Origin of the sequence: Streptomyces sp. NPDC051109, from assembly GCF_044455885.1 — a bacterium.
Lineage (GTDB): Bacteria > Actinomycetota > Actinomycetes > Streptomycetales > Streptomycetaceae > Streptomyces.
In genome coordinates, this window is the sequence record NZ_JBITFF010000032.1 from 1 (window position 1) to 57671 (window position 57671).

48 protein-coding genes and 4 pseudogenes (1 of these 52 running past the window's edge) are annotated in these 57671 nt (G+C 72.3%); 30 read left to right on the forward strand and 22 right to left on the reverse strand.

What is annotated here, in order from left to right; genetic code table 11:
- Both ACIBAD_RS34380 and ACIBAD_RS34385 read right to left on the reverse strand, forming a co-directional pair.
- Positions 1-548, reverse strand: a 548-nt coding sequence (locus ACIBAD_RS34380; RefSeq protein WP_398910741.1) for a transposase, incomplete at its 3' end; no start/stop codon positions are given.
- Positions 545-1084, reverse strand: a complete 540-nt coding sequence (locus ACIBAD_RS34385; RefSeq protein WP_388561406.1) for a transposase — start codon at positions 1082-1084, stop codon at positions 545-547. The genes ACIBAD_RS34385 and ACIBAD_RS34380, both read right to left, overlap by 4 nt.
- A 677-nt stretch (positions 1085-1761) precedes the next feature.
- Between ACIBAD_RS34385 and ACIBAD_RS34390 the strand changes: the two genes are divergently transcribed.
- On the forward strand, positions 1762-3273 hold the full coding sequence (locus ACIBAD_RS34390) for a heme peroxidase family protein (RefSeq protein WP_398910743.1): 1512 nt from the start codon (positions 1762-1764) through the stop codon (positions 3271-3273).
- A 30-nt stretch (positions 3274-3303) separates the two neighbouring features.
- On the opposite strand, the gene ACIBAD_RS34395 is transcribed toward ACIBAD_RS34390, so the two are convergent.
- From ACIBAD_RS34395 to ACIBAD_RS34410, 4 genes are read right to left on the reverse strand one after another with little or no spacing between them, the layout of a single operon-like run.
- Positions 3304-4569, reverse strand: coding sequence for a glycosyltransferase family 4 protein (locus ACIBAD_RS34395; protein WP_398910746.1), 1266 nt, complete (start codon positions 4567-4569; stop codon positions 3304-3306).
- Complete coding sequence (locus ACIBAD_RS34400) at positions 4566-5675, reverse strand: radical SAM/SPASM domain-containing protein (protein WP_134068664.1); 1110 nt, start codon at positions 5673-5675, stop codon at positions 4566-4568. The genes ACIBAD_RS34395 and ACIBAD_RS34400 overlap by 4 nt, the downstream gene beginning before the upstream one ends.
- Complete coding sequence (locus ACIBAD_RS34405) at positions 5675-5926, reverse strand: hypothetical protein (RefSeq protein ID WP_398910748.1); 252 nt, start codon at positions 5924-5926, stop codon at positions 5675-5677. The genes ACIBAD_RS34400 and ACIBAD_RS34405 overlap by 1 nt, the downstream gene beginning before the upstream one ends.
- Entirely contained in the window at positions 5919-6314 is a 396-nt protein-coding gene (locus ACIBAD_RS34410) for a hypothetical protein (RefSeq protein ID WP_134068662.1), read from the reverse strand. Before ACIBAD_RS34410 ends, ACIBAD_RS34405 begins: the two co-directional genes overlap by 8 nt.
- Positions 6315-6636: 322 nt before the next feature.
- Between ACIBAD_RS34410 and ACIBAD_RS34415 the strand changes: the two genes are divergently transcribed.
- Positions 6637-7539 (forward strand): hypothetical protein, encoded by a 903-nt coding sequence (locus ACIBAD_RS34415; RefSeq protein ID WP_134068661.1) that lies wholly within the window; start codon positions 6637-6639, stop codon positions 7537-7539.
- A 44-nt stretch (positions 7540-7583) separates the two neighbouring features.
- Here ACIBAD_RS34415 and ACIBAD_RS34420 read toward each other — a convergent pair.
- Positions 7584-8778: pseudogene (locus ACIBAD_RS34420) on the reverse strand (IS110 family transposase).
- Between the two features lie 448 nt (positions 8779-9226).
- Here ACIBAD_RS34420 and ACIBAD_RS34425 point away from each other — a divergent pair.
- Positions 9227-10165, forward strand: a complete 939-nt coding sequence (locus ACIBAD_RS34425; protein ID WP_398910751.1) for an NADP-dependent oxidoreductase — start codon at positions 9227-9229, stop codon at positions 10163-10165.
- Between the two features lie 169 nt (positions 10166-10334).
- Here ACIBAD_RS34425 and ACIBAD_RS34430 read toward each other — a convergent pair whose 3' ends face one another.
- From ACIBAD_RS34430 to ACIBAD_RS34440, 3 genes and pseudogenes are all read right to left on the reverse strand, one after another.
- Entirely contained in the window at positions 10335-12374 is a 2040-nt protein-coding gene (locus ACIBAD_RS34430) for a protein kinase (RefSeq protein ID WP_398910753.1), read from the reverse strand.
- Positions 12375-12608: 234 nt separating this feature from the next.
- Positions 12609-12758 (reverse strand): annotated as a pseudogene (locus tag ACIBAD_RS34435) (Na+/H+ antiporter NhaA); the annotation flags it as partial.
- 122 nt (positions 12759-12880) lie between these two features.
- Positions 12881-13444: a dihydrofolate reductase family protein gene (locus tag ACIBAD_RS34440; protein ID WP_398910755.1), complete on the reverse strand. Its 564-nt coding sequence runs from the start codon at positions 13442-13444 to the stop codon at positions 12881-12883.
- A gap of 1285 nt (positions 13445-14729) precedes the next feature.
- On the opposite strand from ACIBAD_RS34440, the gene ACIBAD_RS34445 reads away from it, so the two are divergent.
- A complete protein-coding gene (locus ACIBAD_RS34445) occupies positions 14730-15680 on the forward strand; it encodes an aminotransferase class IV (RefSeq protein ID WP_208328920.1) in 951 nt (316 codons plus the stop codon).
- Here the strand turns inward: ACIBAD_RS34445 and ACIBAD_RS34450 are convergent.
- The 3 genes from ACIBAD_RS34450 to ACIBAD_RS34460 form a co-directional block, all read right to left on the reverse strand.
- Positions 15649-15945 carry a hypothetical protein gene (locus ACIBAD_RS34450; protein WP_134068654.1) on the reverse strand — a complete coding sequence of 99 codons (297 nt, stop codon included), beginning with the start codon at positions 15943-15945 and terminating at the stop codon, positions 15649-15651. The genes ACIBAD_RS34445 and ACIBAD_RS34450 overlap by 32 nt on opposite strands.
- 145 nt (positions 15946-16090) lie before the next feature.
- Positions 16091-16915 carry an extradiol ring-cleavage dioxygenase gene (locus tag ACIBAD_RS34455; protein WP_134068653.1) on the reverse strand — a complete coding sequence of 275 codons (825 nt, stop codon included), beginning with the start codon at positions 16913-16915 and terminating at the stop codon, positions 16091-16093.
- A complete protein-coding gene (locus ACIBAD_RS34460; protein ID WP_398910758.1) occupies positions 16908-17993 on the reverse strand; it encodes a Gfo/Idh/MocA family protein in 1086 nt (361 codons plus the stop codon). The genes ACIBAD_RS34455 and ACIBAD_RS34460 overlap by 8 nt, the downstream gene beginning before the upstream one ends.
- Before the next feature lie 327 nt (positions 17994-18320).
- On the opposite strand from ACIBAD_RS34460, the gene ACIBAD_RS34465 reads away from it, so the two are divergent.
- The 23 genes from ACIBAD_RS34465 (at position 18321) to ACIBAD_RS34575 (ending at position 44219) form a co-directional block, all read left to right on the forward strand.
- Complete coding sequence (locus ACIBAD_RS34465; protein ID WP_398910760.1) at positions 18321-19136, forward strand: transketolase; 816 nt, start codon at positions 18321-18323, stop codon at positions 19134-19136.
- Positions 19133-20077 carry a transketolase C-terminal domain-containing protein gene (locus tag ACIBAD_RS34470; RefSeq protein WP_398910762.1) on the forward strand — a complete coding sequence of 315 codons (945 nt, stop codon included), beginning with the start codon at positions 19133-19135 and terminating at the stop codon, positions 20075-20077. Before ACIBAD_RS34465 ends, ACIBAD_RS34470 begins: the two co-directional genes overlap by 4 nt.
- Positions 20078-20079: 2 nt before the next feature.
- Positions 20080-21336 carry a hypothetical protein gene (locus ACIBAD_RS34475; RefSeq protein ID WP_398910764.1) on the forward strand — a complete coding sequence of 419 codons (1257 nt, stop codon included), beginning with the start codon at positions 20080-20082 and terminating at the stop codon, positions 21334-21336.
- A complete protein-coding gene (locus tag ACIBAD_RS34480) occupies positions 21333-22358 on the forward strand; it encodes a phosphotransferase (protein WP_398910766.1) in 1026 nt (341 codons plus the stop codon). Before ACIBAD_RS34475 ends, ACIBAD_RS34480 begins: the two co-directional genes overlap by 4 nt.
- Positions 22351-23871 carry an FAD-binding protein gene (locus ACIBAD_RS34485; RefSeq protein ID WP_398910768.1) on the forward strand — a complete coding sequence of 507 codons (1521 nt, stop codon included), beginning with the start codon at positions 22351-22353 and terminating at the stop codon, positions 23869-23871. The genes ACIBAD_RS34480 and ACIBAD_RS34485 overlap by 8 nt, the downstream gene beginning before the upstream one ends.
- Positions 23868-26303 (forward strand): amino acid adenylation domain-containing protein, encoded by a 2436-nt coding sequence (locus ACIBAD_RS34490; protein ID WP_398910769.1) that lies wholly within the window; start codon positions 23868-23870, stop codon positions 26301-26303. The genes ACIBAD_RS34485 and ACIBAD_RS34490 overlap by 4 nt, the downstream gene beginning before the upstream one ends.
- Positions 26300-29368 (forward strand): type I polyketide synthase, encoded by a 3069-nt coding sequence (locus ACIBAD_RS34495; RefSeq protein ID WP_398910771.1) that lies wholly within the window; start codon positions 26300-26302, stop codon positions 29366-29368. Before ACIBAD_RS34490 ends, ACIBAD_RS34495 begins: the two co-directional genes overlap by 4 nt.
- Complete coding sequence (locus tag ACIBAD_RS34500) at positions 29365-30207, forward strand: 3-hydroxyacyl-CoA dehydrogenase family protein (RefSeq protein ID WP_398910774.1); 843 nt, start codon at positions 29365-29367, stop codon at positions 30205-30207. Before ACIBAD_RS34495 ends, ACIBAD_RS34500 begins: the two co-directional genes overlap by 4 nt.
- A 2-nt stretch (positions 30208-30209) precedes the next feature.
- Positions 30210-30491, forward strand: a complete 282-nt coding sequence (locus ACIBAD_RS34505; RefSeq protein WP_398910776.1) for an acyl carrier protein — start codon at positions 30210-30212, stop codon at positions 30489-30491.
- On the forward strand, positions 30488-31672 hold the full coding sequence (locus ACIBAD_RS34510) for an acyl-CoA dehydrogenase family protein (RefSeq protein WP_398910778.1): 1185 nt from the start codon (positions 30488-30490) through the stop codon (positions 31670-31672). The genes ACIBAD_RS34505 and ACIBAD_RS34510 overlap by 4 nt, the downstream gene beginning before the upstream one ends.
- Positions 31659-32792: an HAD-IIIC family phosphatase gene (locus ACIBAD_RS34515; protein ID WP_398910780.1), complete on the forward strand. Its 1134-nt coding sequence runs from the start codon at positions 31659-31661 to the stop codon at positions 32790-32792. Before ACIBAD_RS34510 ends, ACIBAD_RS34515 begins: the two co-directional genes overlap by 14 nt.
- Positions 32789-33412 carry a class I SAM-dependent methyltransferase gene (locus ACIBAD_RS34520; RefSeq protein ID WP_150529898.1) on the forward strand — a complete coding sequence of 208 codons (624 nt, stop codon included), beginning with the start codon at positions 32789-32791 and terminating at the stop codon, positions 33410-33412. The genes ACIBAD_RS34515 and ACIBAD_RS34520 overlap by 4 nt, the downstream gene beginning before the upstream one ends.
- Complete coding sequence (locus ACIBAD_RS34525) at positions 33412-34146, forward strand: SDR family NAD(P)-dependent oxidoreductase (RefSeq protein WP_398910782.1); 735 nt, start codon at positions 33412-33414, stop codon at positions 34144-34146. Before ACIBAD_RS34520 ends, ACIBAD_RS34525 begins: the two co-directional genes overlap by 1 nt.
- 93 nt (positions 34147-34239) lie before the next feature.
- Positions 34240-35526 carry an MFS transporter gene (locus ACIBAD_RS34530; RefSeq protein ID WP_398910784.1) on the forward strand — a complete coding sequence of 429 codons (1287 nt, stop codon included), beginning with the start codon at positions 34240-34242 and terminating at the stop codon, positions 35524-35526.
- An 11-nt stretch (positions 35527-35537) separates the two neighbouring features.
- The gene (locus ACIBAD_RS34535; RefSeq protein ID WP_134068642.1) at positions 35538-36353 is read left to right on the forward strand and encodes a 4'-phosphopantetheinyl transferase superfamily protein; all 816 of its coding nucleotides are present in this window, start codon (positions 35538-35540) and stop codon (positions 36351-36353) included.
- A gap of 109 nt (positions 36354-36462) precedes the next feature.
- Positions 36463-37710 carry an ATP-grasp domain-containing protein gene (locus ACIBAD_RS34540; RefSeq protein ID WP_398910786.1) on the forward strand — a complete coding sequence of 416 codons (1248 nt, stop codon included), beginning with the start codon at positions 36463-36465 and terminating at the stop codon, positions 37708-37710.
- 51 nt (positions 37711-37761) lie between these two features.
- Entirely contained in the window at positions 37762-38493 is a 732-nt protein-coding gene (locus tag ACIBAD_RS34545) for a class I SAM-dependent methyltransferase (RefSeq protein ID WP_134068641.1), read from the forward strand.
- Positions 38494-38497: 4 nt separating this feature from the next.
- Positions 38498-39343: a hypothetical protein gene (locus tag ACIBAD_RS34550; RefSeq protein WP_398910789.1), complete on the forward strand. Its 846-nt coding sequence runs from the start codon at positions 38498-38500 to the stop codon at positions 39341-39343.
- Positions 39340-41361, forward strand: a complete 2022-nt coding sequence (locus ACIBAD_RS34555) for a hypothetical protein (protein ID WP_398910791.1) — start codon at positions 39340-39342, stop codon at positions 41359-41361. Before ACIBAD_RS34550 ends, ACIBAD_RS34555 begins: the two co-directional genes overlap by 4 nt.
- Positions 41358-42050: a guanitoxin biosynthesis heme-dependent pre-guanitoxin N-hydroxylase GntA gene (gntA, locus tag ACIBAD_RS34560; protein WP_398910793.1), complete on the forward strand. Its 693-nt coding sequence runs from the start codon at positions 41358-41360 to the stop codon at positions 42048-42050. The genes ACIBAD_RS34555 and gntA overlap by 4 nt, the downstream gene beginning before the upstream one ends.
- A 194-nt stretch (positions 42051-42244) precedes the next feature.
- Positions 42245-43624: a helix-turn-helix transcriptional regulator gene (locus ACIBAD_RS34565; RefSeq protein ID WP_134068637.1), complete on the forward strand. Its 1380-nt coding sequence runs from the start codon at positions 42245-42247 to the stop codon at positions 43622-43624.
- Between the two features lie 122 nt (positions 43625-43746).
- The gene (locus ACIBAD_RS34570; protein WP_134068636.1) at positions 43747-43962 is read left to right on the forward strand and encodes a hypothetical protein; all 216 of its coding nucleotides are present in this window, start codon (positions 43747-43749) and stop codon (positions 43960-43962) included.
- A gap of 80 nt (positions 43963-44042) precedes the next feature.
- Positions 44043-44219, forward strand: coding sequence for a hypothetical protein (locus tag ACIBAD_RS34575; protein WP_166681973.1), 177 nt, complete (start codon positions 44043-44045; stop codon positions 44217-44219).
- 98 nt (positions 44220-44317) lie between these two features.
- Here ACIBAD_RS34575 and ACIBAD_RS34580 read toward each other — a convergent pair whose 3' ends face one another.
- Together ACIBAD_RS34580 and ACIBAD_RS34585 are read right to left on the reverse strand one after the other, a co-directional pair.
- Positions 44318-47281 carry an AfsR/SARP family transcriptional regulator gene (locus tag ACIBAD_RS34580; RefSeq protein WP_398910796.1) on the reverse strand — a complete coding sequence of 988 codons (2964 nt, stop codon included), beginning with the start codon at positions 47279-47281 and terminating at the stop codon, positions 44318-44320.
- A gap of 227 nt (positions 47282-47508) precedes the next feature.
- Entirely contained in the window at positions 47509-47754 is a 246-nt protein-coding gene (locus ACIBAD_RS34585) for an SRPBCC family protein (protein ID WP_398910798.1), read from the reverse strand.
- Positions 47755-47937: 183 nt separating this feature from the next.
- On the opposite strand from ACIBAD_RS34585, the pseudogene ACIBAD_RS34590 reads away from it, so the two are divergent.
- Both ACIBAD_RS34590 and ACIBAD_RS34595 read left to right on the forward strand, forming a co-directional pair.
- Positions 47938-48096: pseudogene (locus ACIBAD_RS34590) on the forward strand (MerR family DNA-binding transcriptional regulator); the annotation flags it as partial.
- Positions 48097-48231: 135 nt separating this feature from the next.
- Entirely contained in the window at positions 48232-49002 is a 771-nt protein-coding gene (locus tag ACIBAD_RS34595) for a B12-binding domain-containing protein (RefSeq protein WP_398910809.1), read from the forward strand.
- Positions 49003-49109: 107 nt separating this feature from the next.
- Here ACIBAD_RS34595 and ACIBAD_RS34600 read toward each other — a convergent pair whose 3' ends face one another.
- The 6 genes from ACIBAD_RS34600 to ACIBAD_RS34625 all read right to left on the reverse strand — a co-directional run bounded on the left by ACIBAD_RS34600 (position 49110) and on the right by ACIBAD_RS34625 (position 55241).
- Positions 49110-49934 carry a DUF1295 domain-containing protein gene (locus ACIBAD_RS34600; RefSeq protein ID WP_134068634.1) on the reverse strand — a complete coding sequence of 275 codons (825 nt, stop codon included), beginning with the start codon at positions 49932-49934 and terminating at the stop codon, positions 49110-49112.
- Positions 49931-51256 (reverse strand): class I SAM-dependent methyltransferase, encoded by a 1326-nt coding sequence (locus tag ACIBAD_RS34605; protein WP_398910800.1) that lies wholly within the window; start codon positions 51254-51256, stop codon positions 49931-49933. Before ACIBAD_RS34605 ends, ACIBAD_RS34600 begins: the two co-directional genes overlap by 4 nt.
- Complete coding sequence (locus tag ACIBAD_RS34610) at positions 51253-52005, reverse strand: DUF1365 domain-containing protein (protein ID WP_398910802.1); 753 nt, start codon at positions 52003-52005, stop codon at positions 51253-51255. The genes ACIBAD_RS34605 and ACIBAD_RS34610 overlap by 4 nt, the downstream gene beginning before the upstream one ends.
- Entirely contained in the window at positions 52002-53258 is a 1257-nt protein-coding gene (locus ACIBAD_RS34615) for an NAD(P)/FAD-dependent oxidoreductase (protein ID WP_398910804.1), read from the reverse strand. Before ACIBAD_RS34615 ends, ACIBAD_RS34610 begins: the two co-directional genes overlap by 4 nt.
- Positions 53259-53357: 99 nt before the next feature.
- Positions 53358-54356 carry a sigma-70 family RNA polymerase sigma factor gene (locus ACIBAD_RS34620; protein WP_398910806.1) on the reverse strand — a complete coding sequence of 333 codons (999 nt, stop codon included), beginning with the start codon at positions 54354-54356 and terminating at the stop codon, positions 53358-53360.
- A 390-nt stretch (positions 54357-54746) separates the two neighbouring features.
- The gene (locus tag ACIBAD_RS34625; RefSeq protein ID WP_166681972.1) at positions 54747-55241 is read right to left on the reverse strand and encodes a MarR family transcriptional regulator; all 495 of its coding nucleotides are present in this window, start codon (positions 55239-55241) and stop codon (positions 54747-54749) included.
- A gap of 103 nt (positions 55242-55344) precedes the next feature.
- Between ACIBAD_RS34625 and ACIBAD_RS34630 the strand changes: the two are divergent.
- Positions 55345-56872 (forward strand): annotated as a pseudogene (locus ACIBAD_RS34630) (MMPL family transporter).
- 439 nt (positions 56873-57311) lie between these two features.
- Here ACIBAD_RS34630 and ACIBAD_RS34635 read toward each other — a convergent pair.
- Positions 57312-57671, reverse strand: partial view of an ATP-binding protein gene (locus ACIBAD_RS34635; protein WP_134068628.1) — the 3' portion only. 30 nt of this gene lie beyond the right edge of the window; 360 of the gene's 390 nt are visible here — the last part of the coding sequence; its start codon lies off the right edge, out of view; the stop codon is at positions 57312-57314.

A 57671-nucleotide genomic window follows, 5' to 3' on the forward strand; every position in this document is an offset into this window, starting at 1 on the left:
TACTGAGCTTGCAGCTGTGGTGTCGTCAGTTTGAGTCTGGTCTCGGTGAGGCATCCGTCGATGACGTCGCTGCGGTATTGGATCTGGCGGAGGCCGTGTCGTAGTACGCGGATGAGGTGCTCGGGGTCGGTGAACGCGGTGTTCGCCTGGCTGCTGCGGCGGAGGAGGGACCAGATGCCCTCGACGGGGTTGAGGTCGGGTGCGTAAGGCGGCAGGTGGAAGGCGGTGATCCAGTCCTGGGCCTCGATGAAGGCCCGCATCCGGCGGTCCTTGTGGACGTTTAAGTTGTCCCAGATCAGGACGATGGGTCCGCCGAGCTGCTGGTGGGCGACGATGAGAAGGTCGCGGTACTCGATCCAGGTGAAGCTGCGCCGACCGCCTTGTTTGTGGTCGGTGTGCCGTTTGGGCCGGTAGATCAGGCGAGAGCGTTCGCCGGGTTTATAGCAGGTCAGGGCCGCGATGGAGTAGCGGCGTTGGGAGCGTCCACGAACCCGGATGACGGGTGTGTATCCGCGTTTGGCCCAGGTCCGTGAGGTCGGCGGCGTCATCGAGAATCCTGCTTCGTCTTCAAAGACGATCCAGGCATCGAGCGCCGCCGCGGTGCTTCCACCCGTGGCCAGGTCTCCTTCACCCAGCCGGCCACCGCTTCCTCGTCGCGCTCGAGAGCACGGCGGGCAGGCACCTGGTGACTCCAGCCGTTCCGCCGCAGCATCTGGGAGATGCCGGACAAGGTCATGCTCTTGTGGAACCTTCGGCCGATCAGGGTCTTGATCCGGGCCAGCGTCCATCTCTGATCCGGCCATCCGTGGGCAACCGGCCCCTTGGCCAGCTCCTCCTCGAGAACCGCGAACAAGGTCCTGCTGAGCTTGGGACGGCAGGCGGGCCCTTGTGAACGCAGAGCCGACTCACCACTGTCTTGCCACGATCTCCGCCACCGCTGAACCGACCGGACGCTGACCCGTAACTCCTTGGCGACCACGTCATTGCTCAGACCGCTGGCGAACATGCCGGCCGCTTCCATCCGGATCCGCTCGCGGAAAGCTTGCCTCTCCGCGGTCAGACCCCCACCCTGCGGATACCTCATACAACCGGCATACCGCGACGATCACCAGCTGTCAGCACCCACGACACCGCTACTACAAGCTCAGTAGCCGCCGTCGGCGATGGTCATGCTGGTTCTCCCGGGCACACGGTCGACTTCTGCCAGGGACGAATCCTCGGCTTCCATCCCACGGCGCCTTGCACGTGACGCTGCACGACCCTGCTCGCGTCCTGCGGGAGGTCGAGGCCTCACGGAACTTCGGGCGGAGCCGCTTTTCCAGAGCCCGGTGATCGTGCCCGCCGCGCCTGGTTGGCTCACCCCGGGCCCGGGCCGGCCCCGCCCGGCCCGGCGTGGCGGGGATCGGACCCTCCGCACTCACCCATCACCCCGGGTCAGTGCACCGAAACCCGACCGGCCCGGCCTCGGGGAGGCCGCTCGGCAACGAACAACCGGCACCCGGCTCCCCACCACGACGTAGCCGGTCAGGCGTACCGGAGAGCGTCACCCAGCGCGTACCAGGTCGAACCTCTGGCGTGTTGCTCGGTCGGGCTGCGGCTGACTGGATGACTGGGAGCGGGGGTCGCTCGGTGGTTCCTTCTACGCCGGGCCGCGGGCAGTAGTCTCGGACGACCTCCGTGGAAAGGCAGGCGCACATGCCCGGCGAGGATGGCAGATCTGCTCGGATGCCATTGGCAGGACACGTCGGCGACCCTGGGCAGATGACGGTCGACATGGCCGGTGGAGGACAGTCCCTGGGGTTGCCCGTCTCTCCCATCCGCAACCACGCGCGTGTAAGCCGCGGCCTGGGCTACGTACCGGAATCCAGCCTTTCGTTCGGCCTCTACGGCCGGATGTTCCGGCGTCTCGACCCCTATATTCCGGACGACGCGCGCATCGACGCCATCGCACGGCTCATGAGAGAGCCCTCGGGGGCCGAGCTGGACGGAAAGATCCCGGCCGGGTACACCTACGTTGGCCAGTTCATCGACCACGACCTCACGTTCGACCCGATGTCCAGCCTCCAGCGGCGCAACGATCCTGACGCTCTGGTCAACTTCCGTACTCCGCGATTTGACCTGGACTCCGTGTACGGGCGTGGACCGGCGGACCAGCCGTACCTGTACGAGATGGTGCGTGGTGCCGAGGGGCACCGCTTCGTGATCGGGAACGCGAAGGGTGAGGCCGGGGGAGTGCTGGACTTGCCGCGGGACTCCCGTGGTGTGGCGCTGATCGGCGATCCCCGCAATGACGAGAACGTCATCGTCAGCCAGTTGCAGCTCACCTTCATGCTGTTCCACAACAAAATGTGTGACTGGCTGACCGCCAACGCGGCGGAGTACGAGGCTCACCGCAATGCTGGTGAAGGTGTCTTCGACTGCGCGCAGCGACTTGTCCGATGGCACTACCAGTGGATCGTCGTCCACGACTTCCTCAAACGTGTCGTCGACGCGACCACGTACAAAGACGTGCTGCGTCACGAGTCTCTCATCCCTCAGGGTGAAGCGGTCGAACAGGTCGCACTCCGTTTCTTCGCGTGGCGCCACCAGATCTTCATGCCGGTCGAGTTCGCCGTCGCGGCCTACCGCTTCGGCCACTCCATGGTCCGGCCGGCATACACGCTGAATTCCCGAGTGGGGCCGCTCCCCGTCTTCACGTCTGGGTCGGCGGGCTCGCCGCGCAATGAATTCCGGCATCTTGGAGGGTTCCGCCGCCTGCCGGCGAACTGGCAGGTCGAGTGGCGGAGGTTTTTCCCTCTCGGCGACTCGTCAGACCTCCAGCACGCCCGCAGGATCGACCGGTATCTGGCGCCGCCGCTCCTGGACTTGCCCCCTGAACTCGCCGGCGGCGCGACGCCAGACCTCGCACGGCGGAACCTCACACGCGGCGCGCGGCTGGGTCTGCCTTCCGGTCAGCAGGTCGCGCTGGCTATCGGTTCCGAACCGCTCGACGACGAGGAGCTCGATCTTCCCGGCAAGGGGCCTGCGCCGTTGTGGTACTACGTGCTGCGTGAGGCCGAATTGCACGACGGCGGTCGCACCCTGGGTACCGTCGGTTCCCGGATCGTCTCCGAGGTGTTCCTCGGCATGCTGTCCGCCGATCCGTCCTCGTACCTGTCTGCCGAGCCCGGTTGGCGACCGGTTCTGTGTGGTTCCAAGCCGGGGGAGTTCACTATGGCAGACCTGATCGACTTCACTGGATTCGGCGTCACGGCACAGTCCTCCCCCCGATGACCGCGCCCGCCGAACGCTGCGCGGGCCGGGTTACCTGACGATGACCCGGCCGCCGATACGGGCGGTACAGTGCCGCCCGGCCCAATTGCAGACGTCGTCCGCCCAATCCGTGATCCGCCGATCACCTTCCGCGCAGGCGTCGCGGTCCTCAGAGGGATCGACGTGGCCGCCGATGAGTGTTGCTGCGTGCGCGTAAGCGTCGCCGAGTCTTTCGTCGCGCTGCCGAAGCGACAATCTCCCGGAAGAGGTGAGCGCACGGTTGTTCACGGCAAGACGCCGGCGCAGTGATTCGTCGTCGATCAGCGCAGACACTGCCGCCGCGAACCCTTTGGTGCGTTGGGCCGCCGGCTTGGCGTTGGAGACGAACAGAGCGTTGTCGCCGGGCGTGAACAGCTCGCCGATGTGCTCCATCCCCGGTCCGGCCGAACAGACGATGGCCAGACCGGCGGCGGCTGCTTCGACCAGTCCCATACCGAAGCTCTCGAAAGAGGTGGGGGAGAGGAAGATGTCCGCCCGGCGCAGCTGCTCCAAGTAGGCCGGCCTGGGCAGGGTCGCCAGGAGTTCCACTCCCGCCGCCAGCAGCCGGGAGGCGGCAGGCTCAGGGCAGGGTCCGAGAAACACCAGCCGCACGGCTTCGCCGTGGCGTGCCCGCAGATGGCCGAAGACCTCGACCGCGACAGGAGCACCCTTGTCCTGCGCTGTCCTGCCCATGTAAAGCACGGTCACCGCGCGTTCCGCGCGCCTGACCGCTGGCAGTGCAGGAACGGCCGGATACACCACTTCGGACTTGGAGCTCAGCCTCTCGATGACCTCCGGCCGGTGGCCACGCGCCGCGAGGTGCTCCAAGCATGCCCGTCGCGCATACTCCGTGCGGAAGAGGATCCGGGCGCAGCGCCGGCTCGCGTACCGGGCCGCCATGGCGGCCTCTCGGCGGAACATTGCCTCGGAGTCGGGAACGAGGGAGGTACCACGGGATGCCGCGCCCAAGGTGAAGAAGCGCCCGGCCTGCAGCGGCATCAGCAGACAGTCCGCATCGACTACCCACGGTCGCGCCGTTTCCGTCGGCAGACGGGACGAATGCACGACGTCGACATCGGCCGGGAGGCCGTCGAACCGCACCCATTCGGCGACTGCCGCGTCGTGCAGCGGGGAAAAGGCGCGGCAGGCGCTGCGGTCGGGGCGAAAGCGCAGCGTGTACCGTGCCTGCACGTACGTCGTCCCCGTCGGCGGGGACTCCAGCAGTGACCCGTGGACTCCGTCGTGTAGTTCGTGCGCCGGCCCCAGCAGGACCTTCACGGTGCTGCAGGGGCGGCCACGCCGAGGCGGTTCCGCATGTGGCCGATGAGGTCCCGCAGTCCGCAGCAGTCGGCTGTGTACTGAGGGTCGTGCCGAGACGCCGTGTAGCGCTCGTGCGGGCACCACCCGTTGCAGACACCGAAGTCGGGGCAGGCGCGCATGGCGCTGAGAGCATCCTTGTTCGAAGCCCGCAAGGGGACGAGGGCCGGCCCGTTGCGGAACGAGGCGAAGGAGTCTGTGAGGACGTTGCCGACCGTATAGGCGGGGTCTCCGTCGAACAGGTCGCAGTGGGCGACCTGCCCGTCGGGCTCTACGAGGTAGTAACGGCCGAAGCAATCGCCGGCAAGGGTGCACACGCTGCTGTCTCGCCCCGAGAGCCGCTTCAGCAGTCCGTCGAACTCCCTGACCCAGATGGACGGATCGCCATGGGCAAGCCAACGATCGAAGTAGGCCCGCAGGAAGCGGTTCATCTCGGCCGGTGTGACGTAGTGCGACGTCGGCGTTCCGGGCGGTGCGTCAGGATGGTTCGTCGGTTTGGCGGCGAGCAGGCCGTAGTGGGTGATTCCCTCTTTCAGGAAGAAGTCGAAGACTGCGTCCGGTCCGAGTTCGAGCGCTCCCCGGTCGATGACCATGAGTACGCTGATCGGTACGTCGTTCTCCCGCAGGGCGTCAAGTCCGCGGCGTACGTCCTCGAAAGAAGGGCGCCCCGAGGCGTAGCGCCGGTAGCGGTCATGCACGGCGGGCGGACCGTCCAGACTCACACTGACCCGGAAACGGAACTCACGGAAGAACTGTGCCCAGGCGCCGTCGATCCGTGTGCCGTTGCTCTGCAAGGTGTTGTGGACCGTCTGTCCGGGGCGACGCAAGCGCGCTTGCAAGTAGACCGCACGCTCGTAGAACTTGCGGGGCAAGACGGTCGGCTCGCCGCCGTGCCACATGAACTCGACGGTGTCGTGCCCCGGGTCGGCCAAGGCTCGGGCCGTCATCCGTGCCAGGACGGGGAAGCCCATCGTCTGGTTGGGCCCGCTCCGCCAGTCGTGACAGTACGTGCAGCGCAGGTTGCACAGCCGTGTCGCTTTGACGATGAGACCGAGATAGCGCCCCACTAATGCTCATGCTCCTTGACGGGCGGCCGCTTTACCAGGTGGTCGAGCAGCTGCGCTTCCTCGGGCTCCAACAGCTCTTCCACTGGTCGTGCGGCCATGCGCATCCACGGCTCCGTCGCGGCGTTGAGCGCCGCGATGAGGATGGTGTGCTCTGACGGGGAGAGTGCCGAGGCGAACCGCTCCAGCGAAACGGCGAAGCCGTCCCCCGGGGATGCGTCGTCCACCGCATGGACGCCGAGATCGTCATGCATAGGGCGGGGTCCACTTCTCGGGACGGATGTAGGTCCATTGGACGATCTCGTACTCCTCGATGGCCCCGCCGCCCACGCGCGGGTTGGCCTTCTCCCAGCTCGGCTCAGTTCGCGCCCATGCGATGGGCCCACGGGCCGTTCGCTTCCACTGGTCGCGGACGGAGCTGATGGCGGACCGTGTCGCCTCGTCGAGGCTGGCGATCAGCTGTCTGCGGCGGACGTCGCCGGGCTGGAGGTCTCGGGTGTACTGCAGCAGGACCTCTGCGAGGGCCTGCTCACCGGCGGGGAGGGACGCGCTCCACTCCGACAGGCGTTCGGTGAACGCCGTGATGTCCTCGCTTTCGACCGGTGCGGCGTCGTGTCCCGACTGGCTGGTCCGTTCGTACATTGCTTGCCTCCGCTTCGCTGGAGTCGCCCCAAGGATGGTAACGCATAGCGACGAGTTGGTTACTTATGGTGTTCACACGTGTCGCGCCGGTGCAACCGGGGCGACGGCCGCAGTGGGCGACTGCCCACCGCCGGATCGGCCATCGCGTGAAATGCCCAGGTCAAGCCGACACTTTCAAGGCCGGCCTCGACGGGTGACCTGATGCTGCGATCAGGCGGATCACCGTCAACGTGGCGGCGTGGCGCGGGCCCGGCCCGACCGGTCGGGTGGGTCCTGCGGTTGAGTGAGGTGTTATCCCTTGCTCCCTCTTCAAGGAGCCGTCATGACAGTCGAGAACAAGATCCCCGCCGGTACCATCCTGCTCTCCGATTCCGAGGCCTTCGGATGCCAGGGTGCAGTGCACATGGTCGATCCGGTCACAGGCCTTCAGGGCTTCTTCGCCCTGGGTGGCGACCTCGTGGGAGCCACCGGGATCGCCGTGGAAGCCGATGGCAGTGTCCTGGTGACCAAGGACCGACAGTATCCAGGCACAGGAGCGCTGCTGCGCCTGTCCAGGTCCGACGGAATGACGACTCAGAGCGTGGTGGCGTCCGAGGGCAACTTCGTCGCCCCGTGCGCTGTTGCCGTGGAGAGCGACGGCAACGTCCTCGTGGCCGACCTCTTTTCAAAGGGCCCGGGGGCGGTCATCCGCGTTGACCCCGTCACCGGGGTGCAGACCGTGCTGTCGCTCAGCGACGGCACCATCGATCCTCTGCGCCCCGGCGGGTTGTGCGTTGCCGCCGACGGCACCGTCGTGGTGGTAGAGCAGGCCGGCCACATCAGTGATCCCGACGCTCCCCGGGTGATCCGGATCGACCCGGTCAGTGGTGCGCGTACGGTCATTTCGTCCGGTGGCCATCTCGTCAGCCCTGTGGATGTGGTGGTCGACCACGACGGCAACATCCTGGTCGTCGACGCCAACGCGTTCGAGGGTTTCAGCGGTGGTGTGATCAAGGTGGATCCGGTGAGCGGGACGCAGACCGTCGTGTCCTCTGGCGGCGGTTTCGACAGTCCTGCCGCGATCGCCATCGAGGCTGACGGCAACCTGCTGATCACCGATTACAAGGCGGCGAACGGGGAGCCGACGTTGTTCCGTGTCAACCCGACTACCGGCGACCAGCAGGTCCTCGCATCAGGCCTGCCCTTCCGGTCCCTCACCGGGGTCAAGGTCGTACCTGTTGCCTGAGCGGACGGATGGCGGCCGGGGGGGGGGTGCCCCTATGGGTTTCGTCAACCCGTGGGGGCGGGTTGGGGTTCGTAGAAGGTGCCGTCGCGGAGCATCGCGAACAGCACGTCGGCTCGGCGTCTGGCGAGGCAGAGGAGGGCCTGGGTGTGGTGCTTTCCCTGGGCGATCTTCTTGTCGTAGTAGGTGCGGGATGCCGGGTCGGCCAGGGCGGCGAAGGCGGAGAGGAAGAAGGCCCGTTTGAGCTGCTTGTTTCCGCGTCGGGAGGGTTGTTCGCCGCGGATCGAGGAGCCTGAGCTGCGGGTCGCTGGGGCGAGGCCTGCGTAGGCGGCGAGGTGGGCGGCGGATGGGAAGCTGGATCCGTCGCCGACGTCGATGAGGATCCGTGCTCCGGTCCTGACGCCGATCCCCGGCATGGACGTCAGGACCTTGGAAAGAGGGTGTGCCTCCAGCAGTTCCTCGATCCGCGCGGCGAGGAGTTTCCGCTGGTCAAGCACTGCTTGGAGCGAGTTGGCGAGGCTGGGGACGATCAGTGCGGCCGCGTCGGTGCCCGGGACTACGACGGTCTGCTCGTCCAGGGCGGTGAAGATGTCCTCGACCAGCCGCTCGGCCTGCTTTCGGGCGTATCAACGTCACGAGCCGTCGCCGTCCGGCCTTGCGGATCTGGGCCGGGGAGCCGAACTGGTCGAGGAGCTTGAGCACGGCCGGGTGCTGCACTCGCGGCCCCAGGACCCGTTCCAGCGACGGGTGGATCTGCGTCAGCAGGCCCCGCAGCCGGTTGCTGACGCGGGTGGCTTCGCCGGCCAGGTCGTCGTCGAACCCGACGATCATCTCCAGCTCGGCGATCGTTTCGTCTTCGAGATCGACCGAGCGGAGGGTGTGCGGCATGACGCGGGCCGCGTCCGCGATGACGAAGGCGTCGCGGGCATCGGTCTTGGCCTCGCCGGGGTAGAGATCGGCGATCCGCCGCATCGTCAGCCCCGGCAGATAGGCGACCGGGCAGCCCATGTCACGGGCCACGGCCAGCGGCAGAGCCCCGATCGAGGCTGGCTGGTCGACCACCACCAGGACCGTCCCGTGCTTGGCCTGCAGTTTCCCGAAGACCTCGCGGAGTTTGGGTTCGCTGTTGGGCAGCCGTTTGTCGAAGGCCTTCTTCCGGGCCGGGGTGACGGCGGTGGCGTGGTGTTCGCCCTTGCCGACGTCCAGGCCGAGGAAGGCGCCGATGCCGCTGATGTCGATCACGTGCGTCCTCCGGTCGTCCTCTTCGCCCGGCCGTCCCACGGCACCGATCGCCACATCCACATTACGAAGAGCCTCCCGACCTGCGGAAAGGTCGGTGGTCATGCCCCTAATCAGCGGTCTGTCGATGCCTCCGGAGCCGGTGACACCACCCCCCAAGACATGCGATCGGCAGAGGGAGAAAGTCATGCCAACTCCGGAGGCCGGGCGCCCCATTGCGAGGCAACCAAAAAGGTAATGGGGGGGACTGCCCCGCCATCACGTGGCACCTTCCTACCGCTTGCTGGGAGCGCCCACCCGCCCACGGCCGGGGCCGTACACGGCATCCGGGTCCCGCACCCTCCCTCGTTTCGGCGGTGAATTCGACCCCCGGATGGGTGAACCCGGGCCCGAGGGGCTGTTGCGGGGGTGGGATGGCTCTTTCATGATCATCAGGCGCAGAATGTGCTGCATGACGACGACACGGGTGATCACACAGCGGCTCCTCGGCGGCTCCGACGTGCTGGAACTTGCCGAGATACCCCTTCCCTCGCCGGGCCCGGGTGAGGTCCTGGTGCGCGTACGGGCCACTGGTATGAACCCCGCGGACTGGAAAGTCCGTATCGGCAAGGTGGACTTCTTCGGCCCGCCGCCGTTCGTGCTCGGCCACGAGTTCAGCGGCGTGGTGGAGGCCGTCGGCGAGGGCGCCACCCGCTTCGCGGTGGGCGAGGAGGTCTACGGCTGGACCGTCCCGCCGCACGGCAGCCACGCTGACCGCGTGGTGGTGGCCGAAGACCGGATCGCGCCGAAGCCGCGCACGCTCGACCACGTCGGCTCCGCGGCGCTGCCGATCTCCGGCTTCACCGCCTACCAGGCTCTGGTCACCCTCTGCGAGGTCCAGCCCGGCCAGCGGGTGCTGATCCACGGCGCGGCCGGCGGCGTCGGCCACATCGCCGTGCAGATCGCGAAGTCCCTGGGCGCGTACGTCATCGGCACCGCCCGCGCAGCCAAGCACGACTACCTGCGAGGACTCGGCGCCGATGAGCTGATCGACTACACGGTGGAGGACTTCTCGGCCCTGCGCGGCATCGACGTGGTACTGGACACCGTCAGCAACGACTACGGTCCGCGTTCCCTGCACACCCTCAAGCCGGGCGGCATCCTGGTCGACGTCGTCGGCGTCGGCGTGGACCGCACCGAGGTGACAGCACGCGCCGCCGAACTCGGCATACGGTTCGTGGAGTTCTTCCTGGAACCCACCCCCGCCGTGCTGACCGCCTTCGCCGAACTCGTCGACACCCACGGCGTACGCCCCACGATCTCCGAGATCCTCCCGCTCACGGAGGCCGCGAAGGCCCACGAGCTCAGCGAAACCGGCCGGGTCCAGGGCAAGATCGTCCTCGTGCCGTAGTCCGACCTCCGGGACCCGTCAGGTTGAGAAGGTGGGTGCCCCGACTCCGGCTGAGCTCGCCGGGGCCGGTGCCCGGTCCCCGCTCGTTCATGGCGTCGGCCCCGATCAGCCGCATCCGGGCGGGGCCGACGCCGCCCGGAGTCGGAGTCCGGGGCGGCCTCCTGCACTCTCAGCGCCAGGCGGGATGCCCCTCGGCGGAGGCACCGGTGGTGAGGGCGCGCTCGCCGGTCTTGTCCGCGCGCACGGCCCAGATCACGGGCTGCTCGTACGGGCCGCGGACGAAGGCCACCCACGTGCCGTCGACGGACCAGGCGGGGTCCATCTCATGGGCGCCGGTGGCGATCAGTTCACGGTCGTTGCTCCCGTCGGAGTCCACGAGGTGGATGTCGCCCTGGGTGCCCGTGCCGTAGGTCCCCGCCGTGTAGGCGAGGGTGGCGCCGTCGGGTGACCACACCGGGTCGTGTGCCGCGTGGGGCAGCCGGGTCACCTGCTGCGGGGCGCGATTCGGGGCGGCGGGATCGACCACGTGGATCTGCCAGTTGTCGGGATCTGTCTGCAGGCAGACCGCGATGCGCTTGCCGTCCGGCGACCACGCGGGATCCTCGACCTGGCTCCCGCCCGAAGTGAGTTGGCGCGTCGCGCCGTCGGCGACGTCGACCACGAACAGCTGCTGCACGCCGTCCTTCATGCGAAGCACGGCGAGCCGGCTGCCGTCCGGCGACCAGGACACCCTGCCACCGGCGATGGAAGTGATCCGGCGCGCGTTCGAGCCGTCGGCGTTGGCGGTCCAGACGGCCGTGCCCTCGGGCGTGCTGCGGGTGAACGCGAACGACCTGCGGTCGGGGGACCACTGGGGCAGGATGTCACATGTGCCGGCGCCGCCCGCGATGAGCTCCACGGGCTTCTCCGCCGAGGCGTCCCGGCGGGCGATGACGCTGTGGCACGCCCCGGGCCAGCCCGGGGCGGTGTCCTTCCGGATCAGCAGCGGATCGGCCGGGAACGGTGCAGGGGCCGGGGCGGATCCGGTGGGCGACGAGGCGCGGGGCTTGGAACTGTCCTTGGTCGAGTGGCTCCAGGGCTGCCACACGAACAGGCCGGCGGCCGCGAGAGACGTCACGAGCACCGCCGCCACCACCGCGCGGCGACGTGGGGGCTTCCCCGCAACGACTGGTGGCACCTGCGCGGGGGCGGGGGAAAGCTGCGCCGCGGGCCCTGTCACGGTGCGCGACCGTTCTGTGGGGGGCTCCGCGACGACGGGCGGGGCGGCATCCGGTAGCGGGACGGCCTCCGGGGTGTCCTGCCGGGTCTCCGGCGGGCTGTCCGGTGCGGTGGGCCGCGCCATCGGCTCCGGGGCCGGGAGCAGCTGCGTTGCCGCTTCCGGCAGCCAGGAGTCACCGTCAGGGTGGCGGACGGTGAGAGTACCGAGGAAGGCGGCCGGGGTGGGCCTTGCAGCTGGGTCCTTGGACAGACAGGCGCCGATGGCTTCGCGGAGTTCAATGGGCACCGCGGTCAGGTCCGGCTCTTCGTAGACCACCTTGTAGTGCCTGGCCGCGGACGGGCCGTCGCCGAAGGGGGCGCCGCCCGCCGCCTGGGTGAGCACCACCCCCAGAGCGAACATGTCGACCGCAGGGGTGAGCGCCCTACCGCCGGTGAGCTGCTCGGGTGCCAGGAAACCCGGCGTGCCGACCTGCATGCCGGTCTGTGTCAGTGATGTGCCGTCCAGGGCGCGCGCGATGCCGAAATCGATGACACGCGGCCCGTCCTCGGCGACGATGATGTTCGCGGGCTTCAGGTCGCGGTGGATGACCCCGGCGCGGTGGATCGCGTCGAGTGCCTCGGCCAGGCCGGCCGCGAGGACGGTGAGCGTGTCCAAGGGCAGCGATCCGACGCGCGCGAGGACCGCTTGCAGGGTGGGGCCGGGCACGAACGCCGTGACCAGCCAGGCCGGGTCCCCGTCCGGGTCTGCGTCCACCACCGGAGCGGTGTGGAAGCCGCCGACCCGCCGCGCCGCCGCGACCTCGTCGGCGAACCTGCGCTTGAACCCGGGCTCGGTGCTCAGCTCGGGACGTACGACCTTGATGGCCACCGCACGGCCGGACCGGGAGCGGCCCAGGTAGACCACGCCCATGCCTCCCTGACCGAGCCGTCCCACCAGCCGGTAGCGGCCCTCGCCGAGCGAGGTGGGATCCCCCGTTTCGAGCGGCTTCATACGTCCCCCGTTTCACACCTTGCGCGATGAACAGCCTCTCCCTACCCGTCGCGCCGTCCACCAGTCAAGCGAGGCTCTCCCGGAATCCGACCGAGGTGCGTTCGACGACCGGCCTTCCTGGTTGGCGGGCCGTTCGGGGGAAAAAGGGAAGCTCGTGGCCTGCCATGGCGTGACCGGCCCGACGGGTACGGCCACCGAGGCCCGGCGGCCCTGGCCCATGGCGAACGCGACGAGGATCGCGGCGACGACGAGTTCGCGTTTGAGCTCGATGCCGGCGACGAGGAAGAAGACGGGGCGGAGGCCGGCGGCGATCCAGTGGCCGGCGGACAGGTCGAGGTCGAGGGTGGGTGTCCCGGAGTGGAAGTTGCGCACCGGGGCCGACGATCGCCGGGACTTCCGTCTCCAGGGCGAGCGGGACCTCCGCGAAAGCCAAACCGTTGAGATCGGCAGCCCTCGGCACTCTCGAACTGGCCCGGGCGGTAGTCCGGGTCGCCCAGGACGATCGCTCAGCGCCTCGTCTCGTACCTGGTCAGGATCACGCCGCAGGGAAGCGTCCGCGTCTCCACCAGGTTGAGGTTCACCCAGGTGTCCAGCGCGGTGAAGAACGGCGTGCCGTCGCCCACCAGGACCGGCGCGGTGGCCAGGACGTACTCGTCGATCAGGCCGGCCCGCATGGCCGCCCCGGCGAGCGTCGCGCCGCCGATGTCCATCGGGCCGCCGTCCTCCGCCTTGAGCCGGGCGATCTCGGCGACCGCGTCGCCGGTGACCAGGCGGGTGTTCCAGTCGACCTTGTCGATCGTCGAGGAGAACACCACCTTCGCCATGTCCCGCCAGCGGCGCGCGAACTCGATCTCCGCCGGGGTGGCGCCCGGCCGCTCGTCGCCGGTCGGCCAGTAGGAGCTCATCGTCTGCCACAGCTTGCGCCCGTACAGCGACAGGTCGGTCGCCCGCAACTGGTCGGACCAGAACTGGAACAGCTCGTCGCTCGGCACGCTCCAGCCGATGTCGTCGCCGGGCGCGGCGATGTAGCCGTCCAGGGTCAGGTTCATGCCGTAGATCAGTTTCCGCATGGCTCAGCCTTCCGTTCGTGGGTGTCGGGCGTACGGACCAGCGCGGCCCGGGAAACTCATCGGGGCGCGATCGGGCTCGCCGCTCGCCCTCGTGCTCGGGGCTCGGCGCGGGTGTCTTCCGCCGACTCGGACAAGCCGCCTGATCTCGGCCTCGCCCCCGCGAGGAAATACCACGGATTTGAGACTGATCACGGGTGACGAGGCCGTGAGGCAGCCAAGAACGCCAGGTACGCAAGGTCGACGTGTCGCGAGCGGCGAGGATCCGGTTGCCGGGAAGAGGGCACACTGACCGTCACTTGGACGTCGGGCCGTCATGGACCGAGACCCGATCACGCCAGGGCTCAGCGGTTTGACCTTGAACTGGACCGTCCGACCGGAGTTCAGCCACGAAACGAAGCGGCCCCCGGCAAGGTCCTCAAGTGCCTTCTCCCAGCAGGCGGCGTGACCGCTCGTCTCCGGCGTAGGAAGAGGGCCGTCCCGGCGACGCGGGTGAGGCTGGCCGTGGTCAGGGCCGCCAGGGCCGCGCCCTTTCGCGGGGGTGCGGTAGGTCCGCCGGGCGCCGTGGGCAGGAAGGGGCTTGCCAGTCCGGCCGCCGCGATCGCCAGGCGTGGGCTGAAGTTCGGGCAGTGACCGCCTGGGCAGTGGACATCGTCGTCAAAGCCCTCAACCGCCTCTATCGGCCTGGTGCCCGCGACCGCGCCTGGCGGTTCGCCGACGGCGAGGTTCCGGGTGTTGGCGGCGAGCGGCTCGGCTGCACGCCCGCCGACGCCACCCTGCACGCGCTGCCGGAGGCCGTACAGCGGTTCACCGCTGCCGGGTTCGCCGCGCGGGCCACGGTCTCCGGGGCTTCGCGTAGCCAAATACCCCTGTGCTGGACCGGACCGCCCTGCCGAGCGCGCTCGCCGACACGGTACGCAGCACCCTGCGCCGGATCGGCGCGGGCATCCGCCAGCCCTGGACGACCTGCCCGCCGACCGTTCCTCCTGCAACGGCGCCTGACCCACATCTCTCGGCCGGTCAGTAGCCGGTCGGCCGCCGCCTCGACCACGTGCGGGTCCCGGCTGCCGGTGGGGTGCCGGACGTGGACGTCGCGCTCGTTCTCCCCGAGGAGGGGTCGGTCCGCGGCGGGACCGCCGCGCGCGGCGCCCCGGTGGGTCGAGTCGGGCTTGCGACAAAGATATTGACTACTCATTATGACTGCCTTGACAGTGATTCACAGCCAAATCTACAGTTCGGTCAGGGGCCCTGCGGGTCCACGTCCAGAGGGTTGCCGATAGGGGTAAATGTGTCTTCTGAATACGGGCATCTGATTTGGCGCAACGGCACCTTCATGCCGTGGGAAGAGGCGACGGTCCACATCAGCTCCGTCGGACACGCCTCGGTCTCCGCCGCGTTCGAAGGCGTGCACTCCTACTGGAGCGCCGAGCGGGGCGTCCTGCACGGCTTCCGGCTCCGCGACCACATGCAGCGGCTGCTGGACTCCCTCCGGCTGAGCTGGCTAGAGCCCGAGTTCGACGCGGACGCGCTCGTCGCCGCCACCGTCGAGCTGCTCGCCTCGTGGGAGGTCAGCGGCAAGGACCTCTACGTCCGCCCCTGGGGCTTCGCCGCCGGGACGCACAAGGAGCAGATGGTGCCGCGCGGCACTCCGGCCGAGATAGCGATCGAGACCTGGGAGTTCGAGAGCAAGCTCGGCCGGGGGCGTACCTGCACGCTCGCCGTCAGCTCCTGGCCCCGCTTCAACCCGGGTGCCTCTCCGGCATCGATGAAGGTGTTCTCGAACTACCACAACGGCCGGCTGGGCAATGTCGACGCCCGGGCACGCGGCGCCGACTGGCCCGTCTTCCTCAACGGCGCCGGGAACGTCACGGAGTCGTCCGGCTCGTGCATCGCCCTGGTCAAGGGCGGCCGGATCATCACCCCGGACCTGGCCAGCGGGGTCCTGGACAGCATCACGCGCAAGACCCTGTTCCAGCTGGCCGAGGAGGAACTCGGCCTGACCGTCGAGGCCCGGCCCGTGGAGCGCACGGAGCTGTACCTCGCCGACGAGATCTTCCTGATGGGCACCGCGGCGGAGGTGCTGCCGGCCGTGGAGGTCGACGGGTTCCGCCTCGGTGACGGCAAGACCGCGGGGGACGTCACTCGGGCGCTGGAAGCGTGCTACCACGACACGGTCCGCGCCGTCAGCGCCAAGCACGACGAGTGGCTCACTCCCGTTCCGGCGGCGCCGGCACGCTGAAGCGCGGCTCGGCCGCCCGGATGCGGGCGGCGTAGAGCGCGGGGTCGAGGCCCAGTACGCGGAAGGCCGCGAGCCGTACGAGCAGCACCGGGTGGGCCCCGCGGCGGTACAGGGCGGCGACGTCGCCCCGCAGCAGCTCGTCCCGCTCGTCGGCGGTCAGCGGGCGGTCCGCGAGCTCCCGCCGCGGGTCCGCCCGCAGCCGTTCCAGGGTCCCCGGCTCGTGCGCGATGTCGTAGCAGAGGCGGTCGATCGCGTGGACGCTCATCAGGGGGTCCTTTCGTCGTGTGCGGTGTGCCCGTGCGGCTCCGGGTGTGTGCTGTGCCCGTGCGGCTCCGGCGCGCGTCGATCGCGCCCCGGAGCCGTTCGCCTCGCCCGCACCGTGCGGGCGGGGCGCGGCCGGCCCGCGGGGTTCAGGCCGGTCCCCATGCCGCGAAGGCGTGTCCCTCGCCGTCCCGGTGGTCCATGTGGGCGACGGGAAGGTCCGCGGCCATCTCGGCGGCGGCGATCCACGGCAGCACCTCGCCGGCGACCGTCCCGGCCTCCTCGATGCGCCGCTCCGTCGTCTGCGCCACCAGCCCGTCCAGGTCCCCGCGGTGCAGTCGGTCGGCGACCGTCCGGGCCCAGCCGGGCCGCGGTACGCCGTACAACTGGTCGGGCAGCATCCGGGGGCCGCCGACCTCCAGGGAGAAGCTGCCGCTGGCGACCACCGCGATGCGGCGGCCCGGCAGGTCCTCCAGGGCGCCCCGCAGCACCCGGCCGAGCCGTCTGCAGCGTTCGGCCGAAGGGCGGGGCGCCACCATGCCGTTGAGGTACACCGGGACGACGGGCAGCCCGCGCGTGTTGAGGAAGTGCAGCGGCACGACGACGGAGTGGTCGACCGAGTGGCCGCGCAGGGCCACCGGGTCGAAGTCCTGGCCCACCAGGCCCCGGTGGAGGGTCGCCCCGACGCCCGCGTCGAGCGCGTACGCCGTGGGCGGGACACCCGGGACGTCGTCGTTGGGACCGAGCGCGCCGTCCCCGGTGGCGATGGCGAACGTGGGCCACATGTCCGGGGTGAACGTGTTGATGTGGTCACAGGTCAGGACGAGAAGGACGTCCGCGTCCGCCCGTTCGACCACCTCGTCGACCGCCGCGTAGCGCTGTGCCACGTCCGCCCCGGCGGCCGTGTCGGTGCGGGCCAGGGCGGGGAAGCCGGGGGTGTGCGGGACCCCGGCGACCGCGACGATCTCAGCCACGCGCCGTCACCGCGCCCACGGCTGCGGTCCCGGCCGGTGCCCCGCCCCCGCCCCCGGCGCGGGCCGTGCGGTACATCTCCCGGAGCAGGCGCAGGGTTTCGAGCCCCGCCGTGCCGTCGGCGGCCATGGTGTGCCGGGGGTCGCGGACCGCGGCGGCGAAGTCGGCGATCTGCCGGCGGTGCGAGATGCCGTAGTAGCCGATTCCGGCAGGCGGGGGTGACACCTGCCCGCGCACGGTGCGGGCCGCCGCGCGCAGCGCGTCGCCGCCCTCGGCCAGGTGCAGCGTGCCGGGGTGGTCCAGGTCGAAGAGGACCGAGCCGCCGGTGCCGACGAGCTCGACGCGGGTGCGCCAGGTGATGCTGCTCGCGACCGTGACCTGGTACGTCACCAACGCGCCCTGCGGGCCCCGCAGGACGGCCGCCAGGGTGTCCTCCGTCTCCATGCCGCCACGGGGAGCCGTGTGCCCGGTGGCGGCGCCGACCACCGTGAGGCCGCCGGTCAGCCAGCGCGTGACGTCGAGTGCGTGGTAGCCCTGGTTGACCAGCGCGGAGCCGCCCTCGCCGGCGAAGGTGCCGCGCCAGTAGCTCTCGGCGTAGTACGCGTCGTCGCGGCCGCACTGGAGGCTGACGGTGCCGGACACGAGGCGTCCGAGCAGGCCGTCGGCGATCCAGTCGCGCACGGCGGTGACGACCGGGTCGTAGCGGTGCTGGGAGACGACCGACAGGACGCGGCCGGCGCGTTCGGCGAGGGCCGTCAGGGCGACGCCCTCCTCGACGGTCATGGCCAGCGGCTTCTCCACCAGGACGTGCTTGCCCGCCGTGAGCGCCGCGGCGACCAGTTCGTGGTGCCCGGCGTGGTCGACGGCGACGGAGACGCTGTCGACCTCCGGGTCCGCCAAGACCTCGCGCACGTCCGAGGTCACCCGCGGAAGGGCGTACTCCCGGGCCAGCGCGCGCGCCCGGGACGGGTCGCGGTCGCAGGCCCAGCGCAGTTCGGTGTCCGGCAGCGCGGTGAATCCGTCGACGTGGTTGGGGGCTACGCGACCGCAGCCCACCACGGCATGGACAAGGGGTTTCACGGAGAACTCCTCGGGTCTCGCGGTTGCCCGCCGGGTGGCAGCGCAAATGAAGGTGAAAGGCGCGCGGCGGGCTCTCGACTTCAGTCAATGTCACGCGACTTGCGAATGTCAATGCGCGAAACGTTCTCTTCGATCACCGCGAAGGCCTGTTAGTGACTGGATTAGTGACTACGCTTGACAAGCAGTCATGAAGCGGCTTGACTCTGCCTCGCCCGGCGTCGGGGCGCCGCCTCGCGGGCCGCCCCGGGGAGCTCCCTCAGCGGATCCCCGCCGACTGGTACACACCCCACCCACGAGCCGCCCCCTCGCGGCAGACCGGAGGACGTCGTGCTCCACCCGGACGAACTGGCCCGGCGTGCCCGGCAGCGGGTCGTCGAATTGGCCGCACGCAAGGCGGTCCACCTCGGCGCCGCACTGTCCATGACCGACCTGCTCGCCGTCCTCTACACCCGAGGCCTGCGCTACCGCCCGGACCGGCCCGACTGGCCCGACCGGGATCTGCTCGTCCTCAGCAAGGGCCACGGGGCCTACGGTCTGTACGCGGTCCTCGCCGAACTCGGCGTCATCGAGGCCGACCTGGCCACCCTGCCCGGCCACCCCTCCGACTCCGTGCCCGGTGTCGAGGCCGCGACCGGTGCCCTCGGCCACGGACTGTCCCTCGGCTGCGGCATGGCCCTCGGCGCGCGGCTGGCCGGCCGGGACCAGCGGGTCGTCGTCGTGACCGGCGACGGCGAGCTCGACGAAGGAAGCAACTGGGAGGCCGCGCAGTTCGCCGCGCACCACCGCCTCGGCAACCTCGTCGCCGTCGTGGACCGCAACCGGCTCCAGCAGGAGGGGGACACCGAGAACGTGAACGCACTCGAACCGCTCGCCGACAAATGGCGGGCCTTCGGCTGGCGCGTCGCCGAGACCGACGGGCACGACACGGCCGCGATCACCGGCGCCCTGGCCGGACTCCGGTCCGGCGAAGGCCCCGCGGTACTGATCGCGCACACCGTCAAGGGCAAGGGCGTCCCCTTCGCCGAGGGCGATCCGGCCTGGCACATGGGCTCGTTGGACGCGGAACAGCTCCGGACGGCCCTCGCCGCCCTCGGCGCACCCTCCGCCCCCGCTACGGCGGCTGCGCGAGGTGGTCGGCCGTGACCACCACACCGCCCACCATGCGCACCGCACTCGCGGCCGCACTCGCCGAGGCGGTCGACGCGGACCCCGCCCTGATCACCCTGGGCGCCGACGGACAGGCCCTGTTCCAGGGCGTCATGGCGCGCCACCCGCGCCGGTACCTCGACGTCGGCATCGCCGAGGCCAACCTCGTCGGAGTCGCCGCCGGACTCGCCCGCAGCGGACTGCGCCCCGTCGCCGCCGCCATGGCCCCGTTCCTCGTCCGCCGCGCCTACGAACAGCTGCGCCTCGACGTGTGCCTGCCCGCACTGCCCGTCGTCCTGCTCGGCGTCGGCGGGGGACTGGGCTACGGGCCCCTCGGCCCCACCCACCACGCCACCGACGACATCACGCTCATGTCGGCGCTGCCCCACATGAGCGTGCACTGCCCCGCCGACGCCGCGGACGCCGTGTCCGTCCTGCGCAGCGTGCTGTCGTCCGGCGGTCCCGCGTACGTACGGCTCTCCGCGCGCCAGGACCCGCCGCTGCCCGCCGCGGCGTCCGACCAAGACCCGGGCACCCCCCGGCTGCTGCGCGACGGCGACGACGTCCTGCTGCTCGCCACCGGCCGCTGCGTGGCCGAGGCCCTCGCCGCGGCGGAGGCCCTCGCCGCCGACGGAGTGGACGCCGCCGTGGCCTCCGTGACCACCCTGCACCCCTTCCCCGGGGACGCCGTCCGCGCTCTGGCCCGCCGCCGGGCGCTCGTCGTCACCGTCGCGGAGTCCCTGGGCCCCGGCGGCCTGGGGGACCGCACCGCACTGACCCTCGGCCGCGACGGCCCCCCGTTGGTGCGCCTGGAGACCGACCACCGTTACCCGCCGGTCGCCTCCCACGAAGACCTTCTCCACTTCTACGGCGTGGACAGCCGCGGCATCCGGTCCGCCGTGCTCGGCCGGTTCACCAGGAACACGAGGAAAGCGTGACGATGAGGATCCTCTCCAGCGCCCAGGCCTGCGGATTCGGGCCCGTCTCCAAGCTGGTCGCCATCACCCCCCTGCTCGCCGACAGCCGCGTCGACTTCGTCGGCCAAGGCGTCGCACTCGACTTCGCCCGGCGCCACAGCCACCGCTTCCACCGCATCACCGAAGGCGACACCAGCCGGCACGAGGACCTCGCACAGGGCCTCGCCGAAGCCGACCTCGTGGTCAGCGTCATGGACGCCGAGCTCGTCTTCCGAGCGGTGCGCGCCGGTCGCCCCGTGCTCTTCTTCGACAGCCTCCTCGGCTTCTGGCTGACCGACCGCAGCTTCGAGGAGCTGGCGGCGCGCGCGCAGCTCGTCCGCTGGGCCGACCACGACACCGCCCGCTACGTCTTCGACACCCTCGCCCCGCACGAACGCATCCTGCTGGCGCACCTCCTCGCCCGCCGGTCCTACGCGCAGAACTTCCCCGGAGTCCCCGCGCGCATCGCCGCCCTGGCCGCGACGGGTGCCGACCACATCGAGCTGTGCGGTCCCATCGTCGACCGGGGCGCCCTGGAAGGCGCCCTCACCGAACCGCCCCCGGAGCGGCCCGCGGGCCTGCTGATCAACCTCGGCGGCTTCCAGAACTTCTTCCTGGACTACGAGTCCCACAACGCCTACCTCGACCTCGTGCGCCGCTGGGTCTCCGAACTGGCCGTGGCCCGGCCCGAACTCGGCCGCATCCTGGTCTGCGGCGGAGCGTTCCGCCGGGGCGTCACCGAGACCCACGGCGACGTCGAGGTCGAGTACGCCTTCCTGCCCCAGACGGAGTTCCTGCGCCAGCTCGCCCACGCCCCGCTCTACGCCGTCCCGCCGAGCCTCACCTCGCTGCACGAGTCCGTCATCCTGCGCCGGCTCCCGCTGCTGCTCCCCGAGCAGCACTACGGACACATCGCCAACCTGAGGGCGCTGCGCGGCACCGTCGCCGGCGACATCGCGGCCAGCCTCACCGACCTCGGCAGCAGGTTCACCGTCCCCGAGGACGACCTGGAGGGCACCAAGGCCCTCGACCGGCTCACCCGCGAGCTGCTCACGGACGAGTCCGGCTACCGCCGGCTCGCCGACCACCTGGACACCCGCCTGACCGCCTACCAGGAGCTGACGGACGAGGAACGCGGCGCCGCCGTCGACGAACTCGGCGCCCTGCTCGGCGGACCCGCACTGGCCGAACTCCTGGACCTCGTCGACCTCACCCCCGCCACCGCCGGGAGCACCGCATGACCCGCACCCCCGCCGCGCCCGCCCCCGCGGACCTCGCCGACCTGACCGAACGCAGCATCGACACCGACGAGGTGGCCCGGCTGATGCTCGCCGCCCACCTGGAACGCACCGGCGCCCCCGAGCCCGGTCCCGACCGCGTGCGCACGGCCACCTGGACACCGGCCGGCGCCCGCAAGGTCCGCCGCCGCACCTTCGTCCGGCTCGACATCGACGGCACGCCCGTCGCCGTCGCCAAGGTCCCGCTGTCCGTCACCGATCCCAAACTCGCCCGGGAGCTGGAGATCCTGCGCGGCTTCCCCGCCCCCGCCCCCCTCGGCAGCCCCGTGCCGCTGGACGCCCTGTGCGGCGGGTTCACCATGACCCACCTGCCCGGCGTCGACCTGCCCACCGCCGTTGCGGGCGCCGACGGGCCCGGCGCCTTGTGGCAGGTGCTGCGCCCCGCCGTCGAACGCGTGGCCGAACTGCACCTGTCCGCAGGAACGTCCGGCCCGGCGACCACCCCGGACCAGGCCCTGGAGACGGCCGCCGCGTACGTCCGCGAACCCGAGTTCGGCGTCCCGCACGCCGACGAGGCGCTACGCACGGCCCTGCTCGCGCCCACCCACGGCGACCTGGGCCCGTGGAACGTGCGCTACGACGCCCGCGACGGCTCCGCCCGGGTGCTGGACTTCGAGGACTACCGTGCCACCGGCATCGCCGCCATGGACGTCGTGAACCTGCTCGTCACGACGGCCCTGCCGGTCTTCCCGGACTACCCGGAACACGGCTTCGACTGGCTCTACGACCAGGTCTTCGTCTCCGACCACTGGTTCCGGTCCGTCCTGCGGCAGGGACTGGACCACTACGCCGCGCTCACCGGGCAGCACCCCGGCCGCATCCTCGACCTGCTGCCCTTCACCTGCCAGTGGCTCATCGAGCGCATCGAGGCCGAAGGCCGCGACACCAGCGGCCTCTTCTACCGCACCTTCGTCGAGCGCTACCTGGAGCGGCGCCCTGCGGACCAGGGGAGCAGCCATGTCTGAGCAGACCCGCACCACGCCCGCGGACACGGTCGTCATCGGCGGCGGCCCCGCCGGACTGTTCGCCGCGCTCACCCTGGTCCGGGCGGGCCGGCACGTCGTCCTCCTCGAAGCGGGCGGCGACATGACCGAGAGCCTGTGCCCCCGGCTCGTGGCCCGCATGAAGGGGCGCACGGTCCGCGACGCGGAGAAGTTCCGCCTGCAGTGCGCGCGCTGCACCTGCCTCACCGGACTCGGCGGCGCGGCGTTCCACTTCGACACCAACCTCGGATACATCTCCTCGCTCACCCGCTCCAAGATCGAGACGGCGCCCGACGGGACGGTCCGCTCCTACAGCGGCCTGGAGCGCGCCCTCGGCTCCTTCGACCGCGCCCAGGACCTCATCTCGGAGGCGTACCGCGTCCTCTACGAGCTGGGCCTGCCACCCGCCGGACCGGCGCACGAGGCCGACGGCGCCCTCCTCGGCGACGGCACCGTCTTCCAGCACGTCGACACGGCGTACTCGCAGAGCGTCACCGTGGACGACTCCCTCGTCGTCATCGCCCGACTCAAGGCCGAACTGGAACACGGCGGCGGACGCGTCCTGCTGCGCCACCGGGCCACCGATGTCGAGCCGCTGACCGGGGGCGGCTTCCACGTCCGCGCCGACACCCCCGACGGGCCCGCCGTGTTCCGCGCCGACGACGTCATCGTCGGCGTCGGCAAGCTCGGCCTGCCCTGGGTGCGCGACCTCGCCGGACGGATCGGCGTACGCCACCGGCCCAGCACCCGCGTCGACCTGGGCGTGCGGCTGGAGGCGGCCCGCGAGGACCTCGCGCCCCTGCTGGACGGCTGCCACAACCCCAAACTGTCGTTCCTCAACGAAGAGGGCCACTCGGTCCGGACGTTCTGCGTGTGTGAAGGCGGTCGCGTCATGCAGTACGGCTTCCTCGACGCCGTCGCGCTCGACGGGCAGCACTGCCTGAACCAGCCCACGACCAAGTCCAACCTCGGCATCCTCACCACCGTCGACCTGCCCGAAGGAACCGACGGCACCGAACACGCCGCCGCCTTCGCCCGGCGCGTCGCGGCCCACGGCTCCGGCAGGCCCGTCGTCAGCACCGTCGACGAGCTGGCCGGACGGCCCGCCCCGGACGGCCCGCTCGCCACCAGCCTCATCAGCTACCACCACGGCGACCTGCGCGACTGCCTGCCCGCCTCCACCGTCCGCGACGTCCTCGCCATGGTCGACCGGCTCAACACCCTCCACCCGGGGCTCGTTCCCGGCACGGCTACGGTCGCGGCGCCCGTCGTCGAACGGCTCTTCCCCGACCTGGACCTCTCCGACGACCTGGAGTCCTCCATCCCCGGCCTGTACTTCGTCGGCGACAGCTCCTCGAAGATCATCGGCATCACGTACGGCGCCGCCACCGGCATGGCCGCGGCCCGCTCCGTCCTGCAGCGCCGGGGCGCCACACCACCCGCGGCCGGCACGGCCGCGGCCATGACCCCGGCCGCGAGCGGGGGACCCCGATGATCGTCCTGCCGCACCGCGTACGCGCCGCCACCCCGCCCCGCCCGGCGCACCGCACCACCCCCCTGTCCGCACCCGCGGCGGCCCTGCTCGACGGACCCGGAGGCCAACTGGCGCTCGCCGCGCTGACCCATCTGCTGCTCCACCGCTACGGAACCCGCTGGGACGTCTTCGGCGCCACCGGGGCGACACCGCTGCGCTACCTCCCCGCCGAGGACCAGGAGAGCGCCACCCTGGCAGAGCTCACCGCTGCCGCCCGCGCCGTCGAAGCCGCCCTGCCGTCCGACGGCGCACCGTACGCGGCGGTGCTCCCCGCCCGCCCGGACACCGAGCCGCCCGCCCTCGGACGACCCGTCTGGACCGCCGCCGCCGACGGCCCGGACCTCCACCTCGCCTACGACGGCGCCCTCGTGGACGCCACCACCGCGGAACACGTGGCCCGGCACCTGGCCCTGCTCGCCGACCGCGCGGCGCGGGAGCCCTCGACCACCGCCGGAGCCGTCGACCTGCTCCTGCCGGACGAGCGCGAACTGCTGCTGGACACCTGGAACGCACCACCCGCCCCGCACGCGGACACCACCCTGCACCGCATGATCCGTGAGCAGGCCGCCCGCACCCCCGACGCGATCGCCCTGCGGGACGGCGCCGCCGAGCTGACGTACGGCGAACTCGACGCCGCCTCCGACCGGTTCGCCCGCCGGCTGCGCCCGCACCTCGTCGGGCCCGGCGACCTCGTGGTCCTCACCGGCGACCGGGACCTCGCGCTCTTCACCGCCGTCCTCGGCATCTGGAAGGCCGGGGCCGGCTACGTCCACCTCGACCCGCACCTGCCGGACCTGCGGGCCGAGGAGGTCCTGCGCGTCACCGCGCCCGCGCTCACGCTGACCACCGCGACCGGTCACCGGGCCGTCGCGGACCGGGCCCTCGACGCCGCGGCGTTCCTCGACGGCGCACCGGACCCCGGCGCGGCCGACGGGCCGCCCGGCGCCCCCGACGACCGGGCCCGCCCCGACACCACCGCCTACGTCCTGTTCACCTCCGGCAGCACCGGCACCCCCAAGGGCGTCGTCCGTCCGCACCGCATGCACACCTCGCGCATCCGGCTGGAGCAGGGGATGTACGGCATGGGCCCGGACGACCGGCACCTGCTGAAGTCGCCCATCAGCTTCCGGGAGTTCGCCTGGCCGCTGGCGACCGGCGGCACGGCGGTGCTGGCGGCCCCCGGCAAGGACCGGGACGACCGCCACCTCGCGGAACTCATCCACGACCAGCGCATCACCACCGTCAGCTTCGTGCCGTCCATGCTGCGGCTGCTGCTCACCCAGCCCGCGTTCCGCACCGCGCCGGCCCTGCGCCACGTCTTCGTCGGCGGCGAGGCCCTCGGGCAGGACCTTGAGGACGAACTGCGCTCCCTCGGCTTCGAGGTCCACAACACGTACACCCTCAGTGAGGCGGACTACGTGTGCCACCGCACCGGACCGCTCACCGCCCCCCGGCCCGAGGGCGCGGCCGGGACCGTCGTCGGCGTTCCGCTCGACATGCGGACCTACCTCTGCGACGCGGCGGGCCGGCTGGTGCCGCCCGGCGTCGTCGGTGAGATCCACACCGGCGGACCCGGACTGGCCGACGGCTACCTCGGCCGCCCGGACCTGACCGCCGAGCGCTTCCGCCCCAACCGGATCGACCCCAACGGCCCCGAGGTCCTCTTCCGCACCGGAGACCTCGCCCGCCACCTGCCCGACGGGCAGATCGAGTACGTCGGACGCGCCGACGACCAGGTCAAGGTCCGCGGACAGCGGGTGGAACCCGCCGAGGTGGAGACCGTACTGCGCACGCACCCGGGCATCGCCGACGCGGCCGTCGTCGGCATCCCGGACCCCGACCAGGGCGCCGTCCTCGCGGCCTACGTCGTGCCCGAGCACGACGAGGTCCCACCCCAGCGGTTGCGCGAACATCTCGCCGCCCGCCTCCCGGACTTCATGGTGCCCGCGCACCTGGCCTCGGTCCCCGCCCTGCCGCTGCTCGGCAGCGGCAAGGTCGACCGCAACGCACTGCGCGTGTCACCGCGCACCCGCCCCGCCCTCGACGTGCCCTGCACCCCGCCCGCCACCGCCGACCAGGAGCGCGCCGCCGTACTCGTGGCACGCGTCCTCGGCCTCGACACCGTGGGCGTCGACGACGACTTCTTCGCCCTGGGCGGCGACTCCCTGCGCCTGATGATGCTGCGCGGCGCACTGGAGTCGGCCGGCGGCCGATCGATCGCCCTCGCCGACGTCCTCGCGGCCCGCACCCCGCGCGGCCACGCCCGGCTCCTCGGCGAGGCGACCGGATCCGTCACCGACCGCCGCCCCGCCGAACGCGGGCGTCCGCCGCGGCGATCCGGCACCGTCACAACCCCCCGCACCCGAACATCCGAAGGAGGCGAACCCAGGTGAGCGCCCCCCAGCCCGGCCACCAGGCCCCGGCCCCGGACGGCGAGTACGCCGTGGCCGTCGTCGGCATGGCCGTCCGCCTGCCCGGCTGCGACAGCCTCGACCGCTACTGGGAGATCCTCGCGGCGGGCGAGGACGCCGTCACCCGGCGCACGCAGAAGCCCGGCACGTTCGTCCCGGCCTACGGCTCCGTCCCCCGGCCCGCCCACTTCGACCCGGCCCGCTTCGGCATCGCCCCCTCCGAGGCCCTGCTCCTCGATCCGCAGCACCGGCTGCTCCTGGAGGCCGCCGACGAGGCCCTGGAGGCCGCCAACGTCGACCGCGTCCGCACCCCGGCCGTCAGCGTCTACGCCGGTGTCGGCCACAACGACTACGAACGCTGGGTGGGCACCGCCCTCGCCGGGCAGCCCGGCGTCGACGCCCAGGCCCTGGAGGTCACCAACCGCGGTGACTACGCCGCCACCCGCGTCGCCTACCGGCTCGGCCTGCACGGCGCCGCCGTGACCGTCCAGTCCGCCTGCTCCACCGCGCTCACCGCCGTCCACCTCGCCGTGCAGGACCTCCTCGCCCACGGCAGCGACCTCGCCGTCGCCGGCGTCGCCGCCTTGCGGGTGCCGGCCCCGGGCGGATACGACGCGCCACTCGGCGGCATCGGATCGCCGGACGGCGTCTGCCGCCCCTTCGACCGTGCGGCAGCCGGCTCCGTCCCGGGCGACGGCGCCGGCGCCGTGGTCCTCAAGCGCCTCGGCGACGCGGTGCGCGACGGCGACGACATCTGGGCCGTCGTCCGCGGCACCGCGATGAACAACGACGGCTCCGGCAAATCCGGCTTCGCCGCCGTCGACGCCGCCGCACAGGCCGAGGTCATCCGGACCGCCCTGCACGTCGCCGGTCTCCGGCCGGAGGACATCGACTACGTCGAGGCGCACGGCAGCGGCACCCGCATCGGCGACGCCACCGAGTGGAGCGCCCTCGGCGAGGTCTTCGCCGACGTGGACCACCCCGTCCGCGTGGGCGCCGCCAAGGGCGGCCTCGGCCACCTCCGGGAGGCCGCGGGGCTGGCCGGACTCGTCAAGGCCGTGCTGTCGCTGCGACACGGACGGCTCGTCGCCACCCCGCACTTCGACCGGTTGCCCTCCGACCTCGCCCGTACGGGCGGCCCGCTGCACCCGCTCGGCGAAGCCCTCGACTGGCCGCCCGCCGAGGGTCGCCCCCGGCGCGCCGGAGTCAGCGCCTTCGGCCTCGGCGGGACGAACTGCCACGTCGTCCTCGAAGAGGCCCCGCCACGGCCCCGGGAGCACGGACAGGGCACGGACGGCGCGCAATTGCTGCTGGTCTCCAGCCATCACCCCGACGCGCTGACCGCCGACCTCGACGCCCTGCGCGGCCACCTCGACCAGCACCCTGAGCGTGCGGTCGACACCGCCTGGACCACCCAGACCGCACGCCACCGCCACCCGCACCGCGGCTACGCCGTCATCACCCCCGAAGGCGGCACCCGGGCGGCCTTCGACGCCGACCGCCTGCGCGTACAGCACGGCCGGGCCCCGTCCGGATCGCCCGAGGTCGTCTTCGTCCTGCCGGGCATCGGCAGCCACTACCCGGGCATGGGAGCCGGCCTCGCCGCCACCGACCCGGTGTTCGCGGGCCACCTGCGGGCCGCCGTCGAGATCGCCGACGGACTGACGGACGGAGCCGTGGGCCGGTCCTTCGCCGCCCCCGGGCCGCGCCCCGCCGGCGACGGCGGCCGCGTCGACCTGCGTGCCCTGCTGCGCCGCGACGGCGCCGCCCGCCCGGCCCGCCGCGCGCTGCGCGAGGTCCACTTGTCGCTGTTCTGCCTCGAACACGCCATGGCCCGCACCCTCATCGACCTCGGCATCCGGCCCGCCGCCCTCCTCGGCCACAGCCTGGGGGAGTGGGTGGCCGCCGTACTGGCCGGAGTCATCGGCCTCGACGACGCCATGGCGGCCGTCGCCCGCCGGGCCGACCTCGTCGTGACCGCCGGGGAGGGCGCCATGCTCGGCGTGCTCGCCCCCGCCGAGGACGTCGAGAAGTACGCCGCCGACGACACCTGGCTCGCCGCCGACAACGGACCCGGGCACTGCGTGTTCTCCGGGCGCCCGGACGCGGTCAGCGCACTCGCCGGCCGGCTGCGCGAAGACGGCTTCACCGTCCTGCCCGTCGACACCGCCCACCCCTTCCACACCCCCCAGCTCACCCGGGCCGCCGACCTGCTGGGCGAGGACATGCGCGAAGTGCCGCTGGGGCCGGCGCGCATCCCGATCGCCTCCAGCGTCCTCGGCCGCTGGCTCGACGGGGAGACGCCCACGCCCTCCTACTGGCGCGACCACATGGTCGGCCGCGTCCGGTTCCGGACCGCCGCCGGGCTGGTCCTGGCCCGCCACCGCGTCCTGATCGAGGTGGGCCCCGGCACCGCACGCCCGTGGATCGGCCAGAGCGACCCCGACGCCGTCTGCGTACGGACCGTCCGGCAGTCCTACGAGCACGTGCCCGACCGGCAGGTCCTGCTGGAGGCCCTCGGCGAGCTGTGGACCCACGGCGTCGAGGCAGAGTGGGAGCGCCTGCACCCGGCACCCGGTCGCCGGACCACCCTGCCGCCCCGGAACCTGATCCGGCGCCGGTACCTCCCCGACACACCGCCGCCCGCCGACCCCTTCGCGCCGTCGGCGCCCGCACCGGCGGCCGGCACACCCGCGACCGCGGTCGGGGGAGACCAGAACGGACCGGGGCAGCAGCGTCCGGATCCGGGGGCCGGCCCGCAGCCGCCCTCGACGGTGGGCGGGTACCTCGCGGAGCGCTTCCGCCTGCTCCTCGGCCTGCGCGAGGTCCACCCCGACGACCACTTCTTCCACCTCGGCGGCGACTCGCTGATGGGGGTCCACCTGATCGCGGGCCTCAAGGAACTCACCGGTACGGCCGTGCCCCCCTCCATCGTCTTCGCCTCCGCGACCCTCGGCGGCATGACGCGCGAGGTGGAGGCCTGGCTGGCGACCGCGGGGCAACAGCAGCCGGAACCCCTCGACGACAACGAAAGCCGCAGGCCATGACCCCACCCACCATCGGCGTGCTCGGCGCCGGAGTCATCGGATCCAGCGTCGCCCACGCCGCCGCGGTGGCCGGCTACACGGTGACGCTCGTCGACTCCGACCCCGCAGCGCTCGACACCGCCCGCCGCACCGTCCGCCGCCACCAGCGCCTGGCCACCCTCCTCGGCGGCACGAGCGCCCCGGCGCTCGACATCCGCCCCGCCACCGACCTCGCCGCCCTCGCGGACGTCGGGTTCGTCGTGGAGAACACCACCGAGTCGGAGCGGGCGAAGCGGGCCCTCTACCCGGAGCTGGAGAAGGTCCTCGCCCCGGGCACGACCATCGCCGCCAACACCTCCGCGGTCCCCATCGGCAGGCTCGCCGAAGGGCTCACCGACCCGGGACGGGTCGTCGGCGTCCACTTCATGAACCCGGTCGACCGGATCGACATGGTCGAGGTCGTCCGCGGCGAGGACACCTCCGACGCCGCCCTGCGGGACGTCGACCTGATGCTGCGGCGCCTGGGCAAGAAGGCCGTCGTCGTACGGGACGCGCCCGGCTTCGTGATCAACCGCGTCCTGATGCCGGTCGTCAACCTCGCCGCCGCCGTCGTCGCGGACGGCGTCGCCACCCCGAGCCAGGTCGACGACCTCTTCAAGGGCTGCCTCGGCCACACCTCGGGCCCGCTGCGCACCGCGGACCTCATCGGCGTCGACACCGTCGTCCGCACCCTGGAGGTGCTGCACGAGCACTACGGGACCGACGAGTTCGTCACCCATCCGGCGCTGCGCCGGATGGTCGACCAAGGCCGGCTCGGCGCGAAGAGCGGCCGAGGCTTCTACTCCTACGACGGGAACTGACCATGGCTGCTCCGCAGACCACCACCCCCCGCCCGCACACCCCCGAGGAAGTCGCCGCCACCGTACGGCAGTTCATCAGCCGACTCAGCGGACGCCCCGGCATCGAGGACGACCGGCCGCTGATCTCCGACGGGGTCCTCGACTCCGTGGCCGCCGTCCAGATGGTCGACTTCGTAGAGCGCACCTTCGACGTCGAGATCGCCGATGAGGATCTCGAACTCGTCAACTTCGACTCCATCCGGGGCCTGGCCGGGCTCGTCAACCGCCGGCTGGCCGCATCGTGACCGGCTCCGTCCCCGAAGCCCTCCTGGCGGCCCTGCGCGACGACGCGTTCACCGCCCGCGCCACCGCCTGGGAGCGCGCGGGAGCCGTCCCGCGCGCGGCCATCGACGAACTGGCCGCCCTCGGCCTGCTCGGCCTCACCGTGGACACCGCCCACCGGGGCAGCGGCACGCCCCCGGCCGCCGTCACCGACGTGCACCGCCTGGTGGCCGCCGCCTCACCCAGCCTGCACAGCCTGCTCGTCGTCCACGCCATGGTCTGCCACGCGGTGAGCCGCTGGGCGTCCGCCGAACTGCGCGACGCGCTGCTGCCCGAACTGGCGACCGGCCGGATGCTCGCCGCGTTCGCCCTCACCGAGCAGCAGGCCGGCGCCGACACCGGCGCCCTGACCACCACCATCGAACGGGACGGCGACACCCTGCGGATCACCGGCACCAAACGCTGGCTGTCGTTCGGCCAGATCGCCGACGCCTACCTCGTCTTCGGCAGCACGGACGGGCGCGGCAGCTGCGCCCTGGTGGACGCCGGAGCGGGCGTGCGCGTCGCCGTGGAACCCGTCACCGCGGGGCTGCGCGCCGCCCGGCTCGCCCGCGTCACGTTCGACCGCGCCACGGCACCGGCCGCCCGCGCGGTCGCCCGCCCCGGCATCGGCATCCCGTTCGTGGTGACGTCCTGCCTCACGCTGGGCAGGCTGTACGTCGCCGCCGGCGCCGTGGGCGTCGCCGAGGCAGCCCTGCGCCTGGCCGCCGACCACGCGGCCACCCGCGCCCACGGCGGCACCACGCTCGGTGACCGGCAACTCGTCCGGGGCCTGCTGGCCGACGCCGCCCTCGCCACCGACGCCGCCGCCCGCTACGTACGGCACACCGCCCACGAGATCGAGGACCGGGAGCCGTCCGCAGCGGTCACCGCCGCCCGCGCCAAGCTGCTGGCCAGCCGGGCGGCGACCACCGCCACCGCGACCGCCTCCCGCCTCCTGGGCGCGGCCGGGCAGACCGAGGACCACCCGCTGGCCCGCCTGCACGCCGCCGCGCGCGTCCACGAGGTCATCGAGGGCCCCACCGAAGTACTCCAGGACATCATCGCCGCCGACCTCCTGCGGGGCCGGCACAGCACCACGGACCGCGCCCCGTCCCCGGCGGCGCCGTACCGGGGGGAGGACGACCACCGTGCAGAGCACTGAGCCGCACACCCCGCCGGCCCCGCAGGTCAAATGCGTGGTCTGGGACCTCGACGACACCCTGTGGGACGGGACCCTCCTGGAGGGCGACGACCTCAGCGTCCCCGAGGCCAACCGGCAACTGGTCCGCACCCTCGACGAGCACGGCATCCTCCAGTCCGTCGCCAGCCGCAACGAACCCGACGCCGCCGCCGAGCAGCTGCGCGCCTTCGGGCTCGACGAGTACTTCCTGTACCCGCAGGTCGGCTGGTCGGCCAAGTCCGCCTCCCTGCGCGCCGTCGTCGAGGAGCTGAACATCTCGCCCGAGAGCGTGCTGTTCGTGGACGACTCCGAGTTCGAGCGCGCCGAGGTGGCCGGCGCACTGCCCAGCGTGCGCTGCATGACCCGGCAGGAGCTGCACGCCCTGGTGGCGGCCGGCGCCGTGCTGCCCGCGCAGGTGACCGACGACGCGCGGCGGCGCCGCGCGATGTACCTGGCGGAGAGCAGGCGCCGCACCCACGAGGTGGCGTTCGACGGCCCGGCGGCGGAGTTCCTGGAGTCCCTCGACATGACGCTGCGCGTGCGCGAGGCGAGCACCGCGGACCTCGCGCGCGCCGCCGAACTGACCCAGCGCACCCACCAGCTCAACACCACCGGCATCACCTTCGGCCAAGACGAACTGGCGTCACTGATCCGGGACCCGGGCCACCGCGTGCTCGTCGCCGAACTCGACGACCGCTTCGGCACGTACGGCACCATCGGGCTGGCCGTCGTCGCCACCGGTACGACCGGCCAGGCCGGGGCCGGGCCGCGCGCCGCCGCGTCCCCCTGGACGATCCGGCTGCTGCTGATGTCGTGCCGCGTCATGGGCCGCAACATCGGCACCAGCCTCATCGCCGCCGTCGCCGGACTGGCCGCGGCGCACGGCGCCGGCACCGTCGCCCACTTCCGGCCCACCGACCGCAACCGGCAGATGCTCGTCACCTACCGGTTCGCGGGATTCAACGTCGATTCCCGCACGGACGACCTGGTCGTCCTCTCCCTCCCCGAGGCGGGCGGCCCGGCCGTGCCGGGCTACGTACGCCTCGTCATCGAAGACACCCCCGCCGCCCCGCGCGGCACGACACAGGAGCTCAACGCATGACCGCCTTCACGCAGACCTGGACCGACACGTTCTCCTCGGTGTACGCGCAGGAGCCGCTCGCCAAGCTCTCCTGGTTCAACGCCTCTCCGGGGCTCGAACTCATCAAGCGCGTCATCGACGGCACCCTCAAGCCCGGCCAGCGCCTCGTCGACCTGGGCAGCGGCCCGGGCGTCGACGCCGTGTTCCTCTCGGTGCAGGGGCTCGACGTGACCGGCGTCGACCTGTCGCCCGACGCGGTGGCCCGTGCCCGCCGGTGGGCCGAACTCGCCGGAGCACCGGCCGAGTTCATCCAGGGCGACGTGCTCGACGTACCGCTTCCCGATCACTCGGCCGACGTCGTGACCGACTCGTTCGTCTTCCACAACATGCGCGACGACGCACGGGAGCGGTACGCCGACGAGGTCCACCGCCTGCTGAAGCCGGGCGGCCTGTTCCTGCTCAACTCCTTCTCCGACCACATGGTCGAGGGCACCGGCCCGCGCCGCATCACCAGCGAGGAGATCCTCGCCACCTTCCGCTCCGACCGGTTCACCTGCGTCGGGCTGTACGTCTACCGCAACGTCCCCACCCAGGCCAAGCCCGACCAGCTGCACTGGTTCGGCGAATTCCGGGCCCGCTGATGCGCGTCGTGGTCACGGGCGGCGGACGGGGCATCGGACGCGCCGTCGCCCTCGGATTCGCCGAGCGCGGTGCCCGGGTCGCCCTGATGGCCCGTACCGCCGCCCAGGTGGAGTCGGTGGCCGCCGAAGTCGAGGCCCTCGGCGCCGAGAGCCTCGCGCTGCCGGCCGACGTCGCCGACGAACGGACGGTCGAACGGTGCGCCGAGCAGGTCGACCGGGCGTTCGGCGGCGTGGACGTGCTCGTCAACGCCGCCGGGCTGTTCGACCTCGGCCCGACCACCGGGTTCTCCGTGGACGCCGCCCGCGGCCTGCTCGACACGAACGTCATCGGTACCTTCCTCACCTGCAAGGTGTTCGGCGGACGGTTTCTGGAGCAGGGCCACGGCAAGGTCGTCAACTTCTGCTCCCTTCTCTCCTACACCGCCTTCCCCGAACGGGCGCTGTACGCGGCGAGCAAGGGCGGGGTCCTGCAGCTGACCCGGAGCCTGGGCGTGGAGTGGGCGGCGCGCGGAGTCAACGTCAACGCGGTGGCCCCCGGCATGATCCGCATCGAGACCCCTCACCCGGCCGCGCTCGCCGAGGACGCCATCGTGGGGCGGATCCCCGCCCGCCGGCGCGGCAGACCGCAGGACATCGTCGGCCCGGTGCTCTTCCTGGCCTCCCCGGAGGCCGACTACATAAACGGCCAGACGCTGGTCGTCGACGGAGGCTGGCTCAGCTATGGATACCTCTGAACACCGCCCGCCCCCGGGCCTCCGCGGCCGGGCGTCCCGGGGTGATCCGCCGCGCCACGCCGTGCCCGCGTCCGCACCGGACGGCGCGGACCGGTGAAGGCGGCGGCAGGCAGGGAGCCGCTGCCCCTCTACACGAGGTTCCTCACCGGCTGGGGTGCCACCACGTTCGGCACCGGCCTCATGCTGCCGCTCACCGTGGCCTACCTCCGCGAGGCCTTGGGCCTGCCCACCTCCGGCGTCTCGCTGTATTTCGCGCTGTTCGCGGTGGCCGGACTCGCCGTCAACCCGCTCGCGGGCAGGATCGGCCGGATCCACGGCCCCGGTTTGCCCGCGATCGGAGCCACCGTCCTCCAGGCCGCCGGCGCGGCCTGGCTGGCCCTGGCGGACTCGATGGCCACCACCGTGCCGGCCGCCTGCCTCTCCGGCGCGGGCACCGGCGCCTACTACGCGGTCCAGACCCCGCTGCTCACCAAGGTGTTCGGCACCTCGCACCTGAGCCGCGTCCTCTCCGGACAGCACCGCGTCTCCGCTCTGACCGTGGCCGTGGGAGCCCTGCTGGGCGGGCAGGCCGTGGAACACCTCGGCGAGGGCGGCTACACCCTGTGCGTGGCCGCCAACGCGGCCAGCTACCTTCTGTACGGCGTGACGCTCGTGGGGCTGCGCCGGGCTGGGGGGCGGCCCGCCGGACCCGGTACGCACCGCGCGGATCGCGGCGTCCCGCGCGCCGACCCGGGGGAGCGCTCCACGGCGCTGCGCGACCCGGTGTTCCGGCGGCTCCTCCTCCTGCAGACGGCCCTGGTCGTCTTCGGGCTGGCCCAGGTGGACGCCGTGGTGCCCGCGATCCTGCGCAACGCGCACCTGTCGGTGTCCGCCGTCAGCGTCGTGGTCGCCTGCAACACCGTCGGCGTGATCGCCTTCCAGGGCCTGGCCCTGCGGGTCGTCGACCGGATCGGGTACGTCGCCGCGCTGACGGCGGCCATCCTGGTCTGGGTGCTCGCCATGGCCGCCCTGACGGCCGCCGTGCTGGTGCCCGGAACCGGCGTACGCCTGCTGCTCGGTGCCCTGTTCGGGCTGGTCTTCGCAGTCGGGGAGTGCCTGATAGCGCCGAGCGTCCAGCCGCTCGTCACGCTGGCCGCCCCGGCGGCCCGGCTGGAGAGCTACGCCGCCGCCACCTCGCTCGCGCACGGCCTCGGTGCGTTCGTCGCGCCGCTGGTACTGCTGCCGGTGGTGGACGGCGGCGGGGTCTGGAGCTACCTGGCCCTGCAACTGGGCGGTTACGCACTCGCGTTGTACGCCCTGCTCTCGTTCCGCGGCCGCAGCGTGCGCCGCCTCGCCGCCCCCGTCCTGAGCAAGGAGGCGCCCTGGGAGACACGTCCGTGAAGGAGCCCCGAATGCGCCCCGAGCCATCGCGGTACGCACCGCCGGCCGCGACGACGCGGGACGGCCGGCCCGCGCGCGGCGACCTGCCGGGACCGGACGAGGCCGCTGTCTGGGTCGTCCCCCTGGACTTCGTGCCCGATGCCCGTCACGAGCGGGTGCTCGACCGGAGGGAGCGGGCCCGGGCGGCCGCGTTCCAGGACGTCCCCGCGCGGCGCCGCTACGTCGCCTCGCACCTCGCGCTGCGGACCGTCCTCGGCGGATGCCTCGGCATCCGGCCCCGGGAGGTGCGCCTGATCCGCGAGCCCTGCGGCCTGCCGCACTGCGCCGAGCCGCACGGGCGGCCCAGGACGGCGGGCGACGGGCGGGCCGTCGAGTTCTCGCTGTCCCGAGCGGGTGACCTGGCCGTCGTCGCGCTCGCCGCGGTCACCGTCGGCGTCGACGTCGAGTCACGAGCCTTCCGCCACCCCGACAGCCCCCTCGATGGCATGATCCGGCGGCTGCACCCGGCCGAACGCGCGGCGCTCGCCGAACTCCCGCCCGAGCGGCGGGAGGAGGGCTTCCTCAGCTGCTGGGTGCGGAAGGAGGCCTACCTGAAGGCCATCGGCACCGGGCTGCCCGGCGGACTGGCCGGCCCGTGCGTGGGCCTGGCCGCCGACGCGGCCGCCGACGGGAAGGGGCCGGAGCCGACCACCCGGGGCTGGGCGTTCGCCGACCTCGATCTGCCGCCCGGCCACCGTGCGGCCCTCGCCATCGCGGCGCCGGACGAGCCGCCGCGTACGCCGGTGGTGACCGTCCGAACCCTTCGGCTGCCTGCGCGAGAATATTAGTGACTGCATTACTGACTCATCTTGACAGGGAGTCTCAAAGATATTTGACTCTCTTTCACCCACCCCCGATCGGCGACTGCGGAACCCGACCGGACCGAGAGGAAGACACGTGACACACGACCGTGCGGGAAGCCGTGAGACGCTGCTCGTCGTGGGGTCGGGCTACCGCGCCGGCCACGAGCGCCTGCTGGCCCAGATGGCCGCGGACGCCGACCTCCTCCTGCTCAACCCCGAACCGCCGACCTGGCAGCTGCGATGGGTCCAGGACTGCGCGGTCTTCGACGCCTCCACGGGCGGTGACACCGACGACGACGCCCTGCGGGCCGCGAAGGCCCTGCTGGCACGCCGCCGGGTCGCGGCGGTGGTCACCTACGAGGAGACCATGGTCGTCACCGCGGCACGCCTGGCCCGCGGCCTGGGACTGCCGGGCGTGCCGGTCGACGCGGCCGAGCTGGGACGCGACAAGCACCGCCAGCGCACGCTGCTCGCCGACACCGGCATCTCCCCGACCCGCTCCCACCTCGTCCACGACCTGGACGCGGCCCGCCGGGCCGCCCGCGACATCGGCTACCCGCTGATCGTCAAACCGCGCGGCCTGTCCGGCAGCGCCGGCGTGCGCCGCGTGGACGAGGAATCCGAGTTCGACGCCGCTTTCGACGCCGCGCTACACGCGGACAAGATGGGCCTCGAAAGCGAGGGGATCCTCGTCGAGGAATTCCTGGAGGGTTTCGAATTCGACGTGGACTGCCTCGTCCAGGACGGCACGGCCACCCCCGTCTCCTGGGCCCGCAAGATCTGGGCCTACGACCCCTACCCGGTCGAGGCCGGCTTCATCACCGGACACGGCACCCTGGGCCGGGCCGAGATGACCGAGGGGTTCGACCTCGCCTGCCGCAGCGTCCTCGCCGCCGGGATCGACCGCACCGTGGCCCACGTCGAGGTCAAGATGACCCCGGCGGGACCGCGCATCATCGAGCTCAACGCGCGACCGGGCGGCGACATCGCCTCCCGCATCGTGGAGCTGGCCCGGGGGGTCCGCCTGGGCTCCCTGCTCACCGCCGCCGCCCTGGGCCGCGCGCCGGAGATCGCATCCAGCGGCGACCGCTCGGCCGGCATCCGCTTCCTCTACCCCCGCACCCGCCAGCGCTTCGACGGCCTCGCCGAAGCCCCCGCGCTGCGCGCCCGCCCCTGGATCCACGAGATCGGGGAGCTGCGCCCGCGCGGCGAGACGGTGACGCCCCCTCCGCAGGACCTCTACGGGCGCGTCGGCTACGTCATGGCCACCGGCCCGCACGCCGACGAGGTCGAGGACCGCCTGCTCCTGGCCCACCACGAGCTCCGCGTCCTCGGTTCCTGACCCCACCGCCCGACCCCACCGCACCACCCGGACCACGAGAAAGGCCACACCATGACCGACTGGAAGCCCGAGACGTACGGCCCCCGCTGGAAGAGCGTGTACGACGAGATCGACTGGCCGCAGCCCGAGGGAGCCGTCGACTTCCTCGCCAAGCGCGTCGGCGGCGGCCGGGCCCTCGAACTCGCCATCGGGACCGGCCGCGTCGCCCTCCCGCTCGCGCAGCGCGGCGTCCCCCTCGACGGGCTCGACGCGTCCCCCGAGATCGTCGACGTGATGCGCACCAAGCCCGGCGGCGACTCGATCGAGGTGTCCATAGGCAACATCGCCGACTTCACCTCCGAGCGCCGCTACTCGCTCATCTTCCTGCTGCTCAACTCGCTCTACGCGTTGCAGACCCAGGAGGAGCAGATCCAGTGCTTCGAATCGGTGGCCGCCCACCTGGAGCCCGGCGGCCTCTTCGTCGTCGAGACCTTCGTGCCCGACCCCACCCGCTTCCGCTTCAACGGCCGCGCCCACGTGTACGACGTCGGACTCGACCACGTCCGCATCGAGGCCGACACCTTCGACCGGGCCACCCAGCACATCAAGGAGAACCACGTCGAGATCCGGGAGGACGGCATCAAGCTCTACCCGGCCTTCCTGCGGTACACGTGGCCCTCCGAGCTCGACCTCATGGCCCGGATCGCCGGACTCGAACTCAGCGAGCGCTGGGGCGACTGGGGCAACGTCCCCTACGACACGTACTCCGAGAACCACATCGGCGTCTACCGCAAGGCGGCCTGACACCGTGCCGGACGAACGGGCCCCCGCCGCCCTGACCCCGGAGGTGGCCGGCGCCCGCTGCGACCCCGGGCTGCCGCCGGCCGGGCCGCACACCGGGAGGCCCCACCCGGTGGCGGCCCTCGTGGACCGGATCGGGGACCTGTTCGTGCCGCTCGGCTTCGATGTCGTCGACCTGCCCCTGCTGGAGTCGGCCCACGACAACTTCGACGTGCTCGGCTACCCGCAAGACCACCCGACCCGGACCCGGCTGAGCTTCTTCCCGGCCCCCGGCCTGGTCCTGCGCACCCACGCCACATCCGGCGGCCCGCAGGCCATGCGGGCGGCCGCCCCCGGGCCGCTGCGCACCCTGCTCGTGGGCACCTGCTTCCGCAACGAACTCTCCTCCCCCTACTCGGGCTCCCAGTTCACCCAGATCGACGGACTGGTGGTCCAGCCGGGCGCGGGCCTGCCGGACCTCATGGGGCTATTCGACCGTCTGGTGTCCGGCCTGTTCGGACAAGGACATCCGTGGCGCGTGCGCCGCGGCGACTACCCGTTCGCCTCACCCGGGTTCGCCGTGGACGTGGCCTGCCCCCGCTGCGCCCCGGGCTGCGACGAGTGCGAGGGCCGCGGACGCATCGAGATCGGCGCCGGCGGCCTGCTGCGCGACGAGGTGCTCACCGCCGGGGGCTACGACCCGCACGAGGTCGTGGGACTGAGCTTCGGCTGCTCCGTCGAGCGCCTGCTCAGACTCACCCACGGACTGACCGACATCCGGGAACTGCTGGTCAACGACGTGCGCCTGCTGGAGCAGTTCGACCGCGCCGGGCTGCCGGCGGGGCCGCCGCAGAAAGGAACCGACCGACCGTGAAGATCCCCCTCGCCTGGCTGGAGCAGGAGTGCGCAGGCCCCGTCGACCGCGCCGCCCTCCTGGACCACCTCCACGAGAGCGGAGCTCGCGCAGGGTTGCACGCCGATCGCGTGGTGGAGGTCCTGCCGCCGCCCGAGCTCGCCCACCTCGGCTCCGTCCTGGGACTGGCCGCCGAGGTCCGCGCCCGCAACGCGGCCGGGCCGACCGGGCGCCGGCGGTCGGCACCCCTGCGGTCGGCGCCCCTGTCGGACGGCCTCGTCCTGGCGGCGGAGGACGGCCTCCCCGGCCGGGTGGCGGCCGCCGTCGTCCGGCTCCCGGGCGAGGTCCGCCTGCGGGACGCGGCAGCCGAGCGGCTGCGGGCGGCGGGCGTGCCGCTCACCGGGACCGTGGCCGACCTGGCGGCGTACGTCGGGTTCGAGACGGGGCAGCCCCTCGGCGCCGCCGACGCCGGGGAACTCGACCTCACCGGTCTGCGACTGGGCTCCGCCGATCCCGCCGATCCCGCCGATCCCGCGGATCCCGCCGGACCGCCCACCGGAGGACTGCTGCTTCGCGCCGGCGAACGCACCGTGGCCGTCCTGGGACGGGACACCCCGGCGGCAGCCGTCCCCGCCGACGGCCGCGACACCCTGGTGTGGGCCTGGTGGCTCGACCCGGCGGCAGCGCACCCCGCTGCCGGGGCCGGCCCGTACCCCGGCCCTGACGGGCCGCCAGCCGTACGGGGACACGACCCGCTGTCCTGCGACCGGGCGGTGGCCCGCCTCGTCGCGCTCGTCACCGACTGGGCGGGGGGCACCGTCACGGCGGCCGGAGGGGCCGGCGCGTCCGCGCCCGCACCGCGCGTGCTGCGCCCGGACCCCGGCGAACTGCGCCGCCTGGTCGACCCGGACCTCGACCTCGCGACGCTGGCCGCCCTCCTGACTGCCGGCGGAGCGGTCGTCGCGCCTCCCGAGGAAGGCCGCCCGCTGCACGTCACGGTGCCCGCCGCCCGGCCGGACCTGGACGGTGTCCGCGCGCTGGCGGGGGAGGCCGCCCGGGTCCGCGGCTACCCGACCCTGCCGCGCCGGCTGCCGCCCTCCGCCGCCGGCCCGTGGCCGGACCGGGGGCGCCTGCTGCGCCGCGGCCTCACCACGGCCGCCCTGAGACGGGGGCTGCAGCAGGTCACCACCCCCGTGCTGCTGCGCTCCGGCGAGCCCCTCCACGCGGTCGGCACCCCACCGGCGGCCGAGCCCGTCACCGTGCACGGGCGGGCCGGACTGCGCGCCATGCGGGTGCGCGGTTCGCTGCTGCCCGGCCTGCTCGTCGTCGCGGGCCGAGCGCTGAGCCGGACCGGAGCGGCCCACGTCTTCGAAGTCGGCCAGGTCCCGCACTCCGCCGCGCTCGGGGACGAGTCCTGGCGGTTCGCCGCCGTCCTCGCCGGAGCCGTCGCGCCCCCGTCCCTGGTCGAACCCCGGCCGCGGGCCGCGGGCTTCGCCGACCTGAACGGCCTCCTGCGGACGGCGGCCGCCGCGGCCGGCCACGAGGCATTCGAGCTGACGCCCGAACCCCACGCGGAGTTCGCGGCGGGCGCCTCCTTCACCGTCCGCGTCCGCGGCACCGCGGTGGGCCGGGCCGGGGTCCTCTCCGAGGAGACCGCGGCCCTCGCCGGCGCCGCGGGGGAGCGGGTGTGCTGCGCCGAACTCGACCTGGACCTGCTGGGCGGCCCCGCGCCGGTCCCGCCCACCGTGCGGATCCCGGAGCCGCTCCCGCCGCCCGCGTTCAACGTCAGCGTCGTCGTGCCCGAGGCCGTCTCGGCCGGTGAGGTGCTGCGGGTCGTCGCCCGGGCCGGCGGCACCGAGGACCGGCGCGTCGCGGTGAAGGACCTGCTGCAGGGCGGGCAGGTGCCCACGGGGCACCTTTCGCTCACCTTACGCGCGGAGTTCCTCCGTACGGACGACGGCCCCCTGCGCGACGAACGCCGCCGCCGCCGAGAAGCGGTCCTGGGGGCGCTCGCCGACCGCGGCTGGAGCGGGCGATGACGCAACGGGACACGCCCGGCCGCGAGCACCCCGGGCACGCCGAAGAGGTCGTGGAGCGCTTCACCGCATGGCTGCGCGCCGACACGTTCACCTGCCTCGGCGCCCGCGCCGCACTCCAGCGCGGTGAACTGGCCACCGGCGTCTACGGGACCCTGGGCGACCGCGAGGACCTGCACCGGCTCCGCACGGACCTCGTACGGTTCGTCACCGGCCCACTGGCGGGCCCCGGACGCTTCCACTCCTTCGCGGCCATCTTCACGCGGTCCGATCCGGCGGACGAGGAGGTGTTCGAGGAGCTGCTCTGGCGGCAGCTGACCGCACTCCACCGGGCCGACCGCGCGGACCACCCGTGGGCCCACGAGGTCTCGCCCGACCCGCGCGACCCCCGGTTCGGGATCAGCGTCGGTGGCCACCCCTTCTTCGTCATCGGCCTGCACCGCCGCGCCTCGCGCATCTCGCGGCGCTTCGCCCATCCCGTCCTGGTCTTCAATTCCCACCGCCAGTTCGCCGAACTCAAGCGCACCGGCGTCCACCAGGGAATGCAGACGAAAATACGCGGCAAGGAAGTGGCGCTCCAGGGCGATGTGAATCCGATGCTCGCCGAGCACGGCGAGATCTCCGAGGCACGGCAGTACTCCGGCCGCGCGGTCCCCCCGCACTGGACGTGCCCGTTCGACCGGCACGACTGAAGCCTGCGCCACCGGCCGGACCCGTACCGGACCGACCACCGGGCCGACCGCCGCGCCCCCGCCCGCCCCCGAGGGCCGGCTCCAGCACGCCGGCGACTGACGCACCACCGGGTCCGACCTGGTACCGCCCGGTCTTGACCGAGTATATTCACTCGTTCTGTCCCGCAGTCAGTCACAATGAAGGGGAAGCCGCCATGGCGGAATCGCAGGCTCTGGGGTCACGGATCCGCCGACTGCGCCGGGAGGCGGGCCTGTCGCAGATGGACCTGGCCGGCACGGAGCTCTCCCCGAGCTACATCTCGCTGCTGGAGGCCGGCAAGCGGACCCCCTCCCCGGAGGTGCTGGAGCAGATCGCCGCCCGGCTCGGCTGCCCGCCCGAGCACCTGCTGGAGATGGTGGCGACCGATCGGCCCGACACCCTCCAGACCGATCTGCGCTACGCGGAGATCAGCTTGCGCAACGGCGATCCGAAGACCGCGCTGGACACGTTCACCGCGGTCCGCGACGCGGCCGCCGCCCAGGGCAAGGACGGCGTCCGGCTCTCCGCCGAGTACGGCGTGGCCCAGGCGCTTGAGCACGACGGCCGGCTGGAGGAGGCCGCCGAGCGCTACCAGGCGCTGCTCGACCAAGCCGGGTACGGGCAGTCACTGGTGCCGCGGCTCGCGGTCGCGGTGGCGCTGTGCCGCTGCCACCGCGAGATGGGCGACCTCGCCCACGCCGTCGACCTGGCCACCACCACCCTGGAGGAGGCCCGCAGACTCCGGATCACCCCGACGGTGCTGGGTGTCGAACTGCTGGCCACACTCGTCGGACTGCACTGCGAACGCGGCGATCTGCACCGGGCCGCCGCGCTGGCCCGGACCGCCATCGAGGAGGCCGAGGGGGTCAGTGACCGCAAGGCCCTGGGCGCCGCGTACTGGAACGCCGGTGTGGTGGCGCACCGCAGCGGTGAGTCCGCCGACGCCCTGCTCCTGTTGGAGCGCGCCCTGGCCATCTACTCCGAGGGTGACGACGCCCGTGCCCTGTCCCGGCTGCGCAACGCCTACGCTTCGGTGCTCATGCAGTCGGAGACCGGCGACATCGCGGAGGCCAGGGCGCAGCTGACACGGAGCGCGGAGGCCCTCGCCGACCACGGCAGCACCGTCGACATGGCCTACTGCGAGACCTCGCTGGCCCGCGCCTGCCTGCTGGAGTCCGACGCCCCCCAGGCGGAGCGGCACGCCCGCCGGGCCTTGGAGCTGCTGGGCTCCGGGCACCGGCTGGAGACGGCCCGGACCCTTCTGGTGCTGGCGGGCGCCCAACTGCAGCTCGGCGAAGAGGCGGCGGCCGAAGCCGGCTGCGAGCGGGCCGCGCTCCTGCTGGAGGCCTCCGAAGCCGACCGGCAGGCCGCGTCCGCGTGGAACGACCTCGGGGAGCTGCTGGAGCGCTCCGGTCGCACCGAGCGGGCCTTGTGGGCGTACCGGCAGAGCCTGCGCTGCCTCGGCCAGCGCAGCAGCCTGCTGCCCGCCGCCGGCGCATCCACCGGGGCCTCCGGCAGCGGCGACCTCGGTCAACAGGGTTCGGCCCGGGCATAGATCGGTTGCTGATCTTGTGTTGATCGTCGGCGACTAGCGTCGGACACGACAGGCCGGGACGGGCCGCAACCCTCTCCGCTTCCCTCTCCCCGGTCCACGCCCCGACGAAAGTAGCGCTCCGCATGTCGCACGTCCCCAGCCGCTCCACCGGTGCCCCCACCCTCCGGGGCGCCGCCACCAGTCCTTCCCCCCGGCTGACGGCCCGCGCGGTGGTCCTGGCCCTGCTGCTGGCCCTGTGCCCCGTCCACATCGCCCTCGCCTCGACGGCGGACCGTGACGTCCCGCCGACCGAGCATCAGAGCCTGCGCCCCGAGGGCGACATCCCGCTGTGCTGCTGACGCGACCCGCCGGCACCACCGCAACGCCCCCCCACACCCACCGGTGGACCACCGGTGGTGACCGTCAAGGAGGACCACCCATGTCCAAGCTGCCCACTGCCCGCCCCGCCCTCGGCCTGCTGACCCTTCTGGCCGCGGCCGTCCTGGGCCTCGCGGGAGCCGGTTCCGCCCTCGACCTCGTCGCGGCGGGCGATGGCCGCACCATCGCCGTCAATAACACCGGGTCGGACTTCACGCCGCCGGGACCCCTCATGTGACCCACGCTCCAGGGACGGCCGTCCGGCGGCGCGGGTACCCCCGAGCCGGGCGGCTGTTCCACACCCGGAATCCCCGTCCCCCGTAACGGGAACCCCGGTCAGGCCAAGGTGGCCAGCAGCTCCGACACATCGGCCGCGTCGGGCAGCCCGAGCCGTGTGAAGACGCCGTGGGCCTGCTCCAGCTGCTCCCTGGCCCGGTACGTCTCACCCAGGTCCGCAAGCGCCCGCCCCATCGCCACCGAAGCCTGCGCCCGGTCGCGCTCCGAGCACGCCTCCTCGCAGCGCTCGACCGCCGCGGCCGCGTGCTCCACCGCCTCCGGCACCCGCCCGGTCCGCCGCAGCGTCTCCGCCAGCCGGTACAGCACCTGGGCCTCCCGCTCCCGCAGCCCGGCCGCCCGGCACACCGCCAGCGCCTCGCCGTAGCGCACCACCGCCTCCTCGAAGCGGCCCACCCCGTGCAGCGCCAACCCGAGCACGTACAACGCGTACGCCGCCCCGACCTGGTCCTCCAACTCGTCCATGACCAACAGCGCGGACTCACAAGCGGGAACCGCCTCCGCGGGAGACCCGCTGCGCACCCGGGCCAGCGCCGCGTTGACGCTCGTCACCGCCGCACCGGACCGGTGGCCCAGGGTGTGCGCGAGGGCGATCGCCTCGTCGTAGCAGGCCGTCGCCTCCTCGAAGCGGCGGAGGAACTGGGCGACCAGCCCCAGGTCGTTGAGGGCTTGGCGGAGCGTGTACACGTCGCCCGCGGCACGGGCCGCCGCCACGGACAGCTCGGCGTGCCGCCCCGCCTCCTCGATCCTGTCCGCACGCAGGGCGATGCCGCTGCACAGCATCCGCGACCGCCCGATGGTCCGCCGGCAGCCGTTCAGCTCCGCGGCCTCGGTCAGCGCCAGCGCCACCGGCGCCATCCGCTCGCACCAGACGGCGGGGGTGAACGGGCTGACGGCGAGCATCAGGTCGACCGCACCGGCGAGCCGGTCCCCGGCCGCGTCCGGCAGCCGCAGGGCGACGGTGCTCAGCGCGGCCGCCATCAGGCCGTCGATCTCGGTCACCACCCAGGCCCGGGCGGCGTGCACGTCGCCGAACTCCAGCCCGACCGAGCGCAGCGGACCGAACGCGTTCGCCACCGCGTCGCCGGGGATCGCGTGCGGGAAGGCGCTGGCGGCCGTCGCCAGCAGGAAGTCCAGCAGTCTGCCGAAGGACTCCGCCGCCTCCGCGGGGTCGTGCGACTCGGCACGCTGCCGGGCGAAGACCCGCACCAGGTCGTGGAAACCGTAGCGGCCGGGCTTGGCCGACTCCACCATCGCGGCATCGGTCAGCGACTCCAGCAGGTCCTCCGCCGTCGATTCGTCGACGCCCAGTGCCGCGGCGGCCGTCGGCACCCCGATGTCCGCCGCACCGGCCAGGGAGACCAACCGGAACGCCCTCGCCTGGGCGTCGGTGAGCTGCTGGTAGCCCAGTTCGAAGACGGCGTCGATGGCCAGCGTGCCGATCCGCAGCTCGGCGATGCGCCGCTGCTCGTCCGCCAGGCGCGCGGTCAGCGTCGCCACCGGCCACGAGGGCCGGGCCGACAGCCGGGCGGCCACGATCCGCACCGCGAGGGGCAGATGACCGCAGGCCTCGACCAGCCGCAGCGCCTCCTCCCGCTGCGCGGCCAGCCGCTCCCGGCCGATGATCGCCCCGATCAGCTCCAGTGCCTCGTCGGTGCGGAACGGCTCCAGCAGCAGCTGGGACGTCAAGGGCAGGTCGAACATGGGCGACCTGCTCGTGATGACGACGGCGCAACTGGGTGACCCGGGGATGAGTTCGCGGACCTGGGCGGCGTCCCGGGCGTTGTCCAGGACGATCAGCAGCCGCCGCCCGTCGATCAGCGACCGGAAGAGCCTGCCCCGGTCCTCGACGCCGTCCGGCACCTGGTCCTCCGGCACCCCCAGGGCCGCCAGGAACCCGGCCAGGACGAAACCCGGTTTCGCCGGGTCGGGCCCGTTGCCCCGCAGATCGGCATGGAGCTGGCCGTCCGGGTAGTGGGAGCGCGCGCGATGGGCGACGTACAAGGCGAGGCAGGTCTTGCCGACGCCCCCCATCCCCGCGGCGGCCAGCACGACCGGCGTCCGGCGCACCGGCTCGGTCAGCAGCGCGTGCCAGACGTCGACCTGATCGCGCCGTCCGACGAAGTCCGGCGCGTCGTACGGCAGCTGGGCGGGCACCACGCCCTCGGTCCCGGCCCCCACCACGCCCGGCCCCGGCGACGGCTCCGACGCTGACGCCGCAACCGGCGGCACCGGCTCCGGCCCTGCCTGCACGGGATCGCCGACGAGGATCCGACGGTGCACCTCGGTCAGCTCCGGCCCGGGCTCGATGCCCTGTTCCTCGATCAGCAGGTCCCGCACCCGCCCGAACACCGCCAGGGCATCGGCCTGCCGCCCGGCCTTGTGCAGCGCCCGCATCAGCAGGCCGTAGGGACGCTCCCGCAGCGGGTGCGCCTCGGTCAGTTCGACCAGATCCGGAATGGCCGAGCGGTGCCGGCCCAGCGCCAGGGCGAGCTCGAAGTGCTCCTCGCACAAGGTCAGCCGCAACTCCTCCAGGCGGACCCGCTGCCGTTCCGCGAACGGCCCAGGCACCCCGGCCAGGGGCTCCGCCTGCCACAGCTCCAGCGCCTGCGCCAGCAGCCGGGCGCCCTCCGCCGTCCGGCCGTCGGAGTTGGCGCGCGATGCCGCGGCCGCCAGCCCTTCCGCCCGGCAGAGGTCCAGTGCCCCGTCGGGCACCGTCAGCCGGTAGCCGTCACCGGCCAGTGCCAGGGCGGTCGGCGCGGCGTCCTCCGGCTCCAGCAGCTTCCGCAGCCGCCACACGTACGTGCGGACGGTGGTCACGGCGCGGGCGGGCGGCTCGTCCCCCCACAGCGCCCCGACGATCTGCGTCATGGAGACGGGCTGGTTCCTCCGCAGCAGCAGGAGCGACAGTAACGCCTGCTGCTGCGGCGGCCCCACCCTCAGCTCGACGTCCCCCCGGTAGGCGCGTACCGCGCCGAGTATCTCGAATCGGAATGCTCCAGCCACTGGTGGTTCTCCTCGCAACAATCAGTACCAACACAGGCAGGTCACGCCTGTGGTCCTCTACAAGACGCGATTCGCCGGGTCGAGGATCCACCTCTTGGGCCGTGAGGTGATGACGACAATGAAACGTCGCCGCGGTCCAGACGACGGTACGGGGATGCGAGAAGGGGGAGGGCTGCGGCGGGGGGAGTGGCCGCTGCGCCCGGTCGCCGGTCCTGCAGCGCAGGAATTCAGCGAGCCATGACACGGGGCAGGGCTGAGGCCACGTCGTCCGCGAGACGGTTGACGTCGCGGGTGCGCCCGCGGAAGCGGGAGACGTTGCGCCAGCGCGAGCCCGGCCCCGATGCCCCTGGGGCAAGAGGGACGCAGGAGACGGTGGCGGGATCCCACTCCTGAGTGTGCGCGAAGTCCGCGAGGTAGACCACCGCGTCATGCATCGGGCATGGAATGAGCATGGTGCGCGCAACCTGGATCACGGTCGCCTCCTCGGAGGATTGTCGCTTTCGTCTAAAGTTCTTCTGGTCGTTGCCGTTCCTCGGATGCACTGCCTCTGTGCTCTCTCGTCCTGCGATCCGGCGGCTTCACAAGCGGATGTCCTCCAGGGCGGGGAAGTGCCGCTCTCCGACTCGCATCGATCGCGCGTTTGTAGAATGGGCGCCATGGCCGAATCGTCCCTCGGTGTCACGACTGGTGCGGTGGCACGGCGCCTGGGGGTCTCACCGACTACGGTGCGTTCCTGGGAACAGCGGTACGGAATCGGACCAGCGGTACGCGAAGGTGGCAGGCACCGGCGGTGGATGCCGGGCGACGTGGCGATGCTGGAAGAAATGTGCCGACTCACCTCGTCCGGGATCCCTCCGGCTGAGGCCGCTCGGGCAGCTGCGACCTTGCGCCGTGAGCCCGGTCCGGCCGTCGGTGTTCAGCCACCTCCGCCTGCGGCGCAGGAAGCGGTCGTGCTGCCGGACGGCCCGCAGCAACGTCAGGGCGGTCCGGGTAGTGGGCTGCCCCTCGGTGAGGTGCGTCAAGAATGCCGCGGCCTGGCGCGTGCAGCCGTGCGGCTCGACAGCCCGGCCATGGATTCCCTGTTGCAGCAGACCATGCAGGCTCACGGCCTGCTGATCGCGTGGGAGGAGGTGATGGCGCCGACACTGCATGCGGTGGGGCGCAAGTGGGAGTCCACCGATGATCGGTACGTCGAGGTGGAACACCTGCTGTCGTGGCATGTCTCGACCGTGCTGCGGCGAGCGGCGGTGACCGCGCCCCTGGTCTCGGCCCACGTTGCACCGGTGGTGCTGGCCTGTCTTCCCGGGGAGCAACACACGCTGCCGTTGGAGGCACTTGCCGCCGGACTGGCCGAACGAGGTCTGCCGACGCGCATGTTCGGCGCGGCGGTGCCGGCGGAGGCCCTGCGGGCCGCTGTGGGCCGGTCCGGTCCGAAGGCTGTCGTGCTGTGGTCACAGTCCCGCTCGACAGCGGACAACACTCTGGCACGCCAGGTGGCGTCGACGGCGTTCGGCCTCAAGGGAGCACGGACGACTCCTCTGGTTCTGCTCGCGGGCCCAGGGTGGTCGGTGCGGGCCGCGACCGCAGGTATGCGGCGTCCTCTCGGGCTGCGGGAAGCCCTGAACGCGATTTCCGCGCTCTACGCGGAGGCGGACGCGGTCGTCGCAGCCGGCGAGACGACGCCCGGCCCTGCTGCCCCGGCCTCCACGTCGCTGTGTTGACCGGGATGCCGCCGTGGCGTTCGCGGAACCGGACGAGGGCGGAGACGACGTCCTGGGCGGCGTCGGCCCGGATGCCGTTCCAGAGGCCCACGTGAACCTTCTGATCTTCAACGCGGCCGGTCCGCAGGGCTGGGCGGCCGCGGAGGCCGGGGGAAGAACCCGCTGGTGCGGGCCTTGTAGTCGGCGTACCCGGGGCGGTCGGCCATGTGCGCTTCGAGCAGGCGCTTGCCGCTGCCCTTGATCAGCAGGGCGCTCATCAAGAGCGGGGAGACGAGGGTCGCGGCCGCGGTCTGCCAGGTGGCGCAGGCCGTCAGGTAAAGGCCCCACCAGACGAGGAAGTCGCCGAAGTAGTTGGGGTGGCGCGTCCAGGCCCACAAGCCGCGGTCCATGATGCGTCCCCGGTTCGCGGGGTCGGCCTTGAAGCGGGCGAGTTGGTGGTCGCCGAGCGCCTCGAAGAACAGTCCGGCGGCCCACAGCGCCAGCCCCAGCGCGGCCGCCGTGTCCAAGGCCCGGGGGACCAGAACGGCGACCTGGACGGGCAGGGAGACCAGCCAGACGAGGGAGCCCTGGAGAAGGTAGATGCTGCGCAGGGCGTACACGTGCTGGTTGCCGCGTGCCCGGGCGAGCATGCGGGCATAGCGCGGATCCTCTCCCTGTCCCCGTCCGCGCCGTGCGATGTGTACCGCGAGGCGCAGCCCCCAGACGACGGTGGCAAGGGCCACCACGGTCCTTCGTGCAGGGTCGCCGTGGCCGGCCGAGAGGATCCAGGCGACGGCGGCGACGGAGGCAAAGGCCAGGCCCCAGGCGCTGTCGACGATCCGGTGCACCCCTTTGGCCGTGCCCACGGCAAACGTGACCAGCATGACGGTGAGCGCTGTGCCCGCCGATGCGGCGAGGACGGCGGCGAGGGCTCCCGTGTCAACGGAGCTCATGACAGTGGCCCGTTCGTGGATTCGTGTGCCGCTGTCCCGTCGGTGAGCACGAGCTGGCGGACATCGAGGTAGCGGGAGCGGAAGCCGGCCTCGGAATAGGCGAGGTAGAGCTCCCACATCCTTCGGAAAGCATCGTCGAAGCCGAGGGCGGTCACCTCGGCGGACCGGTCGAGGAAACGCTCACGCCACAGGCGGAGCGTTTCCGCGTAGTGGTCGCCGTAGCCGCTGTCGTGGACGATGGACAGTCCGGCGGCCGCGCTGTGCTCCGCGATGGCCTCCCTGGAGGGGATGAGGCCTCCGGGAAAGACGTACTTGCTGATCCAGGTGTGCGTGCGGGCGGTGTTCAGCATCCGCTCGTGGGGCATGGTGATGGCCTGGAGTACGGCACGGCCGCCGGGGGCCAGCAGGCTGCGCAGGGCGCCGAAGTAGGCGGGCCAGTAGGCGGCTCCGACGGCTTCGATCATCTCGACGCTCACGACGGCGTCGTACCTGCCCTCGACACGACGGTAGTCGCACAGCTCGACGTTGACCCGGTCTGCGACCCCGGCATCCGCGATGCGCTTCAGGGCCGACTCGCGTTGCTCCCGGGAGAGGGTGACGGTGCGGACGCGGGCGCCACGCGCGGCGGCGCGGATGGCGAGTTCACCCCAGCCCGTGCCGATCTCCAGGAAGTGGGAGCCCGGTCCGGTGCCCGCGAGGTCGAGAAGCCGGTCGATCTTGCGATGCTGCGCCGCGGGCAGATCCGCGATGCCGGCCGGAAGAGAGGTGAAGACGGCCGAGGAGTAGGTGAGGGTCGGATCGAGGAAGGTGGCGAAGAGCTCGTTGGACAGGTCGTAGTGCCGGTGGATATTGCGGCGGGCTCCGTCGACGGTGTTCAGGTCGGAGGCCGGGCGGCGGCGGACCCAGACGCCCCGCAAACGGCGCAGAGCCTGCGGCACGAGTTCGTCCACGTGGCTGGCGAGGACGGTCAGCACCTCGACCAGGTCATCGCTGTCCCATTCGCCCGCCATATAGGACTCGCCGAAGCCGATCAGGCCGTCCGCGCCGATCCGCCGGTAGAAGGATTCAGGATCGCGCAGAGTCAGTGTCGGCAGGCAGCCCGCACTTCCCTCGGGCTGCGGCGGAACCTTCGTCCCGACGCCGGCGATCCGCACCCGCAATGGCAGTCGGTGAAAGGCGCGCTCCACGATCCGGCGGGCGACGTGTGTGCGCAGGGCCGATGCGCGAGGCAGGCGGGCGACCTCGGGCCAGCGCGTGGCGTCCACCAGGTGACGGCCGGCGCGGGCGTCGCCGTGGGGAGCGGGAGGAAGGGTGAGGGTCACGGCGCGTCTTCCTGGACGGGGTGGGCCGGGCGGGTGGGCCGCGGCTGGACGGGGAGGCCTTTGAGGTAGAGGCGGATGCCGAGCGACACTCCGGCGGTGGACCACGGGTTGCGCAGCAGGGCCGCGACCAGGGCGCGGGTTCCGGCAGGACGGTGCGTTCCGCGGACGGTGGCGGTCAGAGGGCGCGAACCGTCTGCTTGGCAGAGCTGGACGGTCAAGTCGATGCGTTCGCCCGGCAGCGGCAGCCTCATCCGGTAGCTGCCCTCGACGCCGAAGAAGGGTGACACGTAGAAGTCCTTGGGCACCTCGTCACGGGCTTGGGCGTCAGGGTGCAGGAGGTAGCAGTGGCGTTCGCCGTAGGTGTTGTGGACCTCGGCGACGACACAGACGAGGCTGCCGGACATGTCGTGGCACCAGTACAGGGTCAGGGGGTTGAAGACATGTCCCAGAACGCGTGCGTGGGCCAGCATGAGAACCCGCCCGTCGGCGCGGATTCCCCGGGCGGCGAGGTGGGCGTCGACCCCGGCGCGCAGGGTGGGCGCGTCGCCCGTGAAGTGGTCGCGGGCGTCGAAGCGGGCGAGCGGGCGCAGGATGCGGGGCATGACCGGAAGGTCGTCCAGGTCGACCAGCCACATGTACGTCCGATGCCCGAGGGCGTACCTGAAGGGCGAGGACCGCACGTGCCTCACCTCGACCGCGTACAGGGCGGGGACCTGTGGTGGTGCCGGGCGGGCGGGGGCGGAGGTCACCACGTCACCCCGAGGTGTCTGGCCGCCTCGGCGCCCGAGCGGCAGCCGTCCTCGTGGAAACCCCATCCGTGATAGGCGCCCGCGAAGACGGTGACGCCGGTGTGGAGGGTGGGCAGCAGCCGCTGCGCCGCCACCGACTCGGCTGTGTGGAGCGGGTGTTCATAGACCGTCCGGGCCAGGACGGTGCTCTCGTCGATCCGGGTACCGGGGTTGAGCGTGACGATGTGCGGCTCCCGGCCGGGTAGCCGCTGAAGCCGGTTCATGTCATAGCTGACCTGGACGGAACCGGGCCGGGCCGAGCAGGAAGGGAGCCAGTAGTTCCACGACGCCCGGGCATGGCCGGAGCGGGGCAGCAGCGAGGTGTCACGGTGCAGCACGGTCGGATTGCGGGAGTAGGCGAAGGCACCGAGGACACGGCGCTCTTGCTCCGTAGGGTCGGCCAACAGGCGAAGTGCCTGGTCGGGGTGGACGGCGATGACGACCGCGGCGTGCGCGGCCGACTCTCCGTCCTCGGTGAACAGGCGCACGCGGTCGGCTCCGCGCACGACCTTGCGGACCGGTGTGGAGGCCAGAACGCGGGCCGGGGACTTGGCGGCCCGCTCGACGTAGGCCTTGGATCCTCCGGTGACGGTCTTCCACTGCGGGGACCCCGTGACCGACAGCAGTCCGTGGTGGTCCAGGAACCGGAAGAGGTACGCGGCAGGGTACTGCAGGGTGGTGGCCGGCGCGCAGGACCAGACGGCCGCAACCAGGGGGATGGCGAAGTGGCTGACGAAGTAGGACGAGAAGCGGTGCTCGCGCAGGAAGCCACCCAGAGTGGAGGCCGTGTCTTCGGCGGCGAGCAGCCGGCGGGCGGCGCGATGGAACCGGGGCACGTCGGCGAGCATCAGCAGGTGGCGTCCGCGGAGCAGGTTGGCTCCGCCCAGGAGCCCCAGCGGGCCTCGGGCGCCGGCGTACTCAAGGCCGCAGCCGTCGCACCGCACCGACATGCTCATCTCGGAGTCCTGGGTGGTCACGCCCAGCTCACGAAAGAGGCGGTTCAGGTGGGGATAGGTGCGGTCGTTGTGGACGATGAAACCGGTGTCCACGCTGACCGTTCCGCCACCCCTGGTCGGGACTTCGTGGGTGTGCGCGTGGCCGCCGAGCCGGTCATCCGCCTCGTAGAGGACCACGTCCTGGCTCCGGGACAAGATGTGCGCGGCCGTGAGTCCGGACACGCCTGCCCCCACCACCGCGATGCTTCTTCGGTCCATTCCGTCCACCCTGGTGTCTTGGACCTGGGAAACGCTGTTTCCACGGCCCGGATCTCATCTGGTGATGTGGTGCGGCGCCCCGCTGAATGGGTGCGCTTGTCAGCGCCCGGCTTCCACGGCGTCTGCGCCCACGCGGAGGCGGAGCCGTCGCATGCCCCGCCGGGCGTGGCTCTTGACGCTGCCGAGTGGCATGCCGGTGCGGTCGGCGATCTGTGCCTGGGTGAGATCGGCGAAGTAGGCAAGGGCCAGAACGTCGCGCTGGACCTGCGGCAGCCGGGCGAGTTCCCTGGTGATCACGATCCGGTCGATCACCTGCTCGGGTCCCCCGACCGTCTCATCGCGGCGATGCCTGCCCGCCGCGGCCACGAGCTCCAGGCGCCGGGTTCGCGCGCTCAGGGCATCCACCGTCTTGAGCCGGGTGATGCCCATGAGCCACGCCAGCAGCGTGCCGCGATCAGGGCGGAACCCGGCTCGCCCTCGCCATGCGGCGACGAACACCTGCTGGGCGACATCCTCCGCCTCGAGCGCGTCGCCCAGGGCGCGCCGGGCGTACGCGTGAACGAGACGGCTCCACCGCCGGTATGCCAGCGACAGCCACCGCTCATCGCCGCGGACGAGCAGCGAGGCGATCTCCGCGTCCGAGACCGGATCGTCGGCGAGCCGTGGCCAGGCTCCTGCCGGTCGGCCGACGTTGCCGCCTCGCGTCAGTGGTGCACTCATGACGCCTCCTCCTTCGCCTCGCCAGGTAGATCGCGTCCGCCGGAGGGGAGAGCCGGCGCGGGAGGACGACAACCTCCGCAATCCGGCGGACGCGATGCGATCAGGGTCATCGGGCCGGAGCGGTCTGATCAACTTGCAGCGTTTCTGCATTGAATCCGGACGGTCAGGCGAGGCGCCGGCCCGAAGCGCCCGGTCGAGGATCCGGTTCGGGCGGATGTCCGTGCCGGCATCGGCCACGCCATGCCAGTGCAGCCGGTTGTTGGCCGCATCGCCGTCCACCAGCGGGCTCGGGAAGTGGCGGGCGCCCTCACGCCATTCGATGCAGAGGGTCCTGGTGGGGAACGAGGCGACGATGAGCCGGCCCGGCTCTGGCTCCACCCCTCAAGGGCGAGCCGGCGCATGGCGGCGTCACACCAGCACACCCGGCGGATGAACGCGGCCGCACCCGCGCCCCCGTGCCGGCTTGCGTGGAGCACCACCTCGCCGGCCGACAGCGTTCCGAAGTGCAGGTGCGCGGGGAGCCGGAGGTGGCGTCCCCCGCTGGCTCGTCATGCCGCTCCTCGCAGGGATCGACGTGCTGCGACGGCAAGGACCGCAACTCCTTGCGGCGCCTCCCCGTCGCCTCCGACAGCCAGCGATGGCGAGCGCGAACCGTGTGCCTTTACTCCGCGCCCGCGGCCGCAGCCCGTCTTCCCTGCCCTTGGCGGTCCCCTGTCGGGGCGGACGTGTCCCAGGGGGCTCGTTTGCCTCGGGCAGACGGGCGGGGGCTCACCGCCTTACGAGGGTGAGCTGATGGTTCATCTCGGCGAGGAAGCGCACCACCACGTGGAGTTCGTCGTCACTGAAGCGTGCGCGGGCGGCGTCGGTGCCTTGGGCCAGGGGGCGAAAGTAGTCCCGGGCGACCTGTTTGGCTGCCTGGGCGTAGTGCAGGTGGACCACCCGGCGGTCGTCGGCGGCCCGGACACGGCGGATGTGGCCGGTCTTCTCCAGTCGGTCCAGGCATGCGGTCATGGCGCCGGAGGTGAGGTTCATCTGTTTGCGGAGCCGGCCCGGGGTCATGGGGCCGGCCTCTTCGGCGTCGTCTGCGTCCAGCACGGCGATGAGCGCCTGGACGTCCGTGAGGTGGAGGCCCTGGGCGTGGGCGAACTCCTGCGCGATGCGGTTGAACTCTGCGTTCATCCGGCGCAGCAAGACAGCGAACGACTGCAACCCGATCGGGTCGTCGGCCGGAAGTGAAGACGAGGGGCTGTCGGTGTCGCGCATGACCACAGCATATAGTCTCTCGATGATTTACATTCTTTATGAATGACTTAATCTCTCGGGCAAGGGGCTCACGTTGAAGAAGACACCGCGCTGGGCCCGCTGGATCGCGCCGCTCGCGCTGCTGATCGTGTGGCTCGGCATCGGCGGGACGCTGGGACCGTACGCGGGGAAGCTGGGCGAGGTCGCCACCAACGACCAGGCGGCGTTCCTGCCGCGCAACGCCGAGTCCACGCAGGCCCTCGAAGCCCGCAAGGCGTTCGAAACGTCGCCGTCCATCCCCGCCGTCATCGTCTGGACGGCGAACGGCAACCCGGTCACCGCCGAACAGCATGAGGCCGCCACCCGAGCGGTGACCGCTCTCGTCGGCAAACCCGGCATCGCCGCTCCGCCCTCCCCGGCCCTCCTTTCCGCCGACGGCCAAGCGCTCCAGGCCGTCGTGCCGCTGGCCACCAACCTGGGCGAGGAGATGCCGGCGGTCCTGCAGGAGGTGCGGCAGGCCGCTCAGCAGGTAACGGGGACCACCGTCCAGATCGCCGGCCCCGCGGCCAGCCAGGCGGACCTGGCCGATGCGTTCGCCGGGGGCACCACGGTGGGTGTGGATGTCCACCGCGCTCCTGCTCGCGGTACTTGCAGGGTTCTCGTCCACACTGTCGTCCAAGGGAGTGCCACTGGACGAGATCTTCGTCAACGAAGCCCCCTCGGTCAGTGCCCAGCAGACCCTGGCCCGGCATTTCCCCGGTGGATCAGGCAACCCGGCCGTGATCATCACCAATGCCGGCAGAGCCGCTGAAGTACGAGCGGCCGCCGAATCCACGGACGGCGTCGCAACCGTCACCCCGGTCACCGCAACCGGCCGACCGGGAACCGGGGATCCGCTCGTCGTGGACGGCCGGGTGCGCCTGGACGCCACGCTCGACGCCGCAGCCGACAGCGACGCCGCAAAGGAGGCGATCCAGCGGCTGCGCGACGAGGTGCACGCACTCCCCGGCGCCGAAGCCCTGGTCGGCGGCTATACCGCTCAGCAGTACGACACCCAGCAGACCGCGGCCCGCGACCGCACCGTCATCGTCCCGATCGTCCTCGGCATCATCCTGCTGATCCTGATCGCACTCCTGCGCTCCGTACTCGTGCCCGTCCTGCTCGTCGCGACGGTCGCCCTCAACTTCCTTGCGACGCTGGGGGTGTCCGCCCTCGTCTTCGAATACCTGCTGGGCTTCACCGGCACGGACGCCTCCGTACCGCTCTACGGCTTCGTGTTCCGCGTCGCCCTCGGCGTCGACTACAACATCTTCCTCATGTCCCGCGTCCGCGAGGAAGCCCTCACCCACGGCACGCGCCAGGGCGTCCTGCGCGGGCTCACCACCACGGGAGGCGTCATCACCTCCGCCGGCGTCGTCCTCGCCGCGACCTTCGCCGCATTGATGGTGATCCCCCTGGCCTTCCTCGTCCAGATCGCCTTCATCGTCGCCTTCGGCGTCCTGCTCGACACTCTCGTCGTGCGCTCACTGCTGGTACCGGCCCTCGTCATTGACATCGGCCCCCGCGCCTGGTGGCCCAGCGCACTGGCTCGCCCCGCCGCGTCGCACGTACCTGATGCAGCACCGCTGTTGCGGGGGGACAACGAGCCGTAGCCTCGCGGCCCCTGCGCGGGCTTCGGGCATCTCTTCCAGCGGGAGAGAAGGCGGACCGGCACCGGAGGCAGCCCGCCTGGGGCAAGGAAGCCGGCCGGTGCGCCGGATACCGAACCCCACCGAGCCGCATCACGCCGAGTCCGAGCGTCCTGGGCGACGGTGGTCGCTGGTCGACAAGGCCCCGATCTTCGCAGCGATGGGCGAACTCGGCCCCGGACTCGGTCCATCCGGTGGAGGTCACCGTTTCCTGCGTGATCACCGAGGCAGCGGCCTGCCGCAGGGCAACGAGCCCGTCACCGTCTCCGTTTCACCGCCTGGGGCTGCCGCCCGGCCCGGCGGCGGCCGTGGGTAGGTGGATGCCCCCGTCCGGGCGGCTTCAGCTGGGTTCCGGGCAAGGCGCATGCCACGCCGACCGTGTCGGCGTCGGTGGGCGGGGTGCTCAGAGCGGGAGGAGGACGCGGACGGTCTTGCCGCCTTCGGGCCCGGGCCGGACGTCGCTGGCGAGGGAGACGTCGTTGATCATGTGCCAGCCGAACCCCCCGGTGCCGTCGTCAAGGTCGGGGGTGCGCATGCGGGGCAGCTCGGGGCTCGTGTCCTGGACGGCGACTTCGATGGTGTCGGGGTGGGTGGTCAGGCGCAGGGTGTAGGTGCCGCCGCCGTGGCGCACGGCGTTGGTGACGAGTTCGGAGACGACCAGGACCACGCTGTCCGCGGCGTCCGGACCGACGGCCGGCCGCAGAGCCCCGAGGAAGCCCCGGGCTGCCTCACGGGCCTCGGCGACAGCGCCCGCGGAACGGGC

Excerpts from the sequence above, each read along its gene's own strand:
- ACIBAD_RS34615 (WP_398910804.1), bottom strand. The coding sequence starts at position 53,258 with ATGGACCGAAGAAGCATCGCGGTGGTGGGGGCAGGCGTGTCCGGACTC.
- ACIBAD_RS34525 (WP_398910782.1), top strand. The coding sequence starts at position 33,412 with ATGCGCGTCGTGGTCACGGGCGGCGGACGGGGCATCGGACGCGCCGTC.
- ACIBAD_RS34565 (WP_134068637.1), top strand. The coding sequence starts at position 42,245 with ATGGCGGAATCGCAGGCTCTGGGGTCACGGATCCGCCGACTGCGCCGG.
- ACIBAD_RS34505 (WP_398910776.1), top strand. The coding sequence starts at position 30,210 with ATGGCTGCTCCGCAGACCACCACCCCCCGCCCGCACACCCCCGAGGAA.
- ACIBAD_RS34575 (WP_166681973.1), top strand. The coding sequence starts at position 44,043 with ATGTCCAAGCTGCCCACTGCCCGCCCCGCCCTCGGCCTGCTGACCCTT.
- ACIBAD_RS34450 (WP_134068654.1), bottom strand. The coding sequence starts at position 15,945 with ATGAGCGTCCACGCGATCGACCGCCTCTGCTACGACATCGCGCACGAG.
- ACIBAD_RS34625 (WP_166681972.1), bottom strand. The coding sequence starts at position 55,241 with ATGCGCGACACCGACAGCCCCTCGTCTTCACTTCCGGCCGACGACCCG.
- ACIBAD_RS34415 (WP_134068661.1), top strand. The coding sequence starts at position 6,637 with ATGACAGTCGAGAACAAGATCCCCGCCGGTACCATCCTGCTCTCCGAT.
- ACIBAD_RS34570 (WP_134068636.1), top strand. The coding sequence starts at position 43,747 with ATGTCGCACGTCCCCAGCCGCTCCACCGGTGCCCCCACCCTCCGGGGC.
- ACIBAD_RS34385 (WP_388561406.1), bottom strand. The coding sequence starts at position 1,084 with ATGAGGTATCCGCAGGGTGGGGGTCTGACCGCGGAGAGGCAAGCTTTC.
- ACIBAD_RS34390 (WP_398910743.1), top strand. The coding sequence starts at position 1,762 with ATGACGGTCGACATGGCCGGTGGAGGACAGTCCCTGGGGTTGCCCGTC.
- ACIBAD_RS34425 (WP_398910751.1), top strand. The coding sequence starts at position 9,227 with ATGACGACGACACGGGTGATCACACAGCGGCTCCTCGGCGGCTCCGAC.
- ACIBAD_RS34480 (WP_398910766.1), top strand. The coding sequence starts at position 21,333 with ATGACCCGCACCCCCGCCGCGCCCGCCCCCGCGGACCTCGCCGACCTG.
- ACIBAD_RS34410 (WP_134068662.1), bottom strand. The coding sequence starts at position 6,314 with ATGTACGAACGGACCAGCCAGTCGGGACACGACGCCGCACCGGTCGAA.
- ACIBAD_RS34600 (WP_134068634.1), bottom strand. The coding sequence starts at position 49,934 with ATGAGCTCCGTTGACACGGGAGCCCTCGCCGCCGTCCTCGCCGCATCG.
- ACIBAD_RS34430 (WP_398910753.1), bottom strand. The coding sequence starts at position 12,374 with ATGAAGCCGCTCGAAACGGGGGATCCCACCTCGCTCGGCGAGGGCCGC.
- ACIBAD_RS34520 (WP_150529898.1), top strand. The coding sequence starts at position 32,789 with ATGACCGCCTTCACGCAGACCTGGACCGACACGTTCTCCTCGGTGTAC.
- ACIBAD_RS34405 (WP_398910748.1), bottom strand. The coding sequence starts at position 5,926 with ATGCATGACGATCTCGGCGTCCATGCGGTGGACGACGCATCCCCGGGG.
- ACIBAD_RS34535 (WP_134068642.1), top strand. The coding sequence starts at position 35,538 with ATGCGCCCCGAGCCATCGCGGTACGCACCGCCGGCCGCGACGACGCGG.
- gntA (WP_398910793.1), top strand. The coding sequence starts at position 41,358 with ATGACGCAACGGGACACGCCCGGCCGCGAGCACCCCGGGCACGCCGAA.
- ACIBAD_RS34485 (WP_398910768.1), top strand. The coding sequence starts at position 22,351 with ATGTCTGAGCAGACCCGCACCACGCCCGCGGACACGGTCGTCATCGGC.
- ACIBAD_RS34500 (WP_398910774.1), top strand. The coding sequence starts at position 29,365 with ATGACCCCACCCACCATCGGCGTGCTCGGCGCCGGAGTCATCGGATCC.
- ACIBAD_RS34475 (WP_398910764.1), top strand. The coding sequence starts at position 20,080 with ATGAGGATCCTCTCCAGCGCCCAGGCCTGCGGATTCGGGCCCGTCTCC.
- ACIBAD_RS34545 (WP_134068641.1), top strand. The coding sequence starts at position 37,762 with ATGACCGACTGGAAGCCCGAGACGTACGGCCCCCGCTGGAAGAGCGTG.
- ACIBAD_RS34440 (WP_398910755.1), bottom strand. The coding sequence starts at position 13,444 with ATGCGGAAACTGATCTACGGCATGAACCTGACCCTGGACGGCTACATC.
- ACIBAD_RS34490 (WP_398910769.1), top strand. The coding sequence starts at position 23,868 with ATGATCGTCCTGCCGCACCGCGTACGCGCCGCCACCCCGCCCCGCCCG.